Origin of the sequence: Ruoffia halotolerans (genome assembly GCF_014049385.1) — a bacterium.
Taxonomy (GTDB): Bacteria; Bacillota; Bacilli; order Lactobacillales; family Aerococcaceae; genus Ruoffia; species Ruoffia halotolerans.
In genome coordinates this window covers 1-42,123 of sequence record NZ_JACAOA010000020.1, presented here as the reverse complement: position 1 = coordinate 42,123, position 42,123 = coordinate 1, and the positions used below count along the sequence as shown (strand labels likewise).

At 34.4% G+C, this 42,123-nt stretch carries 39 protein-coding genes and 3 pseudogenes; 31 read left to right on the top strand and 11 right to left on the bottom strand.

The annotated features are described in order from the left end of the window. The first annotated feature begins 227 nt into the window (after positions 1-227). From HW423_RS07855 to addA, 10 genes are all read left to right on the top strand, one after another. Positions 228-959: an amino acid ABC transporter ATP-binding protein gene (locus HW423_RS07855; protein ID WP_218931384.1), complete on the top strand. Its 732-nt coding sequence runs from the start codon at positions 228-230 to the stop codon at positions 957-959. A gap of 19 nt (positions 960-978) precedes the next feature. Further along, positions 979-1,806, top strand: a complete 828-nt coding sequence (locus HW423_RS07850) for a transporter substrate-binding domain-containing protein (RefSeq protein ID WP_218931383.1) — start codon at positions 979-981, stop codon at positions 1,804-1,806. An 86-nt stretch (positions 1,807-1,892) separates the two neighbouring features. Further along, a complete protein-coding gene (locus tag HW423_RS07845) occupies positions 1,893-2,600 on the top strand; it encodes an amino acid ABC transporter permease (RefSeq protein ID WP_218931382.1) in 708 nt (235 codons plus the stop codon). Positions 2,601-2,630: 30 nt separating this feature from the next. Further along, positions 2,631-3,275 (top strand): amino acid ABC transporter permease, encoded by a 645-nt coding sequence (locus HW423_RS07840; RefSeq protein ID WP_218931387.1) that lies wholly within the window; start codon positions 2,631-2,633, stop codon positions 3,273-3,275. A gap of 174 nt (positions 3,276-3,449) precedes the next feature. Continuing rightward, a complete protein-coding gene (locus HW423_RS07835) occupies positions 3,450-4,166 on the top strand; it encodes a tRNA (adenine(22)-N(1))-methyltransferase (protein WP_218931381.1) in 717 nt (238 codons plus the stop codon). Beyond that, positions 4,163-4,972 carry a Nif3-like dinuclear metal center hexameric protein gene (locus tag HW423_RS07830; RefSeq protein ID WP_218931380.1) on the top strand — a complete coding sequence of 270 codons (810 nt, stop codon included), beginning with the start codon at positions 4,163-4,165 and terminating at the stop codon, positions 4,970-4,972. Before HW423_RS07835 ends, HW423_RS07830 begins: the two co-directional genes overlap by 4 nt. A gap of 12 nt (positions 4,973-4,984) precedes the next feature. Next, positions 4,985-6,223: a peptidase T gene (pepT, locus tag HW423_RS07825; RefSeq protein ID WP_218931379.1), complete on the top strand. Its 1,239-nt coding sequence runs from the start codon at positions 4,985-4,987 to the stop codon at positions 6,221-6,223. A 14-nt stretch (positions 6,224-6,237) separates the two neighbouring features. Beyond that, the gene (locus HW423_RS07820; protein ID WP_218931378.1) at positions 6,238-6,597 is read left to right on the top strand and encodes a thioesterase family protein; all 360 of its coding nucleotides are present in this window, start codon (positions 6,238-6,240) and stop codon (positions 6,595-6,597) included. Positions 6,598-6,706: 109 nt separating this feature from the next. Continuing rightward, the gene (locus tag HW423_RS07815) at positions 6,707-10,312 is read left to right on the top strand and encodes a PD-(D/E)XK nuclease family protein (protein WP_218931377.1); all 3,606 of its coding nucleotides are present in this window, start codon (positions 6,707-6,709) and stop codon (positions 10,310-10,312) included. Then, positions 10,302-14,225 carry a helicase-exonuclease AddAB subunit AddA gene (addA, locus tag HW423_RS07810; protein WP_218931376.1) on the top strand — a complete coding sequence of 1,308 codons (3,924 nt, stop codon included), beginning with the start codon at positions 10,302-10,304 and terminating at the stop codon, positions 14,223-14,225. The genes HW423_RS07815 and addA overlap by 11 nt, the downstream gene beginning before the upstream one ends. Before the next feature lie 48 nt (positions 14,226-14,273). On the opposite strand, the gene HW423_RS07805 is transcribed toward addA, so the two are convergent. Further along, positions 14,274-15,632 carry a putative glycoside hydrolase gene (locus HW423_RS07805; protein WP_218931375.1) on the bottom strand — a complete coding sequence of 453 codons (1,359 nt, stop codon included), beginning with the start codon at positions 15,630-15,632 and terminating at the stop codon, positions 14,274-14,276. A gap of 33 nt (positions 15,633-15,665) precedes the next feature. Next, on the bottom strand, positions 15,666-16,298 hold the full coding sequence (locus HW423_RS07800) for a YkyA family protein (protein ID WP_218931374.1): 633 nt from the start codon (positions 16,296-16,298) through the stop codon (positions 15,666-15,668). A gap of 141 nt (positions 16,299-16,439) precedes the next feature. Here HW423_RS07800 and lspA point away from each other — a divergent pair, with 141 nt between their 5' ends. From lspA to HW423_RS07760, 8 genes are all read left to right on the top strand, one after another. Further along, positions 16,440-16,898 (top strand): signal peptidase II, encoded by a 459-nt coding sequence (gene lspA, locus HW423_RS07795; protein ID WP_218931373.1) that lies wholly within the window; start codon positions 16,440-16,442, stop codon positions 16,896-16,898. Further along, positions 16,898-17,836 carry an RluA family pseudouridine synthase gene (locus HW423_RS07790; protein ID WP_218931372.1) on the top strand — a complete coding sequence of 313 codons (939 nt, stop codon included), beginning with the start codon at positions 16,898-16,900 and terminating at the stop codon, positions 17,834-17,836. The genes lspA and HW423_RS07790 overlap by 1 nt, the downstream gene beginning before the upstream one ends. A 75-nt stretch (positions 17,837-17,911) precedes the next feature. Further along, the gene (locus tag HW423_RS07785; RefSeq protein ID WP_218931371.1) at positions 17,912-18,610 is read left to right on the top strand and encodes a DUF2786 domain-containing protein; all 699 of its coding nucleotides are present in this window, start codon (positions 17,912-17,914) and stop codon (positions 18,608-18,610) included. Between the two features lie 172 nt (positions 18,611-18,782). After that, positions 18,783-20,285, top strand: a complete 1,503-nt coding sequence (locus tag HW423_RS07780; protein WP_218931370.1) for a pyruvate kinase — start codon at positions 18,783-18,785, stop codon at positions 20,283-20,285. 92 nt (positions 20,286-20,377) lie between these two features. Then, positions 20,378-21,109: a sortase family protein gene (locus tag HW423_RS07775; protein ID WP_218931369.1), complete on the top strand. Its 732-nt coding sequence runs from the start codon at positions 20,378-20,380 to the stop codon at positions 21,107-21,109. A gap of 117 nt (positions 21,110-21,226) precedes the next feature. Further along, positions 21,227-21,508 carry a DUF503 domain-containing protein gene (locus HW423_RS07770; RefSeq protein WP_218931368.1) on the top strand — a complete coding sequence of 94 codons (282 nt, stop codon included), beginning with the start codon at positions 21,227-21,229 and terminating at the stop codon, positions 21,506-21,508. Between the two features lie 18 nt (positions 21,509-21,526). Continuing rightward, positions 21,527-21,961 carry a pyridoxamine 5'-phosphate oxidase family protein gene (locus HW423_RS07765; RefSeq protein ID WP_218931367.1) on the top strand — a complete coding sequence of 145 codons (435 nt, stop codon included), beginning with the start codon at positions 21,527-21,529 and terminating at the stop codon, positions 21,959-21,961. A gap of 210 nt (positions 21,962-22,171) precedes the next feature. Continuing rightward, positions 22,172-22,843 (top strand): deoxynucleoside kinase, encoded by a 672-nt coding sequence (locus tag HW423_RS07760; RefSeq protein ID WP_218931366.1) that lies wholly within the window; start codon positions 22,172-22,174, stop codon positions 22,841-22,843. Between the two features lie 64 nt (positions 22,844-22,907). Here HW423_RS07760 and HW423_RS07755 read toward each other — a convergent pair whose 3' ends face one another. After that, positions 22,908-24,266, bottom strand: coding sequence for an FAD-binding oxidoreductase (locus HW423_RS07755; RefSeq protein WP_218931365.1), 1,359 nt, complete (start codon positions 24,264-24,266; stop codon positions 22,908-22,910). A gap of 103 nt (positions 24,267-24,369) precedes the next feature. Here HW423_RS07755 and HW423_RS07750 point away from each other — a divergent pair, with 103 nt between their 5' ends. From HW423_RS07750 to HW423_RS07710, 9 genes and pseudogenes are all read left to right on the top strand, one after another. Beyond that, positions 24,370-25,128 (top strand): alpha/beta fold hydrolase, encoded by a 759-nt coding sequence (locus HW423_RS07750; protein WP_218931364.1) that lies wholly within the window; start codon positions 24,370-24,372, stop codon positions 25,126-25,128. After that, a complete protein-coding gene (locus HW423_RS07745; RefSeq protein ID WP_218931363.1) occupies positions 25,128-25,865 on the top strand; it encodes a pseudouridine synthase in 738 nt (245 codons plus the stop codon). The genes HW423_RS07750 and HW423_RS07745 overlap by 1 nt, the downstream gene beginning before the upstream one ends. Before the next feature lie 124 nt (positions 25,866-25,989). Continuing rightward, complete coding sequence (locus tag HW423_RS07740) at positions 25,990-26,535, top strand: MotA/TolQ/ExbB proton channel family protein (protein WP_218931362.1); 546 nt, start codon at positions 25,990-25,992, stop codon at positions 26,533-26,535. Beyond that, complete coding sequence (locus HW423_RS07735; RefSeq protein WP_218931361.1) at positions 26,525-27,025, top strand: hypothetical protein; 501 nt, start codon at positions 26,525-26,527, stop codon at positions 27,023-27,025. Before HW423_RS07740 ends, HW423_RS07735 begins: the two co-directional genes overlap by 11 nt. Before the next feature lie 12 nt (positions 27,026-27,037). Continuing rightward, a complete protein-coding gene (locus HW423_RS07730; RefSeq protein WP_218931360.1) occupies positions 27,038-27,445 on the top strand; it encodes a hypothetical protein in 408 nt (135 codons plus the stop codon). Between the two features lie 116 nt (positions 27,446-27,561). After that, positions 27,562-28,437: pseudogene (locus tag HW423_RS07725) on the top strand (fumarylacetoacetate hydrolase family protein). 13 nt (positions 28,438-28,450) lie between these two features. Then, complete coding sequence (locus HW423_RS07720; protein ID WP_218931359.1) at positions 28,451-29,050, top strand: SOS response-associated peptidase; 600 nt, start codon at positions 28,451-28,453, stop codon at positions 29,048-29,050. A 78-nt stretch (positions 29,051-29,128) separates the two neighbouring features. Continuing rightward, the gene (locus tag HW423_RS07715; RefSeq protein ID WP_218931358.1) at positions 29,129-29,677 is read left to right on the top strand and encodes a helix-turn-helix domain-containing protein; all 549 of its coding nucleotides are present in this window, start codon (positions 29,129-29,131) and stop codon (positions 29,675-29,677) included. A 43-nt stretch (positions 29,678-29,720) separates the two neighbouring features. Next, positions 29,721-30,539, top strand: a complete 819-nt coding sequence (locus HW423_RS07710) for an IS3 family transposase (RefSeq protein WP_218931386.1) — start codon at positions 29,721-29,723, stop codon at positions 30,537-30,539. A gap of 74 nt (positions 30,540-30,613) precedes the next feature. Here the strand turns inward: HW423_RS07710 and HW423_RS07705 are convergent, their stop codons facing one another. Further along, a complete protein-coding gene (locus tag HW423_RS07705) occupies positions 30,614-31,063 on the bottom strand; it encodes an Ohr family peroxiredoxin (RefSeq protein WP_218931357.1) in 450 nt (149 codons plus the stop codon). A 167-nt stretch (positions 31,064-31,230) separates the two neighbouring features. Between HW423_RS07705 and HW423_RS07700 the strand changes: the two genes are divergently transcribed. Further along, the gene (locus HW423_RS07700; protein ID WP_218931356.1) at positions 31,231-32,358 is read left to right on the top strand and encodes a baeRF6 domain-containing protein; all 1,128 of its coding nucleotides are present in this window, start codon (positions 31,231-31,233) and stop codon (positions 32,356-32,358) included. 79 nt (positions 32,359-32,437) lie between these two features. On the opposite strand, the pseudogene HW423_RS11555 reads toward HW423_RS07700, so the two are convergent. Further along, positions 32,438-34,197, bottom strand: a pseudogene (locus HW423_RS11555) (ABC transporter permease/substrate binding protein). Next, on the bottom strand, positions 34,190-35,446 hold the full coding sequence (locus HW423_RS07685) for a quaternary amine ABC transporter ATP-binding protein (RefSeq protein WP_328803147.1): 1,257 nt from the start codon (positions 35,444-35,446) through the stop codon (positions 34,190-34,192). The pseudogene HW423_RS11555 and the gene HW423_RS07685 overlap by 8 nt, the downstream one beginning before the upstream one ends. A gap of 399 nt (positions 35,447-35,845) precedes the next feature. Here HW423_RS07685 and HW423_RS07680 point away from each other — a divergent pair, with 399 nt between their 5' ends. Together HW423_RS07680 and HW423_RS07675 are read left to right on the top strand one after the other, a co-directional pair. After that, complete coding sequence (locus HW423_RS07680; RefSeq protein WP_218931353.1) at positions 35,846-36,343, top strand: cupin domain-containing protein; 498 nt, start codon at positions 35,846-35,848, stop codon at positions 36,341-36,343. Positions 36,344-36,969: 626 nt separating this feature from the next. Beyond that, positions 36,970-37,479 carry an AI-2E family transporter gene (locus HW423_RS07675; protein WP_218931352.1) on the top strand — a complete coding sequence of 170 codons (510 nt, stop codon included), beginning with the start codon at positions 36,970-36,972 and terminating at the stop codon, positions 37,477-37,479. A gap of 56 nt (positions 37,480-37,535) precedes the next feature. On the opposite strand, the gene HW423_RS07670 is transcribed toward HW423_RS07675, so the two are convergent. The 4 genes and pseudogenes from HW423_RS07670 to HW423_RS07655 all read right to left on the bottom strand — a co-directional run bounded on the left by HW423_RS07670 (position 37,536) and on the right by HW423_RS07655 (position 40,044). Beyond that, entirely contained in the window at positions 37,536-38,159 is a 624-nt protein-coding gene (locus tag HW423_RS07670; RefSeq protein ID WP_218931351.1) for an endonuclease III domain-containing protein, read from the bottom strand. Positions 38,160-38,236: 77 nt separating this feature from the next. Beyond that, a pseudogene (locus HW423_RS07665) lies at positions 38,237-38,539 on the bottom strand (aldolase/citrate lyase family protein); the annotation flags it as partial. Positions 38,540-38,554: 15 nt separating this feature from the next. Continuing rightward, entirely contained in the window at positions 38,555-38,716 is a 162-nt protein-coding gene (locus HW423_RS07660) for a hypothetical protein (protein ID WP_218931349.1), read from the bottom strand. 329 nt (positions 38,717-39,045) lie between these two features. Then, positions 39,046-40,044, bottom strand: a complete 999-nt coding sequence (locus tag HW423_RS07655; RefSeq protein ID WP_218931348.1) for a YdcF family protein — start codon at positions 40,042-40,044, stop codon at positions 39,046-39,048. A gap of 80 nt (positions 40,045-40,124) precedes the next feature. Between HW423_RS07655 and HW423_RS07650 the strand changes: the two genes are divergently transcribed. Beyond that, on the top strand, positions 40,125-40,955 hold the full coding sequence (locus tag HW423_RS07650; RefSeq protein ID WP_218931347.1) for an aldo/keto reductase: 831 nt from the start codon (positions 40,125-40,127) through the stop codon (positions 40,953-40,955). Between the two features lie 45 nt (positions 40,956-41,000). Here the strand turns inward: HW423_RS07650 and HW423_RS07645 are convergent, their stop codons facing one another. Then, positions 41,001-42,047 carry a DNA/RNA non-specific endonuclease gene (locus tag HW423_RS07645; RefSeq protein ID WP_218931346.1) on the bottom strand — a complete coding sequence of 349 codons (1,047 nt, stop codon included), beginning with the start codon at positions 42,045-42,047 and terminating at the stop codon, positions 41,001-41,003. Positions 42,048-42,123 lie beyond the last annotated feature (76 nt).

Here is a 42,123-nt window from a genome sequence, read left to right as displayed (position 1 = left end):
ATCGGTGCTTAACTCGATTTGATAAAGGATTCCAATTCTTTTCATTATTTCAAACCATGTCATATTATGTGACATGTCACGTATATTAAAACAGAAGAAAAACAGTTGAATCTTGTGATAAATTAAAAATAACATTAAATAAAAGTAAAAATAATACTAGTTTTATTAAATTATTTATGATAATCTTCTAATTAAGCTTTAATAGCTTTGAGAAAGGATGTGAAAAAATGATACATATGAAAGACGTCAATAAGTATTTCGGAGATAATCACGTACTTAAAAATATCAATCTGGATATTGAAGAGGGTGAAAAAGTAGTAATTATTGGACCTTCTGGATCTGGAAAGAGTACATTAATACGTTGTATGAATCGTTTAGAAGAGGTTACTGATGGCGTCGCTGAAGTTTACAATGTTGATTTAACAAAGAAAAATGCACCAATTCAGAAAGTACGACAAAAAGTTGCGATGGTGTTTCAAAACTTTAATTTATATTCTCATAAAACAATATTAGAGAATATAACTTTAGCACCCATCAAAGTTCAAAAGGTGGATAAAAAGCAAGCGGAAGAATCTGGAATGAAGTATTTAAAACGGGTGGGCCTAGAAGATAAAGCACATGCTTATCCTGCGCAACTTTCTGGAGGTCAACAGCAACGTGTTGCGATAGCTAGAGCATTAAATATGCATCCAGAGGTTATTTTATTTGACGAACCAACTTCAGCATTAGACCCAGAAATGATTCAAGAAGTTTTAGATGTAATGATCGATTTATCTCAATTAAATATTACCATGGTGGTTGTGACACATGAGATGGGCTTTGCTAGATCAGTTGCTGATCGTATTATTTTTATGGATAAAGGTTCAATTGTTGAAACGGGTACACCCGATGAATTCTTTTCTCAAACACAAAATCACCGTGCACAGGAATTTTTAAGTAAAATTATCAAACATGCTTAATCAAAAAGGAGAGTAAACAATGAAAAACTGGAAAAATAAATTAGTTACATTATCACTATTAGGAACAACCATACTTGGAGGATTCGTCCCTAATACAGCTTTTGCTCAAGAAGAACTGCCAGCTCAAGTTCAAGCAATTAAAGATGCAGGTGTGTTTAGAGTGGGAATTAAAGAAGATGTACCTCATTTCGGATTTTTAAATCCTGATACTACGGAACATGAAGGATTTGAAATTGATTTAGCAAAACTTATCGCAGAAGAGATTACAGGCAGTGCAGATAATATTGAGTTCACTGGAGTAACACCTAAAACACGTGGACCTTTATTAGATAACGGCGAAGTAGATGCAGTGATTGCGACATTTACAATTACACCTGAGCGTAAGGAAACTTATAACTTCACCGAACCATATTTTGTTGATGAAGTTGGCTTTTTAGTTCGTACTGAGGATGGCATTACTGATTTTGCTGGTTTAGAAGGAAAAACAATTGGTGTTCCTCAAAGTGCAACAACAAAAGATTTAGTTCAAGCGGAAGCAGATGCTCAAGGTGTCACAGTTAAATTTAGTGAATTAGCTACTTACCCTGAATTAAAAACAGCCCTAACTTCTAAACGTATTGATGCAATGTCCGTTGATAAATCAATTCTAGCTGGGTATGTTGATGACAATAACCAAATTTTAGATATTGGTTTTTCTCCACAAGAATACGGAATCGCAACGAAATTAAGTAATGATGAATTACATAATTACTTAAATGAATTAATTAATGGTTGGTTAGAAGATGGTACTTTAGCTGAGTTACTTGAAACGAATGGCGTTCAAGCATCTAGTTCTGAAGGCGAATAATATATTTCAAAATCATAACCTTAAGTGTGTGACGTATTTCAATGCATACGTCACACATCTTTACGGTTAATTAGAGGAGGGAAAGCATGTCAGTGTTATCAAGTATCTCATGGTTACAAGAAGGACCCTTTGCGTTGTATCGTTGGGGCGATCTATTTAAAGACATTCCCCTTTTCATGGAAGCCTTTATTTATACTATTGGGATTTCGATTTGTGCTTTAATATTCGCATTTCTATTAGGAACGGTTTTAGGAATTAGTTCTTCATCAAGAAGTAAAGTACTTTCAATATTCACACGTATTTATGTAGAGTTATTTCAAAATACACCTTTATTAATTCAAATATTCTTTGTATATTATGGCTTGCCAATGGTAGGGATTGTTTTAGACACGTATATTATTGGTATTATTTGTGTAGGTCTTTATCATGCAGCATATATTGCGGAAGTTATAAGATCAGGTATTGGTTCGGTGGCAAAAGGACAAATGGAAGCAGCATTATCACAAGGCTTTTCTTTTTGGGAAAGTATGTGGTTAATAGTTTTACCACAGGCTTTCAGAATTATGTTACCCGCACTAACAAATCAAGTTGTAAACTTAATCAAAAACACTTCAGCTATCGCTATTATTTCTGGAGCAGATATTATGTTTACTGCCAATAGTTGGTCGTCGATGAATTTACACTACGTACCAGCCTTTGCATTTGCTGCCTTTTTATACTTCCTACTATGTTTCCCACTTACGCAATTATCTATTCGCTTAGAAGAGAAGAATAAGAAAGCTTATACTAGGTAGAGGAGGATCAGAATGAGTTTCATGGAACAAATACAAGAATTATTTACAGTGAACAATATGGTTTTCCTTTTGGAGGGTTTATATCTTACGCTTTATATTTCTGTTATCGCTATATTTTTAAGTTCAATATTTGGTACGATACTCGCCATAATGCGTAATCAGGAAAGAGGAATATTAAAATGGATCGCAACGATTTATATTGAAATTGTTCGTAATGTACCGAATATCTTATGGATATTTGTAATATTTTTAATTTTCCGACTAAAATCTGTAGATGCAGGTGTAGCAAGCTTTACTATCTTTACGACAGCTGCCTTAGCTGAAATTATTCGAGGTGGCTTAAATAGTGTCGCTAAAGGTGAGATTGAAGCAGCTGAATCACAAGGATTAACAAATTCGCAAATCATGTGGCATATTATACTTCCACAAGCGATTCGAAATATGTTACCCGCGATTATGTCACAATTCGTAACAGTGATAAAAGATACGAGTTTCCTATGGTCCGTACTCGCTTTACAAGAATTATTAGGTAAAGCCAATATACTGATGGGAAGATATACCGCAACTTCGCAAGTGTTTGTACTATATGGCTTGTTAGCTTTAATTTACTTTGTAGTAAATTTTACGATTTCACAAATTGCACAAAAATTAGCAAAGAATACTAGGAGCAGATGAATTTTAAGAGAAATACATATAATCAGATGCGATTAGTCTCAGATACTAATCGTTTTTTTGTTTTAAAAATTTTATGAAAAAGTATAAAAAATATGACTAGTATAATTTACTTAAATAAATTGATATTTAGTGATAAAATTAAAGTATTATCTATAAGAAGTTAAGAGGGAAAATATGAATTCAAACACATTATCAAAAAGACTCGATCGAGTCGCTCAATTCGTTGAAAAGCATGGAGACAATCCAATTCGTTTAGCAGATATTGGAAGTGATCATGCTTATTTACCGTGTAATCTCGTATTAAACAATGCGATTGAATACGCCATCGCTGGAGAAGTTGTCCAAGGCCCCTATCAGTCCGCTCAAAAAGAAGTTCGCTTACAAGGATTAAACGATTCCATTGATGTACGTTTTGGAGACGGCTTCGATGTCGTTAATTTAAATGATTTAATTAACTTAGCGACGATTTGTGGTATGGGAGGCATTTTGATTCGCAATATTCTTGAAGCAGGTGTGAATAAACTTGTTTCTGGACATACATTAATTCTACAACCGAATGTTGCAGAACCGCAACTTCGTTCGTGGTTAATTCAGAATAAATATCATATTATCGATGAGGATATAATCCAGGAACAAAAACATAATTATGAAATAATTGTTGCTAGACATTTACCTGATGAAGAAAAGCAAGTATTAAATGACGAGGAATTGTTATTTGGACCCATTAATTATCAAAAGCAGTCCAAAGAATTCTTTTCTAAATGGAAAAGTGAATTGGAAAGTACCGAATATATTATTAATTCCATTAAACTTGCTACAAACGACAAGAATGATAAACTTGAAGAGTTGGAACAAAAATATCAACGCATTAAGGAAGTGTTAGAAAAATGAATAGGCAGTCGGTACGATTAAATGAAATAATGGATAACTTGAATAAATTATATCCAAGCGAATTGGCTGAAGAATGGGATCAAGTAGGACTTCATTTTGGATATAAAGATGCCAATGTTAGCAAAGTAATGACAACCTTAGATGTTAGACCTGAAGTCGTGGAAGAAGCTTTGGCACTTGGTGTGGATACGATGATTGTTCACCATCCGATACTTTTTAACCCCATCAAACGTTTCGATAATTCAACAGCTGATTTAAGAATGTATACTGAACTTATTAAAAATGACATCAATGTCTTTGTCTTACATACTAATTTAGATAAAGCATTGAATGGGATGAATGATTGGTTAGCTAATGCTTTAAAACTTAACGACATCAAAGAACTTGAGCCATCTGAAGACGGTTTAAGTGGCTTAGGGCGAGTGGGAAATTTGCCAGTTACCTTTGTTCGTCAAGACTTAATTTCTTATATCAAAGATAAATTGAATGCGAACAACCTTACTTTAATAGAAAGAACACCAAAAGAGGCATACAATCGCGTCGCCATTGTTGGTGGGTCTTCCTTTGATTCACTATCAGCTGCTCTGGACGAGGAAGCGGATGTATTTATTACAGGCGACATTACATTTCATAAAGGACAAGACGCCTATGAATTTGATATACTTACTATTGATAGTGGTCATTACATTGAACACATATTCAAAGAGAAAATGGCTACAGTTATTAAAAACTTAGCTCAAGAGAATCATTGGGATATTGAAGTCATTGAGAGCACTACAAACACAAATCCATTTATGTACGAATAGAAAGGTGATATTATGAGTATTTTTGAAAAAACAAAAGAGAGATTAATTAGATATGCCAAGATAGATACACGTTCAGATGCATTTAGCGATACAATTCCTTCAACAGAGAAACAATTTGATTTATTAAATTTATTAGTTGAAGAATTAAAAGAGATAGGCTTAGATGAGGTAGAACTTAATCCAAATAATGCCTTTGTCACAGCAACATTACCAGCGAACACATCAAAAGAGGTCCCTTCAATTGGTTTTATTGCTCACGTTGATACGGCAGATTTTAATTCTGTAAACGTACAACCAAATGTGATTGAAAATTATGATGGACTCGCAATCACTTTAAACACCGATGAAGATATCGTCATGGATCCGGTTGATTTTCCAAACTTAAATAATTACATTGGAGAAACACTAATTACAACAGATGGAACGACTTTACTTGGTGCGGATGATAAAGCAGGGATCGCTGAAATAATTACAGCTGTAGAATATCTAGTGAACCATCCAGAAATTGAACATGGTAAAGTGCGTGTTGCATTTGGACCAGATGAAGAGATTGGTCGTGGGGCTGATCACTTTGATGCTGAAGGTTTTGATGTTGATTTTGCCTATACAATGGATGGTGGTCCTGAAGGTGAATTAGAATATGAAAGTTTTAATGCTGCGGGCGCAACCGTTACAATTACTGGGAAAAACATCCACCCGGGTACAGCCAAAGGTAAGATGCTGAATGCAGTTACAGTTATGAAAGAATTTATAAATGAATTCCCAGAACTTGAAGTGCCAGAACACACAGAGGACCGAGAAGGGTTCTACCATATTTCTGACGTTGAGGGGTCTGTGGATAAAGCCGTTTTAAGAATGATCATTCGCGACCATGATCGTAAATTATTTGAAGATCGTAAAGCATTCGTTCAATCCGCTGTGAACAAAATTAATGATAACTATATATCTAAACCCTTAGAACTTGAGTTGGAAGATCAATATTACAATATGGGTGAAATTATTGAGAAAGATATGACCCCCGTTGAATTAGCCCAAAATGCCATGGAAACATTAGATATCCAACCAAGAATCTATCCAATTCGTGGAGGAACTGATGGGTCTAAAATTAGTTTCATGGGAATACCTACACCTAATATCTTCGCCGGTGGAGAAAATATGCATGGTCGATTCGAGTTTGTTTCAGTAGAAACAATGGAAAAAGCCACAAATGTCATTATTAAAATTGTTGAACTAAACGCAAAAAAATTTTAAGGGTTAATTAGATAATGAAGACATTGACCAAAGAATTCACAGTACAAGCTGATGTTACAGCAGCCTCTGTTGGATCAGGTGGCTTAGAAGTTTTATCATCACCGAGTATAATGGCCTGGATGGAAAATGTTTCTTATGAATTGTGTCAAAATTACACTGACAATGACGAAACAACAGTTGGAATTGAGTTTTCTATCAAACACATAGCGCCAACAGCCGTTGGAAAATTGGTTTGCATTACAGCTAAAATAATAGAACAAAATAAATCTATATTGACACTTTCACTTGAAGCTATAGTCGATGGGCAATTAATTGCCTCGGCTGATCATAAAAGAGCGAAAGTAAACAAAGAAAGATTTTTAGGAAAATTATAATAATTATTTAAGAAACGGAAATTATACCAGGTATTTTGGTTATATTTCCGTCTTTTCTTAGATTTAATGAGATTAAAGCGACAGAATAGTTTATTGAAAGGAGTAAAGAATGGGGTTACAAATTATAACTGGAGATCTTTCAGTAAATAAAAAACGGGTTATTATTGAAAAATTATTACATATTCTTGAAACGAATCCGAATGCAACGATTTATTATATTGTTCCTGACCATTTAAAGTTTGATATGGAGACATTTGTCCTAAATACCATCGAAGAAGTTAAAGGACAGGAAGAAGCAGCGATGATGTCATTACAAGTGGTTAGTTTCACGCGACTCGCTTGGTTTATGATTCGCCCCCAAAGCCCTAACAAACAGTCAATATCTGATGTTGGTTTAACGATGATCATTAGACAATTGCTTAGTGAATTAAAAGATGACCTCATTGTATTAAGAGGACAAATTAATCATCAAGGTTTCATTGATAAGCTATTATCATTATTTACTGAGCTTATCGAAGGTAATATAACGCCCGAAGATTTATCACGCATAACGACGGATACACATATTGATGTTTCAGATATGAGTGAAGACATACCTAATTTAGAACAACAAAAAATTGTCGAAATTCAACTAATTTATACGAAATTTATTGAGAGAATTGAACTTTTAGAAGTATCACAATATAGCACTTTAGAACAATTAGAAGCCTATATTAAAAGTGAGGGGCAATTAACGGACCTTTACGCGATTATTGATCATTATTATTATTTTAATGCACAGCAGATGAGCCTTTTAATGCAATTATCAGCCACTTTCAGTGATGTATGGCTCACATTACCTATTACTCATTCACTAGCCAATAGCCAAACGTTTCAGCCAATATTGGATACAATTCGCTATACTTACCATCAAGTAAAGGCGTTAGCACAATTTAATCAAATAAAAGTGTTACCGGATTGGGACATTAAGCGACCATTTCATACAATCGGGACTGATTTACTAACGACTGCGAAATTATTTAAAGATATTCAAGAAATAGGCATGAGTATAGAAGATGAGAAAACGAAGTATTTGAGCCCACCAATTGAAATTTGGCAGGCGGATACAATTCAAACGGAGTTACGTCATGTTAGTAACCAAATTCACTATTTAGTTGCTACTGAGGGTTACCGATATCAAGACATCGTTGTTATGACACGCGACTTTGATAGATATCAAGTGATAGCAAAACCGTATTTTGATGCGAATGATATACCTATTTTTGTAGATAATGTTGCCAAGATGAATCAACATCCTTTTGTTCTTTTACTTGAAAGCCTATTGAATTTAAAACTTTATAATTGGAAATACGATGACGTCATGGGTTTCTTGAAGTCTGGTTTAATTATTCCAGAGTTTTTAAAAGACACACCCCTAGACCAACAAGAGCAAATTAAAGACCGAGAAGTGAATTACTTTGAGAACATTATTTTAGCTAATGGATATTTTGGTTACCGTTTAATTAAACCAAATTTCATATGGCGTTTCGAAGACGAAGCCAAACTTGTTCAGAATGGAGATTGGACGCAACATTCTACGTTGAAAGAACTTTCTGAAAAATGGAGACAATGGCTAATTTCAGATGTCAGTCAAGTCTTTAAAGTATGGGAGAGTCCAATGACGGGTCAAAAGGCTGGAGCTTGGCTCTATCAATTAATGCTTGATCTAGGCGTTCGTGATCAATTTGTTAAACAACGCGACACTTCCATTGATACAGGTGAAGTAGAATCTTCTCGCCGAGACGAGCAAGTGTGGCAAGTATTTGTTGATTTACTTGATGAGTTTAATGAAATTTATCAAGATCAAACTATTTCATATTCTTTATTTGTCGAGTTATTGATTGCTGGTTTAAGTGAATCAAGTTACCATATAATCCCTGCAACACTCGATCAAGTGACGTTAACAAGTGTTGAAAGTCCACAAGTACAACCATTTAAGATTGCTTTCTATATTGGTATGGATGACAAAACCTTGCCGCTTAATCGACCAACATCTTCTTTATTAGATGAAGCATCAAGGGAGTTACTTCAAAAAGATTTACTTCCACATCAATATTTAATGAAGCTTAATGAACAACAATATAGTCAAGAATTATTATTGGCGTATCAATTATTACTGAATGCGTCCGAACGAATATACTTTAGTTATGCTACGAGTGTAAATAATCAAAGTATGCAATTAAGTCCATATATTTCTCAAATAGTGCAATACTTGAAACTTCCAACTTATATATTTACGCATGACCTAGTATCTGAATTGGAACATCTACACTCGAGTACTTTTGGTAAATATAGTATGGAACAAAATTTATTACTACAATTATCACATTATCTCACTCAAGATGAAGGTTTACTAAATGATCTGCATAAACAAGTATTTTTAGTAATGAATGACTATGATGGTGTAGAGAAACAAACGCGTCAATCCATCGAAGCCATAGTAGAAGCAGTGGCGAAATTCAATGAGTTACCTTCGAATATCGATCCAAAAATTGCTATACAATTATTTGGTAAAGATATCCATGCATCTGTTTCGAAAATTGAACAATATTTCCAAGATCCTTTTAGCCATTTCTTATTACATGGTTTAAAGATAAAAGAGAGAAAATTATTTGAACTAGATTATGCGCGGTCGGGAGATTATTTCCATGACTTCTTAGATTCATTTACACGACTGTTAATTGATAAGAAATTAGATTTAAGACAAATTGATATGAGCAACTTAAATCAATTATTTAACCAAGTAAAAGGAAAGCTAGAACAAGATGAACGATTCAATATTATGTTTAGTCATGCGAAGTTTAATGCGATTAAAACACAAATGGACGAGCAATTATTCCGATTTATAAAATTTAGCCAGGCCCAACAGAAACGAACGAAGATGACTTCAATTCAATCTGAGGCAGTCTTTGGAATCTCACCATCCCCAGATCAATTAAAAGGATTTATCTACCCATTAAATAGTGGTGGACAACTAAGTATTAGCGGGAAGATTGACCGGGTGGATATTGCTAAAACATCCAACGATACTTTCTTACAAATTGTTGATTATAAGTCAGGTAAGAAGGAATTTAATGTTGTCGATACGTATTATGGGCTTGATTTACAAGTATTAACTTATTTAAGTGTTGCTTTAAGCAATTATCCGGATACAAAGGCTTTCGGCGCATTTTACCAACCCTTAATCCACTCCTACACTGCTTTTAAAGAGGCTTCAATGCCGGATACTTTTGAAGCTATGGAAGAGTTACAACTATCTGAGAATATTTTCAACGGTTTTGTTAGTGTTGATGAGGAACAATTAACCTATATTGATTCAAGTATAGAAGTGACCAATAATAGTCTTGTATATCCTGTGAAGTTTAAAAAAGGTGGACTATACAATACCTTTAGCCGGGTATTTACAGAAGAAGAGTTAGATATACTCTTAAAATTCGTTCACATGAAATTTAAACAAGCAGCGAATCAAATTCAAAGCGGTGTGATTGAATTAAAACCCTTCAGAGAGAATCAATATACAACATCCTTACAACCGGAATACCGGGTAATTAGTGGGTTCGATTCAACTGAGAATTATCAGGCATACCGGGAAAAGACAATTAATAAAAAGAATATCATACAAGAAATGTTATTAGAATTGGACGAAAGTGGGGAAGATGAAGAAAATGATGAATAATATAGAACCTAAACCGCTCAATTCGAATTTTAACGATGAACAATGGGAAGCAATCCAACATAAAGGGAGTAATATCCTTGTTTCTGCTTCCGCAGGTTCGGGAAAAACGACAGTTTTAATTGAACGGATTTTTAATCATATCTTACAAGGATTTGCCAATGTTGATGAGTTATTAGTTGTAACATTTACTGAAGCTGCAGCGAATGAAATGAAAGAAAGAATGGAGAGCAGATTAAAAGACGCAGTGAATGAAACACTGAATCCAGAGGAACAAAGAAGATTAACACACCAGTTATCTCTTTTACCTAAGGCAAATATTCAAACACTGCATTCTTTCTGTCTAGAAATCATCCAAAATTTCTTTTATTTAATTGATTTTAATCCTAATTTTTCATTAGTAACAGATCAGACTCAAGTACAATTAATTTATCATGATGTCTGGGATGACATGATTGCTTCAATTCATGATGCGTCTTCTGAAATTGAAGCTATTACGCCAGAAATTTATCAATCACTTCTAGCGCGATATGGGAGTGTGCGTTCTGATGACGCATTATTCGATACGATCATTGATATTTATAAATTTGCCCGCTCACAAACGAATCCAACTTTGTGGTTGGAAGAAGCAAACACCGCAAGTGCTAATTTTGTAACATTTAAAGATAGTTTATTATATAAACAAACAATTAAATTTGTGCTTGAAACTAATAGCCTGCAAGCCATTAAATTACTTGAAACAGCCACAAGTTTACTGCATTCTCTCTCCGATGAGGGCGTTTCTAAGTATGAACCAATCATTCAAGCTGATTTACAACAAGCAAATCTTTTATTTGGTTTGTCAAGAGAAGATAAACTTGAGGATCTGTTCTCACAAGCGAGTTCAATTCAATTTGGCAAATGGAAAGCAAATAAGAAAACTTCCGAAGATTATGAAATAGTTGCTGAACTCAAAGAATTACGAGATGAAGCAAAAGATATCATCACTAAAAACATAGTGCCAATCTTTACTTATGAATACGAGTTAACTGAAAAAGTGGAAAAAGAACAAGGACATATTATTTCTTCCTTATCTCAATTAACTAAATTATTTATGGACCGTTTAGCTGAACATAAAACATCGATAAATATAATTGATTATAATGATTTAGAACATCTTGCCTTGGAAATTTTAGCTCCTTTGAAGAAAGACAGTGAACAAAGACAAGTCAGTTCAGCTGCGCTTTTTTATCATAAAAAATTTAAAGAAATAATGATTGATGAGTATCAAGATATAAATGACATTCAGAATGAAATTTTATACTTTTTATCACATGAGACTCGAGATGAATTAAACGATAATTTATTTATGGTTGGGGACGTAAAGCAATCGATCTATGGTTTTAGAATGGCAGAACCAAGTTTATTTTTAAATCGGTATTTAAACTATGCAAACTCTAGTGAAGATAAACTCATTATCTTAGATAAAAACTACCGTTCGAGAGACGAGATACTGCAATTTACAAACTTCGTATTTGAACGGGTAATGGATTCAGAATTTGGTGAGATGAATTATGGAAAAGCAGAATCTTTAACTACTGGGAATAAATCTTTTGAACCGGAAGCGCCTCATGAAGAGTTTAATATCCAACTACTTTTATATGAGAAAGAAAATCAAGAGAGTGAAGAAGTCGATGAGGCAGTCAGGGATGACATTGCTTTAGCAGATACTTCATTAGAAGCTGAGAGCCATATTATCGCTCAAGATATTCGAAATAAATTAGCGGAAGGGTACTTAATCTATGATAAGAAGTTAAAAAAACGAAGACCTGTAACATTCTCGGATTTTGTTATTCTTACGCCAACTCGAAAGCCTTTTTTAATCGCACAACTAATCTTAGAAAGTTATGATGTACCGATTTATGCTCAAAAAGTTGAAAATTATTTCCAAAGACAAGAAGTTCAATTAATGCTAGCGTTATTGAAGCTCATCGATAATCCTTTACAAGATATTCCATTAGTTGCGATACTGCGGTCCTATTTTGTTCAATTAGATGATGAAGCCTTAAGTAAGATTCGGATTCATTCACCCAATGGTTTATTCTATGAAGCAGTCCTCGCTTACTTAAATGACCCAGAAACCCAAGAGAGTGATAAAGATATCCATCAGAAATTGAGTAACTTCTTCAAGCAATTGACTCATTGGAACGCCTTATCGAAGCGTATTTCCTTAGTGGATTTAATATGGACGATTTATCAAGAAACTTCTTTTTTAGATTATGTAGCAGGTCTAAATAATGGTGTCCAACGTGAGGCTAATTTACATGCCTTGTACGAGAAAGCATTGGAATTCGAGCAAAGCCAATACAAAGGTGTTTTTGGCTTTATTCGCTACATAGAGAAAGTAATGCAACAACAAAATGACTTAGCCGAGCCAGTTTTACTCGACGGAGAACAAAATTTTGTGAGATTGATGACAGTACATGCTAGTAAAGGTTTAGAGTTTCCGATTGTCTACTTAATGGATACTGCAAAGAAATTCAATTTACAAGACGCGAGATCAAAATCATATATCGCTTCAAAACATTTTGGGATTAGTTCAGATTATTATGATTTTGAAAACCGAATTAAATTTGCCTCCTTTACAAAACAAGCATTTAAAATCGAAAAGGAAAATATGTTAAAAGCAGAAGAAATGCGTAAACTATACGTAGCCTTAACGAGATGTGAGCAAAAGCTCATGATTGTTGGAACGATTAAAAACGAAGAAGAGTGGCATACTAAACAAGAAGCGACGCAAGATAAAAGTAATCATGAAACCTTAATGGTTCCTCTACAGGAGCGCCAAAGTGCATCAAGTTGGTTAGATTGGATTAGACAAGCCATCGCGAAAGGTCAAACTGATTCTGGTTTAGCTGAATTTAATCTATCACAACTAAATATTGAGTTTATCGATTTACAAAGCATTGTAGATTTACAAATTCAGTATCAAATACCACTAAATTACTCTAAAAAACCCAATTTAGCTAAGCAAATTGGACGCCTTGACGTCAATGATTTAAGTGATCAAAGCGTCTATAATCATATGAAGCAATTATTCAATTATAACTACACATATGAGCTAGCCACGAATACCTCAAGTTATCAGTCTGTATCTGAATTAAAACGATTATACGAAGAACCGCGGATCGAAAAAATTGCTTATTTCTCAGACCGTAGTGGTAACTCGCTTGAAAGCCAAGAAATTGACGATCAAGAGAACTCTTCGACGATTCAAGGAATTCGATATACTGAAGATACGTTTGAACCACCTAAATTCATTGATAACTTAGAGACAAAACCAAATTATGCTGAAATAGGGAGCGCAACACACTTTTTATTACAACAGTTAGACTTTTCGATTTTGGCAGAGAAAAATCAAACACAATTGAATGAAATTTTAATTGAAACTAGCCAATCTCTCGTTGAAACGAAACACATAAGTAAAGAATTGGCCGAATTAATCAATTATGACAGTGTCATCACTTTTATCCAAAGTGAATTAGGTCAGTTAACGATTGAACATGCAGGTCGAGTTAAAAAGGAACATGCTTTTTCATACTTAACTCCAGCATTGAAACTGTTTGAGAATAATATTGCAGCAGAGAATATGAAAGAATTATCAGAAGATCAGTTGCTAATTCATGGGGTTATCGATAACTTCATTGAATTTGACGAAGATATCGTTATTTATGATTATAAAACAGATCGATATAAACCATACGCAAATATGACAAAAGAAGAACAAATTGAACAAATTGTAAACAAATATCGATTTCAAATTAGTTTGTATTCAAAAGCACTGACGATTGCTTACAACAAACCAATTAGGCAAGCATATATAGTTCTATTAGATTTTGGTGTATCCATTCCAATTGATACAATGTACCAACTTTAAGAACATAAAAAGAGCTCAACTAGCAAAACTAGTTGAGCTCTTTTATCTTTATTCAGTTACTTGTGCCGTCGCTACATCAGGAGCATAATCAACGCCGGTTGTGTATTCACCCGTGGCATTCCAAAGTAAATACTCATGAATGCCATTTTCAGCTAAAGCATTAATTTGTCCTTGAACCTCAGTTGGTCCATATTCCATAAACATCGTAAAGTCTTGTAACCAAGGTCTTGAAACAACATCATTTTGAACGGGACCTAACACATATAATTCTTCTTGAATGTAAGTATTAGTAAATTCATATGGATAATAATCTGGAACATCAAAACCAAAGAAACCTGAAGTCCAGTGAGAAGGGTAAATCATAGAAGATACCACATCTACACGTTCAGCCATTTGAGCAAAGTTTTGACCAATACCACGAACATCTGGAGCATCTCCAGCAATTGCTGTATATCCGAAGATATCTGCACTGACTTCAACACCATATGGTGTAAGTCGGTTATCAGCATAAGTTAAAAAGTCATTAATAGCAGCAACACGCTCATAACCTTGTTCTTCAGGATTATCAGATTCGAATACCGAATATTCTCCCACTTCATATTCTAATTGAGTATGGAAAGTTTCGAAACCTTCTGGGAAACGAATATAGTCAAATTGAATATCTTTGAAGCCCATTTTAGCAGCTTCTCCAGCAATTGTAAGAACATAATCCCAAGCTTCTTGACTGAATGGGTTAATAAACTTAGAACCATTCCCATCTGACCAAGTTTCACCTGTGGCAGAATCTTTAAATGATAAGTCTGGACGCGCCTCGGCTAATAGATTATCTTTAAAAGTTGTGATACGAGCAATTGGATAAATTTCATTCTCTTCTAGGACACGTAAGACTTCAGCGTAGTCTACAGATCCTATTACGTTTTGTTGAACATACTCATTGTCAGTTTCAATAGGTGGAATGACGTTACCCCAATCATCTTTGAAGTCAATCACTACTGCATTTAATTCTGTTTCATTGATGTAATCAATAATGTAGTTAAAGTATTCTTCATCGGCAACATTTTCAGCCGTTAGATATACACCTTTAACCCCGTCTTCAGGATAAGGAATAGAGATTCCACTATCATAGAAAAGAGCAGATGGTAATTGATCAGGTTGAGATAATAATGGCTCATCCGGTATTACTAAACCTTCATAGCGGTTCGTATCATTTGTAGCCACTCGGTTATTAAAATCAGTAAGTGTTTCACTGTCATACTTTGGTGTTACTTCAGGCAATGTATAGTACTGCGGCTCTTCTTGTTCAGCAGTATTTGACTGCTGACAACTGGCCAAAACAAATACCGAAAGTAAAAGCAATGCAAATACTTTAGTAAACGAGTTGACTTTTTTGTTTTTTAAGTTGGACATATTAAAAACTCCTCTTGTCTTTATTACAAATTCCTAATTTGATTCTTGTAAATTAGCTAAATATACTTTAAAATTAATTAATTGCGCATTGATAGGTTCAAAGTAACCTAAGATACGCTCTAAATTAATTTGATTGGTTGTATGTAACTTTGACACACTATCAAATACAGCAAAGAAAGATGAGTAATCTGTTTCTGGATTTGCTATCGATTTGTAAACAATTGATTCGGTTTCAATGTTTTTACGATAATCAGATATGTAAGTAACGACTTCTTGAGATAATTCTTGTAACTGAGTAATTTGATTAGTCACTTGTTCAGTTGGAAGCGGACTATTATTAACTTGATTAGAAAATTCCTCAATCATTTTATCCAATTCACCACGAATTTCTTCTAATTTAGTTAAGTGCTCTTTACGGCGTTGAATATTTTGTTGGATGGGTGAATCATCACTTGCAAAATAAGTAAGATTATCTCCAGCGTTAGCAATGGTACTTTCAAATTCTGCTTGTAAGTTTCCTTCAGCAAGTTGTATTTCTGTCAACTCATTAACAATACTTGTAACGTTCTCCTGAACGAGACTGACTGTTTTATCAGCTCTTTCTACCGAGTTATCACAACCAGCAATAAATAGTGCTGTTATTAAGAGTATTACAATTTTATTCAAATGTTTCATAGACTCTCCTTAAAAATGATTTAAATTGTTTAAAAAATAATAAATTTAATTTTTACTTAGATTAGTATATAATAACACTATTAGCAATTCAAATATTATTAAATATTTAGAACTTAAAGGCAAGGAGTATCTATGTTTTTATCTTTTTTCGTTGCAATATTATTAATTGTTTTTGACCAAATTGTCAAGTTTTTGACAGTAACAAATTTACAAGTAGGGGAATCAGCTAGAGGAATTGCGAATGTTTTCGATTTTTTTTACTTACGTAACGATGGTGCTGGATGGGGCTTGTTCTCGGGTCGAGTGAATTTCTTTTTATTTATTACCGTGTTGGCTGCTACTTATATTATTTATTTGATCTTCAAGAATCGTGACCATCATTTTATAACTCGTTTAAGTTACGGTTTAATTCTTGGTGGAGCCATTGGTAATTTTATCGACCGAATTCGTTTAGGTTACGTAATCGATATGTTTAGATTCAAGTTTATAGATTTTCCGATTTTCAATGTAGCGGATGCTGCACTGACAATCGGAGTCGTATTACTTATTATCGTAATATTATTTTTTGAAAATACAGAGGATGTTTTATAATGACAAAAATTAAAGAAACAAAAAAATTTGAATTAGAAGGCGAAGTAGGTCGTTTAGATAAAGTATTAGTAGACTTATTGTCTGAAGAAACTTACAGCCGTTCTACCATTCAAAAATTATTAAAAAATCAGCATATTACTGTTGATGGCGTGCATCAAAAAGCAAATTACAAATTAAATGGGAGTGAAGTAATTAACGTTGAAATTCCCGAAGAAGAGCAAATAAATATCTTACCTGAGGATATCCTATTAGATATAGTTTATGAAGATGATGATGTCTTGGTTATTAATAAACCGATTGATATGGTTGTTCATCCGTCAAAAGGACATCCAAGAGGAACTTTAGTGAATGCTTTAGTGTATTATTTAGATGATAATTTATCCAATAATGAAGATACTGTCCGTCCAGGGATCGTACATAGAATTGATAAAGACACATCTGGGCTCATCGTTGTAGCTAAAAATAATCATGCACATCAAAAACTTAGTGAGCAATTAGAAGACCACTCAATGGGCCGTACGTATGTTGCATTAGTCAATGAAGTGATTGAAACACCTACAGGTATCATAGAAGCGCCGATTAATCGTGATCCGAGTAATCGTATTAAATATACGACCAATCATGCAGGTAGATACGCGCTCACTCATTTTGAAGTACTAGAAACTTTTGCACATAATACGCTCGTTAAAGTTGAGTTAAAAACTGGACGTACACATCAAATTCGTGTCCATTTAGAGTTTATTGGGCACCCAATCGTCGGTGATCCCTTGTATCGTCAAGGTGTAGGCCAAATGAAAGGGCAATTAGCGAGACTTGATGATGGCCAGTTCTTACATGCTCAGTCGCTTCATTTTGTACATCCAACATCTGGGGAAGCAATGAATTTCGAAACAGATTTACCAGAACGATTTGAAGAAGTTTTAAGAACGTTACGTTAAATTAGGCATTGTATTTATATTTTGTCTCAATATATGATAAAATTAGTTATATTGCCATAACAAGGGGGTATTAATGTGTCAATCAATGATAAAATTCTCGATAAAATACGTAATTTGTTATCACTAGCCGAAGACGGTGGTAATGACGAGGAGAGTCAAACAGCCTTATTAATGGCCCAAAAATTAATGCTTAAATATAAAATTTCTCAAGATGAGTTAAATGAAGGTGGAAAGCAAGAGATTATCATCAAATCCCTTTCTGTATATAAGCGATTATATTGGTGGGAGAAAGTGTTAGTTAAGATCATTTCTGAAAACTTCAGAGTGATGTTTTATGTGCAGAGTAACCGTCTACCACATCAGAAGAGCGTGCAAAGAAAGCTTGTTCTAATGGGTTACCCTGAAGATGTTGAGTTGGCTTATGAAGTGTTTTACTTGGCTGCTGAATCAATGAAGCATTATGCAGGAATTCATATTAAAGATAATAATGAAGATTCTACACTCGCTCAAGCTCAAATTCGAAAAGCTTATTATCAAGGGTTTATGGATGGTTTAGACCATAAATTTGCAAAGCAAAGAGAAGAAATGGCAGATGATAATGAGAAATTTGCTTTAATTATTAAAACTCCTCAAGATGTCGTTGATAAGTTTAATCAAGAAATTAACGGTTCATTAGCTTTTAAACAACCCGATTTAAGTCGTAATAGTCACGCTTATCATGATGGTTATGATCGTGGACAAAATGTTTCTTTAACGAATAAATACTTAGATTAATAAATAATAGACTAGATGTTTAAAGCACTGCAATTTTTGCAGTGCTTTTTCGTATTTTTATGAATTGTAACACCTTTAAAAATGTACGCCCTAATTATAAAGGATAACGTTTTCAAATCTCGATGGATATTGTTATAATGACTTTAAAAATAATATTTTATGGGGTGAACAAATGAAATACTCAAGTATCGAAGAACAAAATCAAATTTATGATGATTTAACCGAATTATACCAACAAGTAAAAGCTGAATCTAAAACTGAATATAAAGCCATTGATAAATATATCGAACGTAATGACTTTCGTGAAAGTGCTAGAAATTTGTTTGCATATCTTGCTTTAAGAAGACGAGATATCCGATCTTTACAGGCGGATTTATCTTCGTGGGGTCTTTCAAGTTTAGGTAGATTAGAGTCTAAAACGTTGTTTACCTTAGAGTCTGTCATTCGACGCTTAGGAAATACTATTGGCAAAGATATGGACATAGAAGAACCTGAATCAAAACAATCAACAGCGGGAAGAGATAGACTTGCTCAGAATACACAATTGTTTTTTGGAGACGCGCCCAAAGAAAGAAATACACGAATTATGGTGACAATGCCTACTGAAGCTTCTGAAGACAAGGCGCTTTTGAGAGAGTTAATTGAAAGTGGAATGAATGTTGCTAGAATTAATGCAGCACATGATAATGAAGAGACTTGGAAAGCAATGATAGATAATATTCATGAAGTAGCCGAAGAATTAGATAAGAAAGTAAAAATTTTAATCGATATTGCCGGTCCTAAAATTAGAACAGATTGGGTCTTCACCAAATTTAAGAAACCTAAAGTAAAAGCAGGAGATTTAGTCCGTATGACTAAAGATTATACCAATTTACCACCTCTTGATGACGATATTAAAGTGACCGTCGGTTGTAGTATTCCACAAATATTTGAGCAATTATCAATAGATGATCCAATTTTAATTGATGATGGGTCAATTGAGCTTGAAGTGAAGGAAATTGGCGAGTCAGAAGCTTTGTTACTAGTTAAAAGAGTTAGAGGTGGATCTGTAAGGATAAAGGCTGAGAAAGGCCTAAATTTCCCCGAAACAGAGTTTAACATTGACATCTTAACTGATGAAGACCGCGAAGCGATTCACTTTGCCGTTGAACATGCGGATATGATTGGGTGTTCATTCATTCGAACTACGGATGATATTGAAGAAATCCAAGCGGAAATTGAAAAGTCGGACCGACCATTGAACGACGTCCCATTAACGTTAAAAATTGAAACAGTTCAAGCAATGAATAACTTACCCGAAGTTATTCTAAAAGCTGGAAGTCGAAACCCAGTATCTGTCATGATTGCTCGCGGAGATTTAGCGGTGGAAAGTGGTTATGTAAGGCTCGCTGAATTGCAACAAGAAATCTTATGGATTTGTGAAGCGAGTGATACTCCTGTAATATGGGGGACAGAGGTAATGGCTTCAATGTTGGATGAAGGAATTCCTTCTAGAGCAGAGGTGACCGATGCCGCTGAAGGGAGTCGTTCTGAGTGTGTCATGCTTAATAAAGGCTCTTATATGTCAGATACAGTTCAGATGCTTAACGATATCTTAATTAAAATGGAAGAACACCAATATAAGAAAACACCTACATTAAGATCATTGAATGTCGCAAAGATTAAATTACCGTAATATATATACTAAATATTTACGTAAATTTATAATTCATTTAGTATTATATTAGATACTTTTCGTTATAATATGTTTACTAGTCTAATTTTGAGGTGATTTTTATTAAACGCTTTCTACTATTAACATCCCTACTTGCGACTCTCATGCCTTATACGAATGCATTTGTACCAAATACGACGGTCCTTGCTCAAGATACTTCGTCAGTTCAGCAAGGAAACAGAGTAGACGAGTACGAAAGAGAAAAAGATGACGAAGATGACAGCCTGAAACCTGAGGATGTCGAAGGTGCGGTCATTCATGAACCAGTTTTACCGACTGACTACGATGAAGAAGAAAACGAATCCCTGCCAGAAGATGGGACTGAAGCAGGTTATACTGAAGAAAGCCTAAACGTGAATGGTTATGATTTTTCTTTTAAAGACATGCGAGGAAACGTAGGCTTCGGTGATGATTTTGATGAATTAAATGAAGTCTTGAATGAAAACCGAGTGGCTTATGTAGGTCAAAATAATATCAATACATTTTTTGGTCATTACTATGATTTATCGGGTAGAGGCGTTTTTAATCCATTAGCGGATCAAGACCTGCTCGAGGTTGGAACAGAAGTGGTCATTACAGACGAAGAGGGTTTAAGTAAAGGTTATGAAATTACTCAAACGATTGAATTTCTACATGAAAATCAACAAAAGCAATTTTACGGTGATGATTATATGCCTGATTTAGCCTACTACGGTAATGGTCATGATATGGTATATATTCAATATTGTCGTTGGGATATTCAGACTGGCCTATTAATCACAAATATCGGCTACCGCATTTGGTAATATCGTCATAACCAATATCAGAGGAATGAATCATGTTTTTATAACGTGATTGATTTCTTTTTCTCATTCATTATTAATGTGAGACATTGAAATATTTAATTTAAAGTAGGGATATAGATGCATGTACATGTCTTGACAATCACTTTTATCATTAATGATGCTTATTCTTTAAAAGATAAACGCCGCATCGTCAAAAGTATCATTCAAAAGAGTCAAGTTCGATTTAAAGTTTCAGCAGCAGAAGTTGCTTTTCATGATATATTAAATCAAAGTGAACTTGCTCTCGCAATTGTTACAAGCGATGCAAAGTTAGGCAAGAAGCGTTTAGAAGATATATTCGCTTTTATAGAGAGTACTTATCCAATTATGGTTACAGAATATAATATTACAGAAATGTAATTTTTTAGGAGGAAGAATATGGAATACAAAAAATATTTAACTTTATTACAAGATGAGATTGGTGCAGCTGTTTTTTCAACAGTGGACAATGAAGGATTGCCGCAAGCACGTTATATTAATGTAGGCGTAGGGAATGAAAAAGGAATCTTCTTCATGACATCACCTAAAACTGACTTTTACCAGCAATTAGAAGCGAAACCTGAAGTATCAATTACGGGAATGGCTAAATCTGAGAAGGGAATAGAAGTCATTCGTGTGAGTGGCTCTATCCGAAAAGTTGGAAAAGAGCATTTAAAAGAAATTCTAAAAGATAATCCATATGTTAATGATGTGTATCCAGATGAAGCAGACCAACAATCTGTTCAAGCATTCCAATTATTTAAAGGACGAGGTAAATATCAACATTTACAAAATAAAAGTGTTGAACATTTTGAATTTCATGTAAAAGACTAACATTAAAGGCGTCACTTACTAACAAGAGTGACGCATTTATTATTTTAAAATTATGTGGCATAATTAACTTGAATCCATCAATAAAATTCTGTATAGTTTCATAGGTGCGTCTATGACAAGATTGAAACTTAATTTGAAAACACAATATATAGTGGTATAATCTATTAATAGACACAACATCTTGTTGTATGAAATAAAGGAGAGGAGTCGATGGCGATTATAGTTGTTGGTGGAATGATTGGTGCTGGAAAGACAAGTGTAGCAAAATTAATTGGTAATGCACTTGGTTCGGATATTTTTTATGAAAATGTGGATGACAATGAAATACTTCCATTATTTTATACCGCATCAGAGGAAGAACAAAAATTAAAACGATATTCATTTTTATTACAGTTAGAATTTTTAAGTAGCCGTTTTTATAGTATTAAGGAGGCACTTGTTCACCGTAATAACGTATTAGATCGTTCAATCTATGAAGATTGGTACTTCGCGAAAGTAAACAACGACTTAGGTCGTATTTCAAATCTTGAGTTTAATATTTACGAAAAGCTATTGACAAATATGCTTCAAGAATTGGATGAACTACCTAAAAAATCTCCCGATTTAATGATTTATCTAACAGGCTCATTCGAGACAATCTTAAAGAGAATCGGCATTCGTGGTCGTGAGTTTGAACAAGATATCAACTTAGTGAATTATTATAAAACACTTTGGAGTGGCTACGATGATTGGGTAGATAATCACTACCACGCATCACAAGTAATCAAAATTGATATTGATAAATACGATGTCGTTAATAACCCTGCTGATGCAGAAGTAGTTATTGAACTAGTAAAAAATAAACTTGTTGAGATGGGTCAATTAGAACCTGCGACAAAATAAATACATAAAAAATCACCTTAAAGTGTTAATCTTTGAGGTGATTTCTTTGTTTAAGGATGAAGTATTAATCAAAAATTTTACCTGGGTTTAAGCGATTGTCAGGATCAAATGCCATTTTAATTTGTTTTAAGTAATGCAAATATTCGCTACTCATCACTTGTTTAAAGTATGGCTTTTTAACTAAACCTATACCATGTTCTGCAGAAGGTAAACCACCGACTTCAGAGACATAAGCATATAAATTCGTCAGTATTTCATGTTTTTTCTTTTGCCATTCATCTTGAGTTAAGTCGGCTCGTAAGATAGAAGAGTGAATATTACCATCTCCTGCATGGCCAAAACTAATGAAATTTAAACCACTATTCGCTTCAACTTCATGCGTATATTTGAAAAAATTCACAAATTCATTCACGGGCACGGAATAATCTAGAGGCTCTTGTTCAGAAATTGTTAGTATTCCAGCTAATATATTATCGCGTAAATCCCATGCAGTTAAACTATCTTCTTCAGAAAGTACTAAAAACTCAACAGCATAATGATCATGAGTAATTTTTTCTAATCGCTGAGCTTCTTCTTGAATGACCGCTTCATGCATCCCATCAAAGGTCATTAATAAGTAGGCAACACCATTTTCACTAGGAAATGTCTTATTCAAGAGTTGTTCACTATATGCGATGGCACGTCGTTCGAAAAACTCAACAGCTGTGATATCTAAACCATTCCGTAAGATAGAAAGTACTGCTTCCGCCGCATCGTCTAACGAAGGGAAGGCGGCGATATAGGATTGTTTAAACTTAGGTAAGGGAATCACTTTTAAGTAGACTTTAGTAATGATTCCTAAAGTTCCTTCCGAACCAATAAATAGATGATTTAAGTTATAACCTGAACTGTTCTTAATCGCTACGCTACCTGTTTCAATCACGTCACCATTAGCCAAGACGATTTCCATCTTACGTACGTAATCACGCGTTGTACCGTATTTAACCGCACGCATACCGCCGGCATTTGTGGCTACATTACCACCAATTGAACCATGTTTTGCTCCAGGATCAGGTGGGTAGAAATAACCTTTTGACTCTACATATTGTTGAACTTCACCGTTTGTGACACCAGGTTCTACCACTAAAGTTAATGTATCTAAATCGAAGTCAATAATCTGATTCATCTTGCTGAGATCGATGATTAACTCACCGCCGAACGCTGAAGTTGCTTCAGCTAAACCAGTATTAGCGCCATAAGTAATAATGACTAAGTCATTTTGGTTGGCATATTTAACTAAGTCGACGACTTCTTGAGTATTTAATGGATATGCCACCGCATGGAGATTAACTTTTTCACTGTGCTCATTCACCGAATAGGCTTCAGGAATGCGACTTCCTTGTAGAATGCGTGATGGCTCTGATATAATATTATCTAATTTCATAATTGCCTCCTTTGAAAAGCTTTTCAATATAATAAGAATAACAAATTAGTTAAATATTGTCATCAAAAGTACAATGATATACTTTATAGAAAGTTGGAAAAAATTGAAAATTATTGTAAGAAAAAGAATGATTGGAACCATTCCCGTATTTGAAGTTGTTGAAGATACTAACCAAAATAAACCATTACCCATCATCGTATATTATCATGGTTGGCAAATTAATAAGACATTAGTAATTACCCAAGGGCGCAAGTTAGCGGCTAAAGGCTTTCGCGTTGTGTTACCAGATGCGGAGAACCACGGTGAACGCATCCAAACGGTTTCATCGATACCTTCATTGACCTTTTTTAATAGTATTCATACAAATTTATTTGAATTTGGCTATATCATTGATTATTTCAAAAAACGACATTTAACCACTAATTTCATCGGTGTAGGTGGTTTGTCGATGGGTGGAATGACAACCTGCGCCTTAATGACACATAATCCAGAAATTAATGCTGCAGCATGTATCATGGGAACGCCCGCATTAACTGATTATAGAAACATGATTTATCGTAATGCGACCAGTCGAAATATTTATTTGCCTCAGGACTATTTTGATCTAACATCGTGGATTCCTAAGTATGATCTATCCTGTCAACCCGAATTATTAGGCGATAGACCATTCTTTATCTGGCATGGGGATGAAGATGAAAAAGTTCCTTTTAGCCAAACAAAAGCCTTTGTAGAAGAGAATCCAGAGCTGAATATGGAAGTTATCTTCGAACATGCTGGTCACCTTGTACAAACACTGACGATGGATCGAATTGCTGACTTTTTTGAACGTAGCCATAATGAATATTTAGAAGAGTTACACTAATGACGCTTGATGAGTTATTACAAAAAGCACTCAATTTGCCGGTTAAAAAAAGAAAAAGATTGCTACAGAGTAAACAAGTAACGTGTGATGGAAAAATCGTTACAGATAGAATGCTTACGATTGATTCTGGCCTATTTGATATCAGAGTAAAAGGTAAGCGTATAGGTGAAAATCTAGGACATACTTATATCGCTTTGAACAAACCCAAGGGGGTCTTGAGTGCTAAAAAAGATTCGGAATTCACTACCGTTTTAGAATTATTAAAAGAACAAGATTTTGATGAGAGTTTATCAATTGTAGGTAGATTAGACCGCGATTCAACAGGTTTAGTCTTTCTCACAAACAATGGTCAACTCCATTATTTATTTGAACAAGCGCGTTTTGCTAAAGAAAAGCAATATCATGTCACAGTGAATGGCCCGATGGACCAGAAAATGGTGGAGGTATTTGAAAATGGCCTGCTATTAGAAGGCGGAACTCAACTCAAACCAGCTGAATTACGCATCTTAAATCAATCGATGAGTGAAAGTACTGGGCTAGTTACTTTGACTGAGGGGAAAAGACATCAAATTAAACGTATGTTTTTACAATGTGGGGTTAAAGTCATAGGCTTACATCGCATCATGATTGGTCCCATTCATTTGGACAAGACAACGCAAAGTGGTCAATATCGACATTTATATAAAGAAGAGTTACAAGAATTAAAAGAAATGATGCAAGAATTAAAACGATCATAATTTGAATATTTATTTAGTACCTAATAAAAAAATGAAATAAATTTACTGTTATAAAGTTATATTCTTCGCAAATTACTTGTAAAATGGTATGATTAAACCACATAAAATTAGAGGTGAATAGTCATTGCAATTTTTTCAACCAATATTAGATAATTTTTTCAAATTTGATTTTTTAATTGTTATTATAGCGATTGGTGCAGCGTTTCTTTATTATAAATGCTTAGAAAGCTGTAAGCAATTATTTAATATTTTAATCCCACGGGGAAATGTGGCTCTAGGTAAAGAAAATCAAAATAGTATGAACAGACATTACAAGTTATATTTTGATTCAGATGGTGAGCAAGAAATTCTCCAAAAGCGTCAGAAAAGTAATAGTCTCTATGTATTATTTACAAACGTGTGTGCGATATTCCCCTTGATGGGTTTATTAGGAACAGTTATTTCATTAATACCGATGGTTGGTGAATTAGATACAAGTTTATTCTTTATGGCATTGACTTCAACATTTTGGGGGATTGTATTCGCCATTATCTTCAAAGCTTTAAACGGTTATTTACAAGCGAGGGTGGAGGAGAATAATGAATTAGTCCAAACATATTTATTGAGAAAAGATGCGATTGTCGAACGACATGCGCGTCGAAATGACGAGGCCCCTTACGATGAAATTTAAAGAAATGATTGTTGACTTAACTCCTTTGCTTGATGTGATATTAATATTATTATTTATGGTATTAGCGACACAGTCTCAATCAACAGCGGAGACGATTACAGCCTTAGAAGAAGAGGTTACCCAATTAGAACAAACACAAATGCCTCAAACGCATTCAGAACAAACTTGGTATCAAACGTATCAACAATCGATTGGGAAAGTAAATATTGTCTTTCCATCCAGCTTGGATAATGATCCCATGTATTTAGTTTTGGAAGATGGATCGGAAGTTCAAAAACCTGAAACTCAAGACTTATATTCATGGCTTTCCTCTCAAATCGAGACAATTGAACAAGAAGTTATCATCGTTTCGTTTACTTATAATAATGAGGAAATATTTTTAAGAGATTATCGAAATATTCTATCAGCAATAACACAAATAGATCAAAATTCTGATAGTACAGTTGTATATCAGGAAAAGCTAATCGAGCAAAGTAATGAAATTGAATAAGGAGTGGTAATGATGGCTAGAAAAGATAATAAGAAAAAAAGTAAATTCGGTATTTGGGGTTGGCTTGTAGCAGCCTTAGTATTAGTAGGTGGAGGCTTTGGAGTCACGCAAGGTGGCTGGTTAGATGGTGGTTTAGGCGATAGCACCGAAACGACAGAGACTATGACAAATGAAACCAGCAGTGTTAGCGAAGGAAATGAAGAAGCGAAACACGTTAATATAACGATTTCTCAATCCGATATTCTTTGGGATAATGAAGCTGTGACAGAAGATGAAGTTGAATCACGTGTGAGTAATGAGGAAGACTCAACCACTTACACTGTGACAGATGAAAATGCGATTAAAGCTACTTATGATTCAGTCATAGAAACTTTAATTGATTCTCAAGCTGATTTCCAAGAAGCCGAGGAACAATTTTAATATAACTAATATAGAGAGAGCTAGATTCATCAGAATCTTGGCTCTCTATTTGTTTATTCGTTATAATGCAGATATAGAAAACCCTTCATAATTTTAAAAATGAAAGGAATTAAACAATGAAATTACTTAGGTATAGTTATAAAGATTCTAGCCACGTTGGTTTACTTACTTCGAATAGGGTTCTTTCACTTGATATTCTTAGCAAATACTCTGATAAAGAGCTAAAAGGCTCACTCAAATCATTCATTGAGGAAAAACAATATCAGTTAATAAAACAAAGTTTTGAAGAAGATCAATCATCTTTCATTGAATCTGATTATTTAAAATATGAAGATTTACATATTTTACCTCCGATAAGTCGACCTGAAAAAATTATTTGTGTCGGTTTAAACTATTTAGACCATGTCTCAGAAGGTACAGACTTAGATGTATCTGAAGAACCGGTCTTATTTAGTAAATTTAACAACGCTCTCGCAGCGAATGGGGAAGTTATACCTAAACCATTAGATGGCGAACAAATTGATTATGAATGTGAATTAGTTGTGATTATGGGAGAAACTGCCAAAGACGTGTCTCAAGAAGAAGCGCTAGACTATGTCTTTGGTTATACGATTGGAAACGATTTGTCAGTACGAGACTTACAGTTTAAATCTGGCCAATGGATACTCGGGAAGACCCCTGACAAATTTTCACCTATTGGCCCAGTAATTGTGACGTCGGGCAGTATAGATTCTAATCAATTAGATATTTCCACTAAGCGAAATGGTAAAATCGTTCAACAATCGAATACAGATAAAATGATTTATAACTGTGCTAAAATTATTTCTTATATATCAAAATAAATGACGCTTAAACCCGGCGATTTAATATTTACAAGGACACCCGAAGATGTAATCTTTGGCTATGATGCCGAACAAGAGTGGTTAGACACTGGTGACGAGCTTCAAATTGAGATTGAAGGTATTGGAACACTTACGAATCGTATTAGTTAAGGAGTGATTAACGATGTGTGGGCAATATAGTTTTTTAGAGAATAAAAAAGCATTACTGGATCGTTATGAAGGTTCAGAATTAGATGCGAATTTACCTGATGATGAGAGAGAAGTGTACTATCCAAGTCAAAATAACCTGATTTTACTCCCAAATAATAAATTTTATGCGATTAAATGGGGATTTACGCCTAGTTTTGCTAAGAAACCTCTGATTAATGCTCGTTTAGAATCAATATTAGAAAAGCGGACATTTATTGAACCCTTTAAACGTAAACGTTGTTTGATTCCAGCCACTTCGTTTTATGAATTTAAAGAAGTTGATTCAAAAGAGAAGAAAGAGCGGTGGGAAATTGCAGTCGCAGATTCTGATATATTCTCAATTGCAGGAATTTGTGAGCGTTACAACAACGAAGATGGTTCAAGTACGTTGACCTACTCGATGTTAACAAAAGATTCGGTAGGGCAAATGGCTGACATTCATCACAGAGTTCCAGTCATATTAGATAAGAATACAGAGAAGGAGTATTTGAATTTAAAAACTGATCCAAATCAACTCCAAGAAACACTTCTCACATTAACAATAGATTTAACATTTAAACAAGTATCAAATTAAAAGCAAGCTTATGGACTGTTGTTTGAGGTGACCCCCGAAAGTTAGAGTTAAAAATCTAACTTTACGGGGGTCGTTTTTGTGTCACAAAAGTATTCATATGAATTCAAATTAAAGGTTGTCGAAGAGTATCTAAATGGGACATTAGGTTACACCTTACTCGCTAAGAAATATCATATTTCAACGACAAGTTTGATTGAAAAATGGGTTAACCAATTCAAAACCAATGGGAAAGAAGGCCTTAAAACCAAACGACGCAAGGCAACCTATCCTTTAAATTTTAAGTTAAATGTTTTAAGATTTAAGCAAGACACGGGTGCGTCCTATATAAACACAGCGAATGCTTTTGGTATAAGTGAGCCATCCATCATAGCCAACTGGCATCGTCAATACGTTAGGTTTGGCACCCAAGGTCTGAATAAACCGCAAGGGAGACCGCCAAAAATGCCTAAATCGAATCCGAATCAAGATAATAATAAAACGGTTCACGATAACAATCATGATGAAATGAAGCAAGAGAACGAATTGTTAAAGAAAGAAAATGAGTATTTAAGGATTGAATTAGAATACTTAAAAAAGTTAAAAGCGCTGGGCTTAGAAGACCCACGCGCAAACAACAAACAGACATAGTCTATGACTTAACCCAAATAGGCTTTAAACTCAAAGATGTCTTATATGTGACAGAATTACCAGAGTCAACTTACCCTATCATATCGCGAAGAAAACCAAACCTCATAAAGATAAAGAGCTTGAAGACCTTATCCAAGCTATCTTTGAGGAACATAAAGAGCGATATGGCTATCGACGCATTACAATTGAATTAAGAGCCAGAGGCTATAAAGTCAATCATAAACGCGTTCTTCGTATTATGAGACAATTAGGGCTACAGTGTCTAAAGTTTACGAATCGATCTCGTCGATACAATTCTTACAAAGGATCTGTCGGTAAAGTCGCTAAAAACAAAATAAATCGTCGGTTTATGACACCTCATCCATTACAAAAACTTGTTACAGACATTATCGAATTCAAATGTCTGAATGATGAAAAGTTATATTTAAGTCCTATTATGGATTTATATAATCAAGAGATTATAGCTTGGAAGATTTCCAATCGGCCTACATTAGATATAGCGATAGAACCGTTGAAAGCGGCTCTCTCAGTCATTAAAAATAATGCCACTTATCGAACAACTCTACATAGCGATCAAGGTTGGCATTATCAACATCATAAGTGGGTAAAGACTTTGAAACAACACGGTATCTTTCAAAGTATGTCTCGGAAAGGGACTTGCCTTGATAACGCTCCGATGGAGAATTTCTTTGGCATATTGAAACAGGAGATGTATTATGGAGAAAAATTACTCACATATACTGAGCTAAAACAACGAATGGAAGACTACATTTATTACTATAACCATGATCGCATTAAACAAAAATTGAGTGGCTTATCTCCGGTTGAATACCGAAAACAAGACACTCAATTGTCTGCTTAATATTTAATTGAATAAACTCCAACTTTTGGGGTTCACTACAGTTTGACAGTTTATAAGCTTGCTTTTTTAAGGGATTAATTATTTACGTCTTCAATAAAGAATGTTTCAATGGCAGTAACTTTAGAATTGATGTTTCCACGAGTCGCTTTTGAATAAGCGCAATCACCGTGCGCTTGGTCAGCGAGTTCTTGCACTTCTGTTAATGATAAGCCTTCGATACCAACTTCAATATTAGCCACTAGTTTAAAACCGCCGAATTCAGGGTCAGTATTTAGTCCAATTTCAACGCCAACTTTTGACTCACCTTCTGCACCAAACGTCTTCTTATGACGTTCTAAAGCCGAATGGAAGCAAGCACTCCAACCTAAAGCGAATAACTGATCGGGATTGACAGCTTCTCCTGGCCCGCCCATTTCTTTAGGCATTGCAACATCAACTTCAAAACTACCATCTACTAAACGACTAATACCATGACGGCCACCTGTATTCACTGCTTTAGTCGTATAACGTCTTTTTTCTGACATTAATTATCTTCCTCCATAAGTTATATATATATATAGAGATTACCAATAATAATTTGGGATGCAACTTTTCTGTTCTAACATAGTGGGATATTTCAATGTGTATGATTTTACAGTTAGGAAATATATTGTTACTATTAATATATTACAAGAAAGAAAGGGGTTTCACTATGATTAAATTAACTGCCTTTCCGGCGAAAGAGTTAGAGCAGGTTGATAAGTTATTTGTGACAATTGCTATGGAATTGCATGCAACATCTGTCAGCTCCGATCAAGATCGTATTCAATTGAATAATCTTTTAGAAGATGCCAAAAAGAAAATTGAAGCTGAATGCGACAAAAATGTAGCGAACAAGTTTCTAGATCAAATTGAAAGAGCAAAAGTCAATGACATTGAGTTAGTTTCTTATCGAGGCGGACTTGCATTATATATTACAGAGGACGAAGTCTACTATTATCACTTAGGTATTCCAGTAGCTAATTTAGTTAATGTAGGTAAAGCACCAAATTTAACACCGTTAATTGAAAACTATCAATACACGAACCAATATCACGTATTGATTTTAAATCGTGATGATATTCGTTTATTTGAAGGTGACGCTACTTCAGTGAAAGAAATTGACTTCGAAGGTGATGATGCACCAAGAACTTTAAAAGATGCTTTAGGTTCAGAATTAACTGGAGGAAGTGACAATTCAGGTGCCTACGGAGCGACAGGTGGAGGAGAACTAGGTTATCATGGTCATAATGATACAAGTCATGAGAAAGATATAGACCGTGAGAATTACTTCCGAGTGGTTGATGATTATATTCATGAAAACTACTCATCACCACGTGATTTGCCACTAATTCTATATGCTTTATCCGAAAATCAAGCTGTATTCCGTGACTTGTCTAAGAACCCTTATTTAATTGATGACAGAATTGAAGAGTCGGGTGCGAATGTGAATTTCAATACTGTCCAAGAAAAAGCATTGAACAGAAATATTGAAATTGTTAAAAAAGAACAAGAGACCATGTTCAATCGCTTTAGAGAAACAGCACCTAAGTTTAGAGTTGATAATCAATTAGATGATTTATCCATGAGTGCTATAGAAGGGCGAATTGAAGAGTTATTAGTAAATAAAGCTTATAGCCAATCAGGGACAATCACTGATAATGGTAGTTTTGAAGAATCAGACAAAGACTTCTTAAAACAACTCATAACAAAAGTCGCAACTGCTAAAGGAAAAATTTATATTGTTCCAGACGATGATATGCCAGAAGGAATTAATGTCTCTGCAAGATTGCGCTATTAAGCATTAGAATATTAAAAGTAAAAATCACACCCCATTAGGATTATTTCCTAATGGAGTGTGATTCTTTAAGTGATTAATTTTATTCAAATACGCCTTCTAACCAAGAATCCACTGTTTCACGATTCTCATCAATCCAATTCTGTGCGGCTGTACGGTTATCCGTACCATTTTGCATTGCCAATGTCACACTTTCCATGTCATTGATTTCCCAAAAGAAACGATCAACAATTTCGTTAGCTTCAGGATGATCTTCCGCAAAGCCTAAGCGAGTGAAAGTATAAATATCTTCAGCTTCACCATATACGAAATCAGGATCTTCTAACATCTTAATATCATACTCTAAGAACATCCAGTGGGGAGTCCAAGCAACAAAGACAAATTCTTCTTCATTTTGAATTGCTTCATCTAGTGAAGCTAACATTGCTCCAGTAGATGGTGCTTCTAATTCCCAATCACTTATATTGTCATAATGACTCATTGCTTCTTCTGTTTGAATCATAGCACCAGCACCAGGCTCGATACCAATAATGGTTTGTTCTGCTTGTGAATCTAAATCAGTAATCGAATCAACATCCATATAACTTGGAACACCAATTCCTGTAGAAGCACCTTCTAAGTTTGGACCTAAATTCACCATGTTGTCTTCATATTCTTCAATAATGGTCCCATGTGTTGTAGGTAACCAAGCAGCAGTCATAACATCTGATTCTCCAGTAGAGATTGACTCGAACATGATGGCATTATCAACTGATACAAGATTTACATTGTATCCAGCTTCTTCTAATACTAAGCCTAAAACTGTTGAAGACGCAATTTCTGTATCCCAAGGGTTATGAACTATTTGGATTGTTTCTCCCGTTGAACGTGTTGCAAGTTCAGTATTATTAACACTATAAACAATTTCACCTGCGAACAGAACAGCTAGAATGGCACCGATAATTCTATGTATTGTTTTCTTATTCAAAATTATTCTCCTTTCCGTTCTTAGTCTACGCGGCTTTTATTTGAGCTTTGTAAGATACGATCAATAACAATTGCTAGGACAACTAAAGCGAAACCTGAAACGAATCCAGCTCCAACTTGACCACGTTGTAATGCAGTTAATACGTTCGTACCAAGACCTGGTGCACCAATCATTGAAGCAGTTACAACCATTGAAAGTGCAAGAAGAACGGTTTGGTTTGTACCAGCCATAATCGTTGATTTGGCATTTGGTAATTCGACTTTATAAAGTTTTTGCCATCCCGTACTACCAAATGAATCAGCTGCTTCAACTAATTCTTCAGGAACTTGTCTAATTCCTAAGTTAGTGAAACGAACAATAGGTGGTAGGGCGAAGATTACTGAAGCAAACACACCAGGCACCATCCCAATCCCAAAGAAAGAAACAGCTGGAATTAAGTAAACAAAGGCTGGCATTGTTTGCATAAAGTCTAGAATAGGTTGAATGATTTTCTCAGCAAGTGAGCTCTTAGCCATCAGAATACCTAAAGGTATACCAACGATGATTGAGATTAAACTTGCAACAATAATTAATGTTAAGGTGTTCATCATATTACCCCATAGGTTCTGGTTGTGAATATATAATAATCCAATACCAGCAAAAATTGATAGGCCCATTTTTCTATTCGAAACGAAATAGGCAACTAACATCACAATTATGATAAAAGCAAGTGGTGGAATTAACATTAACATACGTGTCATCCATTCCATTGAACTTGTACCAACATTGTTTAATGAATCAAATAACACATTGAAATTGGCAGTTATCCAATCAATAAAGTTAGAAATCCATTCTGAGACACGCAACTGTGGAAACATATCTAATAAACTACTCATGGTCTAATTCCTCCTTAGTAGAATCTTTAATTTCTGTATCATCCTCATTGTTGTTAATAACATCATATTGCGTGTCAGTTGTCATAGCACCAATAACGTTACTACGGACGATAACACCTTCTAATTCACCTTTATTGCTTGTAACAGCAATTGGCGTTTCAGAATCATGAATTACATCGAATAAGTCATCAATTAAAGCACCAGATTCAACTTCTGGAACATCTGATTGAATAGCACTTGATATATCATCATGACCTTGGTGTAGTAATGATTCCACTTCTTCGCGGGTTACATATCCAATTAATTGCTCATCTTTATCTACAACAAGAATGTTACTCATGCCTTCATCTACCATAATACGTAGTGCTTCTGAAGGTGTCTCTAATTGAGTTGTAACAGCTGTTGGTTCTTCCATAATATGTTGCGCTGTATATACTTTAGTACGATCAATATCTTCTACGAAGCGTTTAACATAATCATTCGCAGGTTTTGATAAGATTTCTTCACCCGTACCAACTTGGACAACTTCACCATCTTTCATGATTGCAATACGATTACCAAGTCTTAATGACTCGTTTAAATCATGCGTGATAAAGATAATTGTTTTGTTTAATGTCTTTTGCATTTCAATTAACTCATCTTGCATATCACGACGGATTAGTGGATCTAAAGCAGAAAAGGCTTCATCCATTAATAAAATGTCTGGGTCGTTAGCAAGCGCTCTTGCAAGACCAACACGTTGTTGCATACCACCAGATAACTGATCAGGGAATTGATCCTTATATGGAAGTAAGCCAGCGTTATCTAAAGCTTGTTCCGCTTTTTCTTGACGTTTTGCTTTCGGTACGCCTTGTACTTCTAAACCGTACTCAGTATTCTCTAGAATAGTACGGTGAGGGAAGAGACCAAAATTTTGAAACACCATACTAATTTTTTTACGACGGATATCTCGTAAATCATTTTTATTCATTTGTGATACATTTGCTTCATCAATATATACATTACCGTTTGTCGGTTCAATAAGACGATTTAACATACGAACAAGTGTAGATTTACCACTTCCTGATAAGCCCATAATAACGAAAATTTCTCCAGCTTTTACATCAAAAGTAGCTTGATTCACTCCAAGTGTTGCACCTGTAGCTGCTAATATTTCTTCTTTAGTTTTTCCTTGATTCATTAAGTCTAATGCTTCTTTTTCATTGTCTCCGAAAATCTTTGTTAAGTTTTCGACTCTTAATTTAATCACTAATTTTACCTCTTTTCAATGTAATCTTTTTGTAATAATCACGTTTTTCACAATAACATAGTTAATTATGCATGTAAAATGAGACGAAAAGATGAATCTGCTTACTAAATTAGATTATCGCTTACAATGCAATGAGTAAGCTATTCTAATATTATAATTAAAATCTTCTCATTTTAACTTTTTGTTCATAAATCATATAAAATTTCTTGATTCGTTAATTATATATGTTCATAGAAACAAACTGAGAATCCTTTTATGGTAAATTGTATTTAAAACTAGTTGTAAGTTTAAGTGATAGATTGACGGATATAATGTAATGTAAATTTCGTGCGATTTAGAAAGTGTAGCGTTATAATATACTATAAGTATTAGAATTAATATAATGATAGGAGATACAAGATGGAAATAATAAAAATGCAACTTCAAGAAAATAGTCCTTTTCCCAATAACAAACTGCCTGTCGTCATATATAAAAAGGCATTAGCTGAGATATTTAAACAAAATGACTATTCAGGAGAGGACGTTCTAGGTTTTCTAGAGAAACATCATTATTCAAATGGTTGGATAAATGGAATTTTATCTAAGCATCACTTTCATTCCCTCGCCCATGAGGTGTTAGCATGTATTTCCGGATCTGCGAGGGTACAATTAGGAGGTCCTGAGTCAGAAACTATTACCTTTACTCAAGGGGATGTTATTTTTCTACCAGCCGGAACAGCTCATAAAAAGAAGGATTCAACTGAAGACTTTATAATTGTTGGCGCATATCCGAATGGAGATTCATATGACATGCGTTATGGAGAAATAACTGAGTATAGTGAAGTTAAAGAGAACATTATACAAGTTCCTAAACCGGAACTGGACCCGGTCACGGGGCAGTCGTTTTTAAACGATTGATTCCCTATAAACGAAATTGAGATGAATCCAATGAACAAAGCATGCAAATCAGAAAATATTGAAACTATCATTAAAGAAGTTATGCCAGAATGCCAAATAGATAAAAATTATATTTATGGTTTCACACAACCAGGTTGAATGGCTTCAATAATGTATAATACGTTTCAGTTTTTAGTAGCTTCAGATTATTACATTGTGTATTTTACTTCTGACAATATAATTATTATTATCCCTTACAACTTTAGGAGACCTGAGTGGAGAGTATGCAATGAGTTTAACCGAAGATATTGAATTTTTTTAGAGCGAAAAAAGGATTAATTCTATATAAAATCACAATCAAATTTTATGGTGAACAGAGGAGCATGAGTTTAAAATGCAATAAAGCTTTTCTCAATATGAAACGTCAAAAAGAAAATTTAAATCATTTGCTAGAGACCAGTTGGAATGGCTTTGTAGAATATATCTAAACTATACGCATTAATTAGATAAAATTTTTAATGTGTCTTTTGTTATAAAGCATATTTACGTCTTAAGGCGGATGGTTTTTATACTAAATTTGTTAAAATATTACTATACATAAAAATAAAAAATAAAATCAATCTGTAATAAATGAGAGGATAGATTTAATGAATTTAAATACACAATTTTGGGGTGAAGTATTTTCAACAGGAGTTAAAAATATTTGGCTATTTGCAAAAGCCGAAGTAAAAGTCATTGGTATTGTAATATTACTACTCTTTCTAGGCTTCTGGGGAATTGGCTATGAACCTGGTTATGCTATTGTATTTGCGATTGGAATTAGTTTATTAGATTTAATTCCCGTCGTCGGTGCGGGCATTGCATTCATACCTTGGGTAATTATTGAATGGATATTTGGTGATCCAAGTCAAGGATGGTTATTACTCTTCCTATACATTGGGGTCGAAATTATCGAACAATTAATCGAACCGTTTTTCTTAGGAAAAGATTTAGAACTACCATTCTGGTTACCAGCAGTCATTATGATCTTATGTGCGGTTATATTTAATGTGCTTGGGATTGTAGTTGCATCTGTACTAATACCATTCATTGCAGCATATCGCCAAGTCCGTAATAAATATCGTAGAAAAGGGCAGCTAAACAATTATTATGATTAAATAATAAAGGAGCGCAGAATATCTGTGCTCCTTTTGTGTTTTGAATTTAAAGAATTCTAGTCTAGATATGCATATAATTGCGGGTGATTCTTACAGAGAGGGTTACGTGGTTTACAGATTTCTCTTCCAAAGTTTATCATCGCTTGGTGGGCATGTCCCCATTTCTCAGGGGGCAGGATCTCTGTCACACGCTTTTCTATATCTTGAGCTGTCGCATCATCGTCAACAATGTTGTGGTGCTTACATATTCGCGTAACATGGGTATCAACCGCAAATGCAGCTTCGCCATACGCGACACTCAAGATAATATTGGCAGACTTAGGACCAATACCGGTTAAGGATGTTAATTCTTTACGTGTAGATGGAACCTCTCCTCCAAAGTTATCTAATAACTGCTGGCTACTCATAAAAATATAGCGCGCTTTATTATGATATAAGCCAATCGTATTTATATACGTTTCAATCTCTTCAATACTCGATTCGATGACCGCTTCAGGCGAAGGATATCGTTCAAATAATTTGTCCTGAATTTTTTCAATGGAAGCATCTGTTGCTTGCGCACTCAAAATGACAACCATTAATAATTGAAAGGCATTCTCATATCGCATGGTAGGTCTTGCATCTGGATATAAATTCATAATTTCATTAAGTACGATTTTGGCATCTGTTCTACTTAGCATCTTATCATTCCTACTATAAGTTTTAATTATATTATAGTATATAATTAAATATTTTACAGGAATAACCAGTTTAAAATTTACTTTTTAACTGTTTCTAACATATTTTTAAAGGCTTCGATCATAATTGTAGCATCCATTGAGCAAGTAACAGCATCAAAGCTATAATCTCTATAATTTTTAGTTTGTTCAGTATTTGCTCCAAAAATAAAAGTGAATCTATTGTTATCACGACATGCTTTATAAATATGAGCTAGAGCCTCTTTAAAAATATGGTGATCAAATTGAGCGGGAATACCTAAGGCAATCGTAAAATCAAAAAGACCAACAAAGATACCGTCAACACCATCGATCACACAAATTTCTTCGATATTCTCTAAACATTGAGGTGTTTCACATTATGGGAAGATTAACGTTTCTTGATTACGCTCTTTAAAGTAGGCTGATAAATCGAAAACTTTATCACTAAAACCAAAATCAGTGACACGAGATAGGAAAAATCCACGGTTACCAATGGGTGCGTACTTCCCCCAATCAACCAACCACTTGTTTAACTTCATCAACAGTTCGAATATTTGGAATAATTAACCTTGAACACCAACATCTAATGGACGTAATTCATTCGATCGATTAATATCTTTTAATCTCAATAAAGTAGACATATCACGTAATTCAGCTGCATGAACAATTTCCAACAGTGTTTCCGTGGTAAATGTACTGTGTTCAAAATCAACAATGAAGAATCTAATCCCGCAATACCTAAACATTCTACGATAGAAGTTCCAATCGTTTCAAAGAACGTGCCAACCACTTGTTCGCTTGCCTGCATTTTCTTTAGTATGATTATTTTCTTTCATTATTATTCCACCTAAATTCTATGTTAACTGTATCATAGAGATAATGGGAACGCATTCATCAAAACCATATAGTGCAACAAACTGTATAATAGAGTATAAAGAATTGAAAATAAGACAACCCACTTCAATTGCATATATAAATAAGCAAAGAACTCTCGAATAAAAGCATTCGCATTGAATACCCAGTTCTTACCTGATTCAGCACCATAGCTCACAGATTTTAAACCTAGTTTTTTAGCAATCAATTCAGCTCTAAACAAATGATACATTGTACTGATAATTGCAAATGAAGCATCTTCAGAGGCAAATTGCTGACTTGAGAATAAAATATTTTCATAAGTATTTACAGATTGATCTTCAATAATAATATGATTTTTTGGGACACCTTGACTTATTGCATAATTTGCCATGGCTAATCCCTCTGGAATCATCTCATCATCTCCTTGCCCACCTGACATAATCAATATTAAATCAGGGGCTTCTTTAAATACTTGGATTGCCTTATCAATTCGTTTGGCAAGTAAAGGAGTCACTTTTTCTTTATTCAATCCAGCGCCTAGAACGATGAGATAATCTACGCTTGGTTTCTCTTTACTAAATAAATTCATCAGAGCTGAAAGAAGATAGCTGTCAACGACAAGTATTGCTATACAAATACCACAAACAAAGTAACCAATTCCCCATGTAACTAAAGGGAGTTGAAGTAATTCGATGATATTGATTTCGTTCAGATACAATAGAAGGCAAATGATGATACCGACAAACAAACTAATTATTAAGAATTTGAACAATTTTCTATGTTTGCTTAAGAAACCTATTGTCAGAACCACAGGTATAATTAGGAATAGAATACTTAATATTATACCCATAATTAGCGCCAAATTATTAAAGTTAAAAACCAGAAACATAACAACACTTTGAATTGCGACTAAAATTATGACGAGTCCTAAAAAAATAGTTCTAGGCTCATATTTATAAATAACTAAACAAAGTACGAATAAAAGAATAAAAACTAACAATGACATTGCCATTTGATCCTCCGGGTGCATTTATTATACGAATTCAAGAAATAATGGTAACATAATCATATCAAGTTTAGGAGGAAATATGTATGACACAATTAAAAGAAGTATTTACATTTTCAAACGGTTTAGAAATCCCTGCGATTGGATTGGGAACATGGCAAATGAGCCCAGAAGAAGCAGAACAAATGACAGCTTATGCGTTAAATAATGGCTATATACATATCGATACTGCCCGCACTTATGTAAATGAAGAGGGTGTCGGTAAAGGAATGAAAGCTTCTGGAGTGAACCGAGAAGACTTTTTCCTAACTACTAAAGTAAGTGCTTTTTCAAAAACTTATGATGAAGCTAAAAAAGACATTGAAGACTCATTAACGGCTTTAGATACTGAGTATCTTGATTTAGTGATTATTCATGCCCCTCGTCCTTGGGATAAAATGCATACTGATGGACCCATTGAGAAAATGTATTTCGAAGAGAATCTGCAAGTATGGAGAGCATTGGAAGAAGCATATGAAGCAGGTAAAGTAAAAGCCATTGGTGTTTCAAACTTTGAAATTGATGATTTAGTAAATCTGTTAGAGAATGTAAAAATCAAACCAATGTTAAATCAAATTAAATACCATATTGGTTTCCGCGATGAGCAATTAGTTCAATATTGCCAAGAAAATGACATGATCGTAGAAGCTTACTCACCAATTGGAACAGGAAAATTATTAAATAATCCAGACATTCAAACGATTGCAGATAAATACAATAAATCAACGGCTCAAATTGCGATTCGTTATTGTTACCAAAAAGGTTTAGTTGTATTACCAAAATCAGTCCATGAAGAATATGTGGATAATAACGCGGATCTTGATTTTGAGATTTTAGCAACTGACATGGATTACTTAAATCGTCTAGTTATAAACTAATATATATAGAAACAGACTCCAGCAAAAACTGGAGTCTGTTTTTTGTTATTCACATCCGATGCCGTTGTTATCACGATCTAAATGTGATGCATAGCCAGGTTCACCACGATGAATCGGATCAGCACCAGCATCTCGTACAGCCGTGCAATTTTGATAATAAACATTTTCTTCTGCCGGCGTTTCTATTGCTACTTCAGCAAAACCAGCAGATTCTATCACACCTTGACCTTCAGTCACATCGGAATTGACCGGTAGATTCGAAGAAGAGCTGTTTGCGATCGCATTCCCAGCAAAGTATAAAGTAGTGCCAGGGTGATTATTGTTTGCTGGCGCTGTGGTTGCTGTTTGTTCAATATATTCCCCGTCGTGCAGACCAGTTCCATAATCAAGCTGAACATTTTTCTGTCTGTTTGGAATATAGATGTTAAATTGAAGGGTTTCACCGTTGTCATCAATGGAGAAACCTTCCATAAATGCACCAGAAGCTAGTAAATTCCCATCTTCAAAGTAGGGCGTCACTCGGTAACGAACAGTCAGCAAATCATTTTCAATGGTACTTGCAACAAAGTTCTCAAAAGGTAACATACCTTCCATATTAAACCATCTCGTTCCAGTCATGAGATTTAATTCTGGGTCACCTTCACCAATCAATTGATGCCCAATTAAGTGTGATCGATTATAAAGCCAACCACCACTACCAATTTGCTTGTACTTCCCTTGATGCCAACCAGTAGGGTGGAAGGCCGAGATATCTTTTCTTGACTCTTGTTCAGCAGGTAAGGTATCTACAGAAAGAACTGCGTTAGCAGCACCCACTCGACCTAAGTCATCTAATTGACTAAATTCCACCCACGTTTTTGTTGCCGTAATATCTTTGTTAGTAAAGTAAGGGATATTATTATTAATCTCGACATAAGTTTCTCCTTCAGGCACAATTGGTGCACTTTTCGGTAATTCGGGTGTAATCGAGAAGCCACTGCTATCAATAAATTGTTCGCTAGCATCTACGGACTTATGATCGACAGAAAATACAAGTAGCGTCAATATAAAGAATATTGACAGTTTATGAAATACATTCGTATTTATCTTCAAATTAAATTCTCCTATTCCAAAGTTTATTCCTATTATATTATTAAATAGTTTATTTATTTTCAAGGCTTCTATAATA

Bases quoted from the DNA above. Each gene is read 5' to 3' on its own strand.
- HW423_RS07855 (WP_218931384.1), top strand. From the start codon at position 228: ATGATACATATGAAAGACGTCAATAAGTATTTCGGAGATAATCACGTA.
- HW423_RS07850 (WP_218931383.1), top strand. From the start codon at position 979: ATGAAAAACTGGAAAAATAAATTAGTTACATTATCACTATTAGGAACA.
- HW423_RS07845 (WP_218931382.1), top strand. From the start codon at position 1,893: ATGTCAGTGTTATCAAGTATCTCATGGTTACAAGAAGGACCCTTTGCG.
- HW423_RS07835 (WP_218931381.1), top strand. From the start codon at position 3,450: ATGAATTCAAACACATTATCAAAAAGACTCGATCGAGTCGCTCAATTC.
- HW423_RS07830 (WP_218931380.1), top strand. From the start codon at position 4,163: ATGAATAGGCAGTCGGTACGATTAAATGAAATAATGGATAACTTGAAT.
- pepT (WP_218931379.1), top strand. From the start codon at position 4,985: ATGAGTATTTTTGAAAAAACAAAAGAGAGATTAATTAGATATGCCAAG.
- HW423_RS07820 (WP_218931378.1), top strand. From the start codon at position 6,238: ATGAAGACATTGACCAAAGAATTCACAGTACAAGCTGATGTTACAGCA.
- HW423_RS07815 (WP_218931377.1), top strand. From the start codon at position 6,707: ATGGGGTTACAAATTATAACTGGAGATCTTTCAGTAAATAAAAAACGG.
- addA (WP_218931376.1), top strand. From the start codon at position 10,302: ATGATGAATAATATAGAACCTAAACCGCTCAATTCGAATTTTAACGAT.
- HW423_RS07805 (WP_218931375.1), bottom strand. From the start codon at position 15,632: ATGTCCAACTTAAAAAACAAAAAAGTCAACTCGTTTACTAAAGTATTT.
- lspA (WP_218931373.1), top strand. From the start codon at position 16,440: ATGTTTTTATCTTTTTTCGTTGCAATATTATTAATTGTTTTTGACCAA.
- HW423_RS07790 (WP_218931372.1), top strand. From the start codon at position 16,898: ATGACAAAAATTAAAGAAACAAAAAAATTTGAATTAGAAGGCGAAGTA.
- HW423_RS07780 (WP_218931370.1), top strand. From the start codon at position 18,783: ATGAAATACTCAAGTATCGAAGAACAAAATCAAATTTATGATGATTTA.
- HW423_RS07770 (WP_218931368.1), top strand. From the start codon at position 21,227: ATGCATGTACATGTCTTGACAATCACTTTTATCATTAATGATGCTTAT.
- HW423_RS07765 (WP_218931367.1), top strand. From the start codon at position 21,527: ATGGAATACAAAAAATATTTAACTTTATTACAAGATGAGATTGGTGCA.
- HW423_RS07760 (WP_218931366.1), top strand. From the start codon at position 22,172: ATGGCGATTATAGTTGTTGGTGGAATGATTGGTGCTGGAAAGACAAGT.
- HW423_RS07755 (WP_218931365.1), bottom strand. From the start codon at position 24,266: ATGAAATTAGATAATATTATATCAGAGCCATCACGCATTCTACAAGGA.
- HW423_RS07745 (WP_218931363.1), top strand. From the start codon at position 25,128: ATGACGCTTGATGAGTTATTACAAAAAGCACTCAATTTGCCGGTTAAA.
- HW423_RS07735 (WP_218931361.1), top strand. From the start codon at position 26,525: ATGAAATTTAAAGAAATGATTGTTGACTTAACTCCTTTGCTTGATGTG.
- HW423_RS07730 (WP_218931360.1), top strand. From the start codon at position 27,038: ATGGCTAGAAAAGATAATAAGAAAAAAAGTAAATTCGGTATTTGGGGT.
- HW423_RS07720 (WP_218931359.1), top strand. From the start codon at position 28,451: ATGTGTGGGCAATATAGTTTTTTAGAGAATAAAAAAGCATTACTGGAT.
- HW423_RS07705 (WP_218931357.1), bottom strand. From the start codon at position 31,063: ATGTCAGAAAAAAGACGTTATACGACTAAAGCAGTGAATACAGGTGGC.
- HW423_RS07700 (WP_218931356.1), top strand. From the start codon at position 31,231: ATGATTAAATTAACTGCCTTTCCGGCGAAAGAGTTAGAGCAGGTTGAT.
- HW423_RS07680 (WP_218931353.1), top strand. From the start codon at position 35,846: ATGGAAATAATAAAAATGCAACTTCAAGAAAATAGTCCTTTTCCCAAT.
- HW423_RS07675 (WP_218931352.1), top strand. From the start codon at position 36,970: ATGAATTTAAATACACAATTTTGGGGTGAAGTATTTTCAACAGGAGTT.
- HW423_RS07670 (WP_218931351.1), bottom strand. From the start codon at position 38,159: ATGCTAAGTAGAACAGATGCCAAAATCGTACTTAATGAAATTATGAAT.
- HW423_RS07660 (WP_218931349.1), bottom strand. From the start codon at position 38,716: ATGAAGTTAAACAAGTGGTTGGTTGATTGGGGGAAGTACGCACCCATT.
- HW423_RS07655 (WP_218931348.1), bottom strand. From the start codon at position 40,044: ATGGCAATGTCATTGTTAGTTTTTATTCTTTTATTCGTACTTTGTTTA.
- HW423_RS07650 (WP_218931347.1), top strand. From the start codon at position 40,125: ATGACACAATTAAAAGAAGTATTTACATTTTCAAACGGTTTAGAAATC.